We start from the raw sequence: 54891 nt of genomic DNA, 5'->3' as shown, positions 1-54891 counted from the left end.
TCTCGTCGAGATGCTTGGCGCCACGGGCCGTGATGCTGTCCGGAAACTCGGCCATGCCGGCTTCCCGGATGAAATGCACGTTCTTGACCTCGACATGCACGCTGCCCTGGAGTTCGTCCTCCAACAGGATGTCGATCCGCGAATTGCGCCCGTAGCGCTGCTCCCGTTTCAGCGTGCGGAAGCCCGCAAGGGGGGGAACCAGGCCAGCGACGATCGCCTCCTCGGCAAGGCGGTTGGGTAGCGCAGTGTTCACGCCAACAACGGTACCCCCTGCTTCGACCAGTTCCAGCGCATGGGCATATTTGCGCGTTGCCGCGTCATGGCGCGACAGCCAGATGCGCGAGCCGGGTTCGGTCAGGCCGCGCATGGAGCCGGTATTGGGACAAAACCCGGTGATTTCAGAGCCATCCTCCAGCAGCGCGTCGAAGAGGAAGCGCTTGTAGCGGCGCACGAGTCGCGCCGGGATGAGGGGCGGGGAAAAGAGCATGGCGGCCGGTCTCAGTCTGCTCAGACACGTGCCAGCACATACCGACCCGGCGCATCGCCAATCGCGTTGAGCGCATCGCCGCCGGGTTTGCGTGCCGGAACACGTTCGCCGGCGAGGTTTTCGATCCACATCTGCCAGTGCGGCCACCAGGAGCCGGGTGTCTCCTTGGCATTGGCCATCCAGTCCTCGTAAGTGCCGGCAACCTTGCCATTGGTCCAGAACTGGTACTTGTGCTTGTCTGGCGGATTGACCACGCCGGCGATATGGCCCGAGCCGGACACCACGAAGTCGACGGGCCCGCCGAACAGGTTGCTACCGACGAAGACCGATTTCGCCGGAGCGATGTGATCTTCCTTGGTCGCGAGATTATAGATCGGGATTTTCACGTCCTTCAGCGACAGCGTCTTGCCGGCGAGCTGCATCTTGCCCTGGCTCAGCGTGTTGTTGAGGTAGCAGTTGCGCAGGTAGAAGGAATGGTTCGCCGCCGCCATGCGGGTCGAATCGGAATTCCAGTAGAGCAGGTCGAAGGGCATGGGATCCTGGCCCTTCAGGTAGCTATTGACGAAATAGGGCCAGATCAGCTCCGAGGCGCGCAGCATGTTGAAAGCCGCCGCCATCTTCGAGCCGTCGAGATAACCGCTTTCCTGCATCCGCTCTTCAAGATTCGTCAACTGTGCCTCGTCGACGAAGACCTTGAGGTCGCCGGCATGGGTGAAATCCACCTGTGTGGTGAACAGCGTGGCGCTGGCGATCCGCTTGTTCTTCTCCTGCGCATGCAGGGCAAGTGCCGCCGCGAGCAGCGTTCCCCCGACACAGTAGCCGATCGCGTTCACCTCTTTTTCGCCGGTCGCCTTTTCCACTGTGTCGAGCGCGAAATCGACACCCTCGCGGATATAGGCCTCCCACCCTTTGTCCGCATGGCGCTCATCGGGGTTGACCCAGGAGATGACGAAGACCGTGTGGCCCTGATCGACACACCATTTGATGAAGCTTTTCTGCGGGTTGAGATCGAGAATGTAGAACTTGTTGATCCAGGGCGGACATATGAGGAGAGGGCGCTTCAGCACCGTCTCGGTCGTAGCCTCATACTGGATCACTTCGCAGACATCGCTCTGGGCGATGACCTTGCCCGGCGTCACCGCCATGTTTTCCCCGACGGCAAACTTGCTGGTATCGGTCTGGCGGATGCGCAGATCCCCGCCGCCGGCGGCGATGTCTTCGGCCAGCATCTGCATGCCCTTGACGAGATTGGCCCCGCTGCTCTGCACGGTCTCACGATAGAGTTGCGGATTGGTCGCGACGAAGTTGGCGGGCGAAAGTGCCGCCGTGAGCTGCCGCATGTAGAAGTTCGCCTTGTGACGCGTGTGTTCATCGAGACCGCCGGCGTCGTTGACCATCTTCTCGGCCCATTGGGACAGCACGAGATAGGTCTGGCGGAGGAAGTCGAAGAAGGGATTGCGCTCCCAGTCCTCGTCGGAGAAGCGCTTGTCCTTGGGTAAGGGATCGGCAAACGGTTGTTCTGGGGTGGCGAATCGCGCCAGCGACCGGCTCCAGACTCCGAAGACCGAGTTGAGCAGATGGGTCTGCGCTTCGAGCGTGCGTTTGGGATCGGACATCCAGTATTCCGCGACCTTGCCCAAGATCTTCACGAGTTCGGCGACAGGCTCGGGGACAGGATCGACGACTTCCCCTGTCTCCCGTGGCTTCAGCCAGACGGAAGCGGCCTTGCCAAGGTTTTCCAGCGCCTTGGCGGCGTTGACAGCAAGCGCCTGCGGATCCTTGATGATATAGGGCTCGATCAGTTTCGGATCGAACGCAGCACCCGCTTCGGCTTCTTCCCGCGTTCTGTCCATGCCGTCCTCCCCAGGATTGTTCTGGCGTCTTTTGTGTTTGCCTATCCTGCATGAAAACGACTACAAGTTCCAGCGATTGGCGCATAGTCTTTCGATGAGGATCGACGGCTGCGCCCTTGAGGAATGTCAGTTTTCCGCGTCAGCGCGGGCGGTCGGGGCCATGGTGCACAGCAAGTTCAGTTTCTCGGGTCTTTCGGGCCAGGCGGTCATCGCAGCATTTCTCGCGCTGATGGCAGGCACAGGCTGCCAGTCGACGCAGGCGACGACACCGGCGCCTGCCACGGTGCCGGCCGCGCTCGAGGTCAATGTCGAGGATCCCGACAATCCGGAAGCCGCAGCGGCCCGTCCGACCTATCCTGACGGCTACCCGAACTTTGCCGGTTCGCTGAGTGCCGCGAGTGTCCAGATGAGCAACGAGGAGGCCTCGGCGCTCCAGGCTCAGCTGACATCACTCGGTGCAGCCCGCAAATCGGGAGCGATCACCGAAGCCGAATATCAGTCGCGGCTTGCCGAACTGCGCCGTCTCGCGGCCCGGCACGGGGCGGAAACGCAGGCGCTGATCGCCAATTAAGGCTTGCGCTTCCCGCGTTTTTTTCGCAAAGCAACCAGGGCGTTTTCGACATAAAATTTCGTCGGCGATTCAGGTTTCACGCCGGATTTGCGACAAAATTTCCTGCGAGCGCTCTGTTTGGGATATCATCACGCGCATTCGGTTCTGCGGTTCGTTGCGGAGCGTGTGGTCACTGGGAAAACGAGCGCGCCTGCCGCGGTTATGATCCGCGCGGTTTCAGGGGTTGAAGATGGAAGAGTTTCACAAAGTCCGGCGCTTGCCGCCTTACGTGTTCGAACAGGTCAACCGTCTGAAGGCGAGCGCGCGAGCCGGTGGGGCCGACATCATCGACCTTGGCATGGGCAATCCGGATCTTCCGACCCCGCAGGCGATCGTCGACAAGCTTTGCGAAGTGGTTCAGGACCCGCGCACCCATCGCTATTCCTCGTCCAAGGGCATTCCGGGCCTGCGTCGCGCGCAAGCTGCCTATTATGCCCGTCGCTTCAACGTGAAGCTCAATCCGGATACGCAGGTCGTCGCCACCCTGGGCTCCAAGGAAGGCTTCGCCAACATGGCCCAGGCGATCACGGCGCCCGGCGACGTCATCCTCTGCCCGAACCCGACCTATCCGATCCACGCCTTCGGCTTCCTGATGACCGGCGGTGTCATTCGCTCGATTACGGTCGAGCCGGATGAAACCTTCTTTCCGCCACTCGAGCGCGCCGTGCGCCACTCGATCCCGAAGCCGATTGCACTGATCCTCAACTATCCGTCCAACCCGACGGCCATGGTTGCGACGCTCGATTTCTACAAGGACGTGATTGCGTTTGCGAAGAAGCACGACATCATCGTCCTCTCAGACCTTGCCTATTCGGAGATATATTTCGACGGCAATCCGCCCCCGTCGGTGCTGGAAGTGCCAGGTGCCATGGACTGCACCGTCGAGTTCACCTCGATGTCGAAAACCTTCTCCATGCCAGGCTGGCGCATGGGCTTTGCTGTCGGCAACGAGCGTCTGATCTCGGCTCTGACACGCGTCAAATCCTACCTCGACTATGGCGCCTTTACGCCGATCCAGGTGGCGGCGACCCATGCGTTGAATGGCGACGGTACCGATATCGCGGAAGTCCGCAGCGTCTACCATCGCCGCCGCGACGTGATGGTCGAAAGCTTCGGCAAGGCCGGCTTTGAAGTGCCGCCGCCGGCCGCCACCATGTTCGCCTGGGCGAAAATCCCGGAAAAATTCCGCCATCTCGGCTCGCTGGAATTTTCCAAGCTGCTGGTTGAAAAGGCGGACGTCGCCGTGGCGCCGGGCATCGGCTTCGGCGAAATGGGCGACGAATATGTCCGTCTCGCCCTCGTGGAGAACGAACATCGCATCCGTCAGGCCGCTCGCAACATCAAGAAGTTCTTCTCGACGGCTGACGAGACCATGCACAACGTGATTTCGCTCAACGCCCACCGTTGAGCCCCAGGCGGTCCCGTCAGGACCGCCTCAATTCCCCTTTGATGACGTCAGGATTGCCTCATGGCGAATGCCCTTAAAATCGGCGTGGCGGGTCTTGGTACCGTCGGTGCCTCGCTCGTCCGTATCCTCCAGACCCGCGCCAATGCGCTGACCGTCGCTTGCGGTCGCCCGATTTCGGTTGCCGCTGTGTCGGCGCGTGATGCCTCAAAGGACCGCGGCATCCTGATGGATGATATCGCCTGGTATGCCGATCCGGTTGAGATGGCGAAACATGCCGACATCGATGTCTTCGTCGAGCTTGTCGGCGGCGCCGAAGGGGCAGCGGAACAGTCGGTCCGTGCGGCCCTGACGCGCGGCCTGCATGTCGTCACCGCCAACAAGGCGCTGCTGTCGCGCCACGGCGTGGAGTTCGCCAGGCTCGCCGAGGAAAAGGGCCGTCTCCTGAACTACGAAGCGGCGGTCGCTGGCGGTATTCCTGTCATCAAGACGTTGCGCGAATCCCTGACGGGCAACAACTTCTCCCGCATTTACGGGATCATGAACGGCACCTGCAATTACATCCTGACCCGCATGGAGCGGGAGGGTCTGTCCTTTGCCGATTGCCTGAAGGAAGCCCAGCGCCTCGGTTATGCCGAAGCTGATCCGAGCTTCGACATCGAAGGCAATGATACCGCCCACAAGCTGTCGATCCTGACGACGCTTGCCTTCGGCTGCGAGATTTCGGCCGACAAGATCTATCTCGAAGGCATCACCAATATCTCGATCGAGGACATCCATGCGGCGGCCGATCTCGGCTATCGCATCAAGTTGCTCGGCGTCGCCCAAAAGACCGAGAGCGGCATCGAGCAGCGCGTGCACCCGACCATGGTGCCGCTTGACAGCGTCATCGCGCAGGTGGATGGCGTGACAAATGCGGTCGCTCTCGAATCCGACATTCTCGGTGAACTGCTGATGGTCGGCCCGGGCGCCGGAGGCGATGCGACGGCTTCTGCCGTGCTCGGCGACATCACCGACATCGCCAAGAGCCGTCCCGGTGCACAGGAAGTGCCAGTCCTTGGTCGCCCGGCCCATCTTCTCGAGCCTTATCGCCAGGCTGAAATGCAGAGCCACGAAGGCGGCTACTTCATTCGCCTCACGGTGCAGGATCGCACCGGCGTCTTTGCCAGCATTGCGACCCGGATGGCCGAGAATGCGATATCGCTGGAATCCATCGTCCAGCATTCCAAGGAGACGGCCACGCCAGGCCGTCCGCAGACCATCATTCTCGTCACGCATGCCACCATGGAAAGCGCCGTTCGCACGGCAGTCGACGCGATCCAGCGCGAGGGATATCTGATTGGCGAGCCCCAGGTGATTCGCATCGAGCGTCCAAAGTCCTGATCGGGGGTATGCGCCTCGACGGCTGTTTCGGTGTCGGAGTGGCCGCGATCGGGGCAAAACGGTCACTTATATGACGATTTATCGTCTCCAGGTGGCTCTTCTCTCGCCAAATGGCGGCACCACGCGTAATCTGTTGCCTCTATCGGGTTCTTGGGGAGGAGCTCATCGATGGTGATCAAACGGAGCGAGCCGTGGCGGGAAGTTGGCACCGGGGCGCTGGACAATTGCGAACAATCGGGCTGTAGACCCAAAGCAGACGGCTCTTCGGCCCTCTCTTCGCACGCGCTTTCGGACTGGACGTTTCTCTTTGCCTTCACGGCAATCATGATCATTCCGTTCGTCCTGGTCGCCTGGCTGATGTCCTGACGCAGTCGAACAGGTTGTCGATGGCGCGCCGCCTCTGGTGATTTTCTCGGATCGGTATAGAACGGGGCTGGGGCACATGTGCTCCGCCTGAACCCTGTTTGCGCAGCTACATCCTCCTGCACAGCCGTAAAGAGCAGCAATGTCGACCGAACCGGTAGATCCCGTCATCCGCGCCTTCCTCGGTGTCGAGCATTCCGCCAGCGGCCAGCGCTGGATGTCACGCACGGATCAGGCAGGTCAGAACCGGGCGCTCGCCATCAGTCAGCTGCATGCCATTCCTGAACTCGTCGCCCGCGTTCTGGCCGGGCGCGGTGTGGGCGTGGACGAGGCGCCGGCCTTCCTGGACCCGACGATCCGCAACCTCATGCCCGACCCATCCAGGCTGACCGATTGCGATGCGGCCGCCAAGCGCATCCTTCAGGCGATTGACAGCAAGGAGCGCGTCGCGATCTTCGGCGACTACGATGTCGACGGTGCTGCGTCGTCGGCGCTGATGGCTCGTTTCCTTCACCATTTCGGTGTCGCGGCGGAGATCTACATTCCGGACCGTATTTTCGAGGGTTACGGTCCGAACGCGGCCGCCATCGATCAGTTGATCGAGCGTGGCGCCAATCTGCTGATCACCGTCGACTGTGGCTCGACCAGTATCGAGGCGCTGGGAGCAGCGGAGAGGCGTGGCGTCGACGTGGTCGTCATAGACCACCACCAGATGGGTCACGAGATGCCGGTCTGCCATGCCCTCGTCAATCCGAATCGTGAAGACGATCTGTCAGGGCAGGGGCATCTGTGCGCGGCAGGCGTCGTCTTCATGGTGCTGGTCGCCACGTTGCGATTGCTGCGCGAGGCTGGCCACCCGTTCGCACGCTCGCTCGATTTGCTTGCCTGGCTCGATCTGGTGGCACTTGCCACCGTTTGCGACGTCGTGCCGCTGAAGGGGCTTAACCGAGCCTATGTGACCAAGGGGCTGATCGCTGCCCGCCACCAGAACAATGCCGGTCTCGCAGCCCTCCTCAGGGTCGCGGGCATTGGCGGGCCGGTTACGCCATACCACTTCGGCTTTCTCGTCGGACCAAGAATCAACGCGGGTGGCCGTATTGGCGATGCAGCGCTGGGAAGCCGTCTTCTGACCCTTGATGATGCCTCTGAAGCCGATCAGATCGCCCAGAAGCTCGACGAACTCAATCGCGAACGACAGGCCATGGAAGCGGTCATGCTGGCCGAAGCGGAGGCCGAAGCCATGGCGGAATATGGGACCGGCGAAAAGGCAGCGGTGATCCTGACCGCGAAGGAAAACTGGCATCCCGGCATTGTCGGCCTGCTCGCTGCCCGGCTGAAGGAGAAGTTCAAGCGTCCCGCCTTCGCCATCGCCTTCGATCCCTTGGGCAAGGGCACCGGCTCCGGCCGTTCGATCCATGGCTTCGACCTGGGCCGCATGGTGCGTGCGGCCGTCGATGAGGGGCTTCTCGTCAAGGGAGGCGGCCATGCCATGGCGGCGGGCCTGACAGTGGAGCGGGCGAATCTCGGTCGTTTGCGTGGCTTCTTCGAGGAGCAGGCTGCAGCCCAGGTCTCTGCGCTCGCGGCGAACCAGACATTGAAGATCGACGGCGCAATCGGTGCCTCCGGGGCGACGCTCGCGCTCGTTGACCAGCTCGAGGCAGCCGGCCCTTATGGATCCGGGCATCCGCAACCGATCTTTGCCGTGCCGCTACACAGGTTGAAGGATGTGCGCCCGGTTGGCACCACGCATATCAAGATCACGCTGGAGGGCATGGACGGCAAGCGGCTGGAAGGCATTGCTTTCCGGGCCGCCGACACGGATCTTGGTCATTTCCTGATGAACAATCGCGGCAACCAGATCCATGTTGCAGGCACGCTCAGCGCCGACCACTGGCAGGGCAACAGGCGCGTGCAGTTCCGCATCCTCGACGCCGCGAAGGCGCCGTGAGCGGCATTCTGTTTAACTTGTTCCGGAAGATCGAAGTGGCACGCCCTAGGGGAGTCGAACCCCTCTTCCCAGAATGAAAATCTGGTGTCCTAACCGATAGACGAAGGGCGCGTGCGCTTCGGTGGCGCCCTTATGGCTGGAACTTTGGATGAGCGCAAGAGGCATGAGCGCCGCCGCGTCGATTTTTTCCACAGGCATTGGTGCTGCACTTATCGTCAGCGCAAACAAATACTTGGCGATCTGTGGAGAACAGGACTGCAATGTCGCGAGGGAAGTCGAAGTGGCACGCCCTAGGGGAGTCGAACCCCTCTTCCCAGAATGAAAATCTGGTGTCCTAACCGATAGACGAAGGGCGCGTGCGCTTCGGTGGCGCCCTTATAGGCAGGCACCCGGAGGACCGCAAGCGGAAACTTGCTGATCCTCAACAGAAAAACTCCGGGGAATTGCAGGGGACGAAATCATCCCGAAAACCGTCGTCAAACACGGTTCAGAGCGATTCTTGCAGCTGCGGGAGGGGTAAACGAAGTGGCACGCCCTAGGGGAGTCGAACCCCTCTTCCCAGAATGAAAATCTGGTGTCCTAACCGATAGACGAAGGGCGCGTCTGCTTCGTGGCGCCCTTATAGTCAGGCTGTTCCCCGACCGCAAGCGGCAATTTTGCGTTTTATGCAAAATTTGTGACAGATACGTCAAAGGCTGGGACAGGCAGCAAGAAAGCCAGTGATTGGAACGGCTTGCCTTACAACATCAGCATCAGCTCAGGGTGTGGAAATGTCCGGGCTCTTCTTCTTGCCGCCCTTGAGCATGTCCGAGAGGGAGGGCAGCCAGGCCTTCTTTTTCTTCACCGCCTCGGCATCCGCCATGAGCTCCTCGGCTGGCAGGGGCTCGGCCGGATCAACCTCTTCGACGGCGCCTAGCGCCTGCAACTGGTCCGGCGTGAGCTGGACGCGCTCAGGCATTTCAGTTGTCGTTTCACGAAGCGCGAGCATTTTTCGCTTCGGCCGGGGATCGGAGAGCTTCTTCAGCACCGGCGCCTCCGTGCTGGCCGACACAGGATCCGTTAGTGGCAGCGACTCGGTCGCCGCGGGCGCTTGATCCTGAAGTGCCTGCTGCTGCATCAGCATCGTCTGCTCTGGTGATGGGCTGAACAGGCTTTTGCGCACAGCATTGACGCCGAGCGTTGGCATCTCGCTCGGCACGAGGCTGCCGCGTGGCGACGCTTCGGTCGTTGCCATCTGGGTGGCCGTTGGATTGATGGTTGCGGCAGGCTGGGCCCTCTGGCTGGCGGAAAACAGGCTATTGCTTCCAGCTGCAACGGTCGTCGGCTGCATGGTGAGTTCACCGAGATTGGCCGGCGCTGGGGCCTGACCCGCCGGCTGAGCCTGTCCGGCTTGCTGCTGAAGGGCCAGCACTTCCGGCGGCGGTTCGGCAATGTCGCTATAGGCGGCAGCCAACGGCACGGGTTTGCGCTTCAGGCGCGCCGGATCTGTCTCGTTTTGGGGCGGTGAAGCATCCGACGTCCCCGCGGCCTGTCCCGACATGGCAACGACATAGGGATCCCGGAAGGCTTTCCCGCTGCTGGACGGCGCCGATACCTCTTCGGAAGGCGCCGTTTCCCCGAGCGACAGCACCTCGTCGGCGCTCGTCTGGCACGAGGCGAGCAGCACGCCGCTCAAAACGGCGAGCAGACCGAATGTCGGCCTGCGAGGATCGGAATTGCGGGTCATCTGGCGTCTCCGTCGGTCACCTTGCGGGCAAGGAAAAGGGTCGCCGGGGCGACCCTCGTCTGGTGCGGAGACTAGGCGCGCAAACTTGCGCGAGGCGGTGGTCCTTACCAGGCGCCGGTATTGGCCATCGAGGCCCAGGGCTCGGCCGGCGCGAGGTTCTCGCCCTTCTGCAGGATCTCGATCGATATACCGTCCGGCGAGCGGACAAAGGCCATGTGGCCGTCCCGCGGCGGACGGTTGATGGTGACGCCGTTGTCCATCAGTGTCTGGCAGATCGCATAGATATCGTCGACCTCGTAGGCGAGATGGCCGAAATTGCGGCCGCCCGCATAGTCTTCTGTATCCCAGTTGTAGGTGAGTTCCAGGCAGGGGGCCATCTCGACCTTTGCGCGATCGAGATCCTGGTCAGCAGTCAGGAAGACCAGAGTAAAGCGTCCCTTCTCGTTCTCATACCGGCGAATTTCCTGCAGGCCGAACAGGTTGCAGTAGAAGTGGAGCGAGGCCTCGAGGTCCTTCACGCGGACCATGGTGTGCAGATAGCGCATGGATGTTCTCCTTTGACCCTGACGATATGGAACAGTCGCCAGCTTCGAGCAAGGCTGCGGCTGCAAAAGCAATTGGTGAAATGTAAAACTAGGGCTTGCGCAGATCCGTTGACCAAATGTTAATCTGGATTTCAAGAATCAGTTGACTGAGCAATGTGACGCGTTTTCGAGGGGCTTGGGGAAATGACGGACAGGATGCCATCGAAAGGACTCGGCGAGTTCGAAGAACTGTCCGGCGAAGCCGTCGATCTCATCGAGATCACCGGTGTCGTGAAATGGTTCGACGTCGCCAAGGGGTTCGGTTTCATCGTTCCCGACAATGGCATGCAGGATGTCCTGCTGCACGTCACCTGCCTTCGACGCGACGGCTATCAGACCATTCTCGAAGGCACCCGCATCGTGGCTCTCATCCAGAAGCGCGACCGTGGTTACCAGGCCTTCCGCATTCTCTCCATGGATCAGTCGACCGCCGTGCATCCCTCGCAGATGCCGCCGGTACGCACGCATGTGCAGGTGACGCCGACCAGCGGACTGGAGCGCGCGCTCGTCAAGTGGTTCAACCGCACCAAGGGGTTCGGCTTCCTGACGCGCGGCGAGGGCACGGAAGACATCTTTGTCCATATGGAAACGCTGCGCCGATTCGGCTTGACGGAGCTGCGCCCGGGGCAGACGGTCATGGTCCGCTTCGGACCTGGCGACAAGGGCCTGATGGCGGCAGAGATCCATCCTGACAATCCCGGCCCTGCGGCCAGGGCGCATTGACCTGATGAACCGTGTCTCGATCATGTTGAAAAGCGCCGTGACGGCGCTTTTCGTGTTTCTATGGCTGTCGACGCCCGCGATGAGCGACGTTGTCTTCCCGCTCGGGCAACTCGCCTTCGAGACCACAGCAGGCGAGCGAATCACGATCGACGTGGAATGGGCGCTGACCGCCGAGCAGCGGGCGAGGGGGCTGATGGAGCGCCCGGAGCTTCCCGATCGGACAGGCATGCTCTTCGATTTCGGCGAAACCCGCATGGTCACGATGTGGATGGCCAACACGCCTGCTTCCCTCGACATGATCTTCATCGACGAAACCGGCAGGATCGTCCGCATCGCCGAACGCACGACACCGCTCTCCGAATCGATCGTCTCGTCGAGCGAGCCCATCCGCTACGCGCTGGAGATTCGGGGCGGTCATGCGAAGGAGCTGGGGCTCGACAGAACCGCGCGTCTCGTCTTGCCGCTCGGTCTGCCGCAATGATCTCGGCCGGGCAGAGTTTTGGTCTGAAAAAACAGTGCCTGTAAAACCGATTTTTTAGTGTTGCGGCTGCAGGGTGAACCGTGTATTCCGGCTTCATTGCTTGAACGGAGTGTAGCGCAGCCTGGTAGCGCATCTGGTTTGGGACCAGAGGGTCGGGAGTTCGAATCTCTCCACTCCGACCAAGCAATCGAAGGACGCCGGCAACGGCGGCCGGGAAGTATGCGGCAGGCTGCTGTGCCGTGAAGTCTTGGAGATGGATGGGACCATGTCTGCGAAGATCTACCGCCCCGCGAAAACCGCCATGCAGTCCGGTAAAGCAAAGACCCATCTCTGGGTTCTGGAATTCGACCAGTCGGCGCCGCGCAAGATCGACCCGATGATGGGCTACACCACCTCCGGCGATACGCGCCAGCAGATCAAGCTGACCTTCGAGAGCCTGGAACAGGCCGAAGCCTATGCACAGCGCGAAGGCATCGAATACCGCGTGATCCTGCCCAAGGAAGCCAAGCGCCAGGTCGTCTCCTACACCGACAATTTCCGCTATAATCGCCTGCAGCCCTGGACGCATTGATCCGGTTTCGGTCACGCCACGTGGCCTTGAGACGGTCCCTTAGCTCAGCTGGATAGAGCAAGTGCCTTCTAAGCACTAGGTCGTAGGTTCGAGCCCTACAGGGATCGCCATCCTTATGTCATTGCATTGATATCGCTGTCTTCTCTCTTGAAGGCGAGGCAGGGCAGCCATCTGCCGCGGCCATGGAATCGCTTTGAGGTCGCGTCGATAGAGCCCGTCCGGTGGCGGCACACGAATCGGCAGCGACCAGCCGATCGCCAGTCGCCGATCGAGGAGAAGAGGCGCCTGCGCGCGAAGGGCGGTGAGGGCGTGTTCACCGCCTCCATCGTGCTCCACTGCTCTGTGCAGAAATGGGATGCAGCGACCTATTTCTGCCGCCGCCAACCTTTCGGAAACCCTTGCGAGCGATGATGGCCCTCATGAGAGGTTAACCATGTCCAGTCGCACCACCAGTTCCCGCCGCGCCCCCGCAAAACGCCGCAAGCCGAGCCGTTCATCCGGCGGCCAGGGCATGACGACATGGCTGGTCGTGCTCGGCCTCGTCGCCGGCGGCATCGCACTCTACGAAAACCGCGCCACTGTGCTCAAGGACATGGCGCCGCTCCTGTCCCGGGATAAACCGGGGACCTCCCGAACGGAGGCGAAAGCGGAACCGCGCCGCGAGCGCGCTGAGAAGCCGGCACCGACCTCCGCGTCGAATAGCGCAAAGGCGCCCGTGCCACCCGCAGCTGTCGGCATGACCAAGGCCGTCGTCCCGGTATCGAGGCCGGCGGTGGCAGCCGCAGCCACCGGGCCGCTGACGGGCGAAAACTTCTTCGGCAAGTTCTATTTCTGCGGCACATCCGGCCTCGACAACTGCGTGATGAGCGGCGACACCTTTTGGTACCGGAAGACGAAGGTCGTGTTGGCCGATATTGCGGCGCCACGGACGGAGGGTGCGGCCTGCCAGCAGGAGCGGGATCGTGGTTTTGCAGCCAAGGTACGCCTGAAGGACCTGTTGAGTTCCGGTCGCTTCGATCTGGAGACCCTGAAGACGGCTGGACCCGGCATTGCACCAGCCGTGCTGCGCGTTGCGACGCGCAATGGCCGCTCGCTCGGCTCCATCCTCGTTTCCGAGGGGCTCGCCAAACCGCGCATGGCGCGCCAGCAAGCATGGTGCCCGTAACATACGGTCAGCGATCGCATGAAAATAAAGAGCCCGCCGCGATCGTCGCGGCGGGCTCTTTCATTGTGAACGGGTCGTGGGACCTCAGTGCAGGATCTGGCTGAGGAAGAGCTGGGTGCGCTCGTGTTGCGGATTGTCGAAGAACTCGGACGGCGAGTTCTGCTCTACGATCTGACCCTGGTCCATGAAGATCACGCGGTCGGCAACCTGACGGGCAAAGCCCATTTCATGCGTCACGCAAATCATGGTCATGCCTTCTTCGGCGAGACCTACCATGGTGTCGAGCACTTCCTTGACCATTTCCGGGTCGAGAGCCGAGGTCGGCTCGTCGAACAGCATGATCTTCGGCTTCATGCAGAGCGCCCGGGCGATCGCCACGCGTTGCTGCTGGCCGCCGGAGAGCTGGCCGGGATATTTGTTGGCCTGTTCGGGGATCTTGACGCGCTCCAGGAAGTGCATCGCCACTTCTTCCGCTTCCTTCTTCGGCATCTTGCGGACCCAGATCGGGGCAAGCGTGCAGTTTTCCAGGATGGTGAGGTGCGGGAAGAGGTTGAAGTGCTGGAACACCATGCCGACTTCACGCCGAACTTCGTCGATCTTCTTGAGGTCGCTCGTCAGTTCGATGTTGTCCACCAGGATCTTGCCCGTCTGGTGTTCTTCGAGGCGGTTGATGCAGCGGATCATGGTCGACTTGCCGGATCCCGAGGGTCCGGCAACGACGATGCGTTCACCCGTCATCACCTTGAGGTTGATGTCTCGCAGCACGTGGAAATCGCCGTACCACTTGTTCATGTTGGTCAGTTCGACCGCCACGTCGGTGCCCGACACGGTCTTCTGAGCGGAATTGGCTTCAGCCATGGTTGTTCCCCTTGTTCTTAGCGCTTGTGGCCGGTGTCGAGGTGCTGCTCCATGAAGGCGGAGTAGCGAGACATGCCGAAGCAGAAGATCCAGAATACGAAGCCGGCGAAGATCAGACCCGTGAGCGGTGTCACGGGTGTGGCCCAGGTGGCGTCGGTGAAGTTGAGACGGACGATGCCCAGGAGGTCGAACATGCCGATGATCGACACGAGCGATGTATCCTTGAACAGGCCGATGAAGGTGTTGACGATGCCCGGAATGACCAGCTTGATCGCCTGCGGCAGGACGATCAGGCGGACCTTCTGCCAATAGGAGAGGCCGAGCGAATCCGCGCCCTCATACTGGCCCTTCGGGATCGCCTGCAGGCCGCCGCGCACCACCTCCGCCATATAGGCCGAGGCGAAGAGCGATACGCCGACGAGCGCACGCAGGAAGTTGTCGATCGTCCAGCCGGTTGGCATGAAGAGCGGCAGCATCACGTTGGCCATGAAGAGCACGGTGATCAGCGGCACTCCGCGCACCACTTCGATGAAGACGACGCAGATCATCTTGATCACCGGCATGTCCGACCGGCGCCCAAGCGCGAGCAGGATGCCGAGCGGCAACGAGACCGCGATGCCGACGAAGGACAGGATCAATGTCACCATCAGGCCGCCCCAGAGTGGGGTTTCCACCTCCGAGAGACCGAACCCGCCATGCAGCAGGAAGAAGGCGACCACCGGGAAGATGACGAAAAGCAGAAGCGCGTTCAATCCCTTGCGCGGCGCCTTGGGGATGAGCATCGGCACCAGAAGTGCCACGAACATGGCCCCGACGAGCATGACGCGCCAGCGTTCGTCGAGCGGGTAGCGCCCGAAGATGAACTGCGAGAAGCGGCTTTCGACAAAAGCCCAGCAGGCGCCCGTCCAGCCGTCCGGCTGGATCCCGCCCTGTGCCAGTGTTGCACAGACCGCGCGATCTGCGCCGAACCAGGCGGCATCGAAGAACAGGAAGTTCAACGCACCCGGAAGGATGAGGGCGAGCACCGCGACCCCGATGAGCGTCAGGATGACGTCCTTGGGTGTCGCAAGCAGGTTCTTTCTGATCCAGCCTGCGATGCTGGCGTCGGAGGACGGAGCCGGCAGAGGAGCCAGCATCTCCTGGCGGATGTAAGTTAGGTCTTGTGCCATATCAACGCTCCACCAGGGCCATCTTGGCATTGAACCAGTTCATGAAGAGCGAGGTTACGATGCTGATGGAGAGATAGACGACCAGCCAGATGGAGACGATCTCGATCGCCTGACCTGTCTGGTTCATGGTGGTGCCACCGGTCGACACCAGTTCCGGAAAGCCGACCGCAACCCCGAGCGAGGAGTTCTTGGTCAGGTTCAGATACTGGCTGGTGAGCGGCGGAATGATGATGCGCATTGCCTGCGGCACGACGACGAGACGTGTCGTGGTCGAAGACTGCAGGCCAAGTGCCGATGCGGCCTCGGTCTGGCCCTTCGACACGCCCATGATGCCGGCGCGGATGATCTCCGCGATGAAGGCGGCCGTGTAGAAGGACAGCGCGAGATAGAGCGCGACAAATTCCGGGGCGATAACCGCGCCGCCGGACATGTTGAAGCGGCTGGCGACCGGATAGTCGAAGGTCAGCGGTGCGCCGACGGCGATAAAGGCAAGAATCGGCAGGCCGACGATCAGAGCGAAAGCGACCCGGCCGGTGGCGAAGATCTGGCCCGTCTTCATCTGGCGCGCCTTGGCCCAGCGGGCGACGCCGATTGCAGCGACGATCCCGATCAGCAAAGCGATCGGAATGATGCTCGAGCCTTCACCCCATAGCGGCTTCGGAAAAGTCAGGCCGCGATTGTTCAGGAAGGTCGAGAACGGCAGCTCGAGCGACTCGCGCGGCTGCGGCAAGGTCGCCAGGACACCGGAATACCAGAAGAATATGACGAGAAGCGGCGGGATGTTGCGGAAGGCTTCCACATAGACTGTGCAAAGCTTGGCGATCAGCCAGTTGTGCGACAGTCGACCGATCCCGATGATGAAGCCGATGATCGTCGCAGTGATGATGCCGGTCACGGCAACCAGAAGAGTATTCAGCAGGCCGACGAGAATGGCGCGGCCGTAGGTCGAATCCGACGAATAGGCGATGAGGGTCTGCCCGATGTCGAAGCCGGCGCGGCCGCCGAGGAAGTCATAGCCCGAGGCCGTGTTGCTTCGAGCGAGGTTTTCGATGGTGTTGTTCGCGATGGTCCAGACGATAAACGTCATGATGGCGATCGTAGCGATCTGAAAGAAGATGGATCTTGCTTTCGGATCGTAGATCAGCGAGCCAAAGCTCTGCCCACCGGCAGGCAAACTGGTGGCGTGATCTGTCATTCTGTGCCAAATCCCCGAGGCTTATGTTAGCCTTTGCTGTTATTGTTTTTTGCCAAGACAGCCGGCATTCTCTGATGTCGCTGCTGACCACAGCGCGCGTGCCGGTCTGAACACTTGGTCCTGATATGCGCGAGGCGGCTTTCGCCGCCTCGCAAGGTCAGCCGGATCTTAGCGGACCGGCGGTGCGTACTGCAGGCCACCCTTGGTCCACAGAGCGTTCACGCCGCGCTCGATCTTGAGCGGGGTGGTTTCGCCGATGTTGCGCTCGAACACTTCACCGTAGTTACCGACGCCCTTGATGATGTTGTAGGCCCAATCATTGGTCAGGCCGAGGTCGGTACCGATTTTGGTGTCGGCTTCAGAGCCGAGGAAGCGCATGATGTCGGGGTTGGTGGTGGTCGACTTGATTTCATCGACGTTGGCCTGGGTGATGCCGAATTCTTCGGCCTGCACCAGTGCGTAATGCGTCCAGGAAACGATGTCGAACCACTGGTCGTCACCCTGACGAACGGCCGGTCCGAGCGGCTCCTTGGAGATGATTTCCGGCAGGATGACGTGCTCGTCCGGGTTGGTGAGCGTCAGACGCAGCGAGTACAGGCCCGACTGGTCGGTCGTGTAGACGTCGCAACGGCCGGCCTGATAGGCGGCGTTCACTTCTTCCAGCTTTTCGAAAACGACCGGCTTGTATTCGAGGTTGTTGGCCTTGAAATAGTCAGCGAGGTTGAGTTCGGTCGTGGTGCCGGACTGGACGCAGACGGCGGCGCCCGACAGTTCGAGAGCCGACTTGACGTTCAGGCCCTTGGTGACCATGAAGCCCTGGCCGTCATAGTAGTTGACGGCGCGGAAATTGAAGCCGAGCGCGGTGTCGCGGCTGATGGTCCAGGTGGTGTTGCGGGCGAGCATGTCGACTTCGCCGGACTGCAGGGCAGTAAAGCGGCTCTGGGCTGTGGTCGGCGTGTACTTGACCTTCGTGGCATCGCCGAAGACGGCGGCAGCAACGGCCTTGCAGTAGTCGACGTCGAAGCCGGTCCAGTTGCCGGCTGCGTCCGGCGAAGCGAATCCGGCGAGACCCGTGTTCACGCCGCACTGGACGAAACCCTTGGCCTTCACGTCATCGAGCACGGCAGCGGAAGCTGCGGACGCGCCAAAACCCAGGACTGCAGCGCCAATGGCGGCTGACAGGAACTTGTTGTTCATTTTTCCCAACCTTTTTTCTCTTGTTGTATTCCAGCGACGGCCTTCTGCCCAAAAGCAGCGCACGTCGGCTCACGGCCTCCCGGTGCGAGCCTTTATATCTCAGTCGCAAAATCTTGCAGGGTCAAGTCTTTATGCCGCAGATTGGCCACAAAAGCGCATTTTTGCCAAAATCGCCCTCCGATTAGGCAAAAATGTGTGGTTTTTAGCCTAAGGTGATGAAAATGACGCCTTTTTGTCTGTGCTGATATACGTGAACTGCAAGACTTGCGCTTTGGATCGTTGGTTCGTGCAACTTGACCGGATCCGCCTGAGGCGCGAGAACCACGGCATCCCACCGTGAGGAATCTTGATACCATGAGCAAACCGAAAGACTGGCTGGCCACCGCCGGCACCGACACGAAACTGTGCCATATCGGCTATGATCCGGCCGACTACCACGGCTTTGTCAATCCGCCTGTCGTTCATGCTTCAACGGTGCTTTTTCCCAATGCACGGGCCATGGAAACGCGCTCTCAGACCTACACCTACGGGACGCGCGGTACGCCGACCACGGATGCTCTTTGCCATGCGATCGACGAGCTTGAGGGCTCGGCCGGCACGATCCTCGTCCCATCCGGGCTCGCCGCCATCACCGTACCCTTCCTCGCCTTCCTGTCGGCGGGGGATCATGCGCTCATCGTCGATTCCGTCTACTCGCCCTGCCGCCACTTCTGCGACACGATGCTGACGCGGCTCGGCATCGAGGTGGAATATTACGATCCGGAGATCGGCGCCGACATCGAACGTCTGATCCGGCCGAACACGAAGCTCGTGCATACCGAAGCGCCTGGTTCCAACACGATGGAGATGCAGGACATTCGCGCCATCTCGGATGCGGCTCACAAGCATGATTGTGTGGTGACGATCGACAACACCTGGGCGACGCCGCTCTATTTCAAGGCATTGGATTTCGGTGCCGATATCTCGATCCATGCTGCAACCAAGTATCCCTCTGGTCATTCGGACATCCTGATGGGCACGGTCTCGGCCAATGCCAAGCACTGGCCGGTGCTCAAGGAAGCCAACATTACGCTCGGTATCTGCGGCGCCCCCGATGACAGCTACCAGATCCTGCGCGGCCTGCGGACGATGGGTCTCCGGCTAGAGCATCACTACAAGAGCGCGCTCTCGATCGCCCGCTGGCTCGAGGCACGCGATGATGTGGCGCGTGTCCTGCATCCGGCTCTCGAATCTTTCCCTGGTCACGCCCTATGGAAACGCGACTTCAAGGGCGCGAGCGGCGTCTTTTCCTTTGTGCTGCCGGCGCCTTCGCCGGAGAAGATCAAGCCAAAGACCCATGCCTTTCTCGATGCGCTGCAGATCTTCGGCCTCGGCTGGTCCTGGGGCGGTTATGAGAGCCTGGCAGTGCACGTCAACCTGGATGATCGCAGGATCCGCAAGGGCCCGACCGATGGGGCCGTGATCCGTCTGCAGATCGGGCTGGAAAATGTTGAGGATATCCAGGCCGATCTTGAACGCGGCTTTGCTGCAGCCGCAGCCGCCGTCTGACGGGCAGGCCCGTTGTCAGTCGCCGATCTGGTGGCCGTAGAGCCAGTCAAGATCGGCGGCGAGCTTTTCCGCAGGCCGGAGAGAGAGCACGAGATCCCGCCCGATTCTGATTGGCCCTCGGGCGTGATAGGCAAAGCGGTTGAAGTCGCCGCGGGATTTGACCCGGGCAGTGCGCGCCTTGCGCTCGATCGAGAAAGCCGCAAGCGCGGAGGGCAGGGGTGCGCGAGTGACATGCGAGGCGAGCGAGAACGCGTCCTCGATCGCCATTGCAGCCCCCTGGGCGGAGAAAGGCATCATGGCATGCGCCGCATCACCGATCAGGACCGTATCGCGCCCATTGTGCCAATTGCCGTCAGATGCCTGGTAGAGCGGCCAGAAGGTGGGCCTCTCCGCGCCGGCGAGAATTGTTCTGATGTCGCGATGCCAGCCTGAAAACTGTTCAAGCAGCATGGCGCGCCGCGCCGCATCCGCATCGATGGCCCAGCTTTCGTCGCTTCTCGTGCCGGCAGCGATGGCCACGAGATTGAAGCCGTCGATCTCCTTCAGCGGATAGCTGACGAGATGTGCCTTGGCGCCGAGATAGGCCGTTACACCGTCTGGCGACAGGAATGCGGGCGCCGCATCCCGGCTGAGGGTGAAGCGCCAGGCGATATTGCCGGAGAAGCTGACGGTGGGGCTGCTGGGGACTGCATCGCGGGCGACGGACCAGGCGCCGTCAGCGCCGATCACCAGATCCGGCTTTCGACCGGTGATCGAGGTCAGTGCATCCGCCCCGATCCCCTGGACCCGGTGACCGAGATGCAACTGGCAGAGCGGTTGATTGAGAGCAGCGCGCATCAGCCCCTGCTGCAGCGTCGAGCGATGCAATACACCATAAGGATGCCCCCAGCGCTTCCGGGCGAAATCTCCGGCCGGCACTTCGGCGAGATGTCTGAGGTCCCTGCCGGAAACAAGGCTGATGGCACGGGGTTCGTACCAGTGGCGTTCGAGTTCGCTCAGAACGCCAAGGGAATCGAGAACCCGCGTGGCATTCGGCGAAAGCTGCAAACCCGCGCCGACCTCCCCCAGTTGGGGCGCCTGCTCGATGACGTCGGATGAAATGCCCTTTCGTGCAAGGGACAGGGCAGCGGTCAGGCCCGCCACCCCAGCTCCAACGATGGCGGCGTGCTTGATGGACATGGGGATGGTGCCGATCGTGACCCCTGCGGTCACGCAGCCTTGACGTGAAAGACGCAGCCGGGCGGGTTGGTCTGTTCAGCTTTGAGGCTGGGATTGTAGCGATAGAGTGTCGAGCAGTAGGAACAGACCTTTTCATTGTCATGCCCCATATCGATGAAGATGTGCGGATGGTCGTAGGGCACGGATGCGCCGGTGCACATGAATTCCTTCACGCCGACTTCGATCACGCGATGACCGCCGTCGTTCTGGAAATGGGGAATGGTGTGGCCGGCCATGTCTTGCTCCGAAAATGCTTTGCGAATTGGCGCGGACATTAGCGCCCTCCTTCGCAAATGTGTAGAGCCAGCACCTGGCAAAAATCACAGAAAATCCGCATGCGGCAATTGATGTCAGGAAGGTCTTGGCTATGGTTGCCCGCCCAGGCTTACCCCGGTTCACAAGGACTGATCGATGAATCTCGACGCGCCATCGTTTTCCAGCTTTCGCAACGAAGGCCTCGAACTCGCCTATTTCGACGACGGCGATCCCGCAGGCGACCCGGTTTTGCTCATTCACGGTTTTGCCTCGACAGCCAGCGTCAACTGGGTTTTTCCCGGCTGGCTGAGGACGCTGGGAGATGCAGGCTATCGGGTCATCGCCATTGACAATCGCGGCCATGGCGCCAGCGCCAAGCCGCATGATCCTGAAGCCTATCACCCGACGTCCATGGCCGGGGACGCAGCCGCCCTGCTGACCCATCTCGGCATCGCCGACGCCCATGTCATGGGCTATTCGATGGGCGCCCGCATCTCTGCCTTCCTTGCCATCGAGCATCCCGACCGCGTACGCTCGCTCGTTTTCGGTGGGCTCGGCATCGGCATGTGCGACGGTGTGGGGGATTGGGATCCGATCGCCGACGCGCTGCTTGCTTCGTCGATTTCCGACGTGGTCCACGAACGTGGCCGCATGTTCCGCGCCTTCGCGGACCAGACGAAGTCGGACCGGCTGGCGCTTGCGGCCTGCATCCGAACCTCTCGGGACCTGGTGCGCCGCGAGGACATTGCCAAGGTCGATCTGCCTTGTCTGATCGGTGTCGGGACGAGGGACGATATCGCCGGCTCGCCGCATGAGCTGGCCGCGCTGATGCCGCGTGCCATAGCGCTCGACATTCCCAACCGTGACCACATGCTGGCCGTTGGCGATAGGGTCTTCAAGAAGGCGGTGCTGGATTTCCATTCCGAACTTGAGCGCCGCTGACCCTCAGCGCCCCGTGAAAATCGGCCGGCGGCGTTCGGCGAAAGCTGCGCGGCCTTCACGATAGTCGTCACTCTCGAAGGTCGATGCACCGATGATTTCGGCCTCGCGCAGGAGGTCGTCATCGCCTTGTTCGACGGCGCGCAAGGCGAGCTTGGAGGCTCGCAGGGACAGGGGGGCATTGGCTGCGATCGTATCGCCGAGGATCTGCGCCCGTTGATCCAGATCGTCGGGGCCTGTCAGTTCGGACAGAAAACCGCTGGCCAGGAGTTCCTGAGCCTTGAGGGCTCCACCGGTGAAGAGCGAGCGCCGTGCCAGCTGACTGCCTAGGCTCCGGACGAAATCCTGAACGGCATCGGCCGGATAGGCGAGGCCGAGCCGGGCGGCGGGCACCGCAAAGACGGCATCGGAGGAGGCGAGCCGCAGGTCGGCGGCTGCGGCCAGACCGAAGCCGCCGCCATAGCAGACGCCTCGGATCGCCGCGATGACGGGGACAGGTGCTTCGCGGATGGCTGCGAAGGCGCGGCTGTTCGATGCTTCGTAGATCCGGGCGGTCGCCGCATCTTTCCTTAATTCGCTAAATTCCGAAATGTCTGCTCCGGCACAGAAGTCTGCATGACCGCCGCCGGCCAGCACGATGACCCGGGCGCCGGCGTCGACATGCAGCCAATGTATGGCGTCCGGAATTGCGCGCCACATGGCTGCCGTTACCGCATTTTTCCGTTGCGGATTGTCGAGCACCAGAAGCCCCGTTCCAGCTTCACAGAAAGCCTTGATAAAGCCAGTGGCAAAGCTGTGCGATTGTTTCATGCGTGCCCCATTTGAGTTCGACAGGTGTTCGACTATATAATGCCATTCCAAGACGAACGAGGAGACCTGCAATGGTCGCACACAACGACGTCCTCAAGACAGAAACCGTCAAGTCCATGGATCCGATCTGGGACAGCCTGCGGCACGAAGCCCGCGTGGCGGCTGATCGCGATCCGATGCTGGCGGCCTTCTTCCATTCGACGGTGCTGAGCCACCGCTCGCTGGAGGATTGTGTAATCTACAGGATCTGCGAGCGCCTCGACCACTCGGACGTGCCGGCGATTGTCCTGCGTCAGGCCTTCGAAGCCATGATGAGAGATTGGCCGGAATGGGGCGCGATCCTGAGGGTCGACATACAGGCCGTCTACGATCGCGATCCGGCCTGCACGCGGTTCATGGAGCCGGTCCTCTATTTCAAGGGCTTCCATGCCATCCAGACGCATCGTCTGGCGCATTGGCTGTGGAAGAACGGACGCCGGGACTTCGCGCTTTATCTGCAGAGCCGATCGTCGAACATGTTCCAGACGGACATCAATCCGGCCGCACGCATCGGCAAGGGTATCTTCCTCGATCATGCCACGGGGCTGGTCGTCGGTGAAACGGCCCGCATCGGTGACAATGTGTCGATCCTGCATGGCGTGACGCTCGGCGGCACCGGGAAGGAAGGCGCCGACCGCCATCCGAAGATCGGTGACGGCGTTTTGATCGGGGCAGGGGCCAAGGTGCTCGGCAATATCGAAGTCGGCAGTTGCTCGCGCATTGCCGCCGGTTCCGTGGTTCTCAAGCCCGTGCCGAAATGCACCACGGTCGCCGGCGTTCCGGCGCGGGTGGTCGGTGAGGCGGGATGTGCCGAGCCGAGCCGCTCGATGGATCAGATGATCGCCTCGGAGATCTGAGGCGTCCGCGATGCGCCGGGCCGAGGGCGATCCGGCTTGCCGGGGCAAACTTTTCTTTGCGGCTTTACATCGGCGGAAAGGCCGTGCGACAAGCGCGCAATTCGACCACTCCCCGAAAACAGTCCATGGAGAGACAGTGTGAAGCCGGAAGAACTGAAGAAGCTCGACGCCTATTTCAAGCGCACCTTCAACCCGACGATGAGCGTGAAGGCTCGTCCCCGCAAGGACGATTCTGCTGAAGTCTATGTCGGTGACGAGTTTCTCGGCGTGGTCTTCAAGGATGATGAAGACGGCGATCTCTCCTACAATTTCTCGATGGCGATCCTCGACGTCGATCTCTGATTGTCGGGCCATTGGCGGCCACGTCTGGCGGCGAGAAGCCTTCGATACGCGTTGCAAAGGGGGCTGTGCCGATGGGTACGGCCCCTTATATGTTGTCCGGCTTACAATTGACGATTGTTGTGCAATGCACAAAATTGCTTGACCGATTTTCTGCGACTGCTATCTTTGGGCTATCTGATATGCCTGACAAGGGAGGAGTGTTCGCATGTTCAACATCGATGACGCCAGCAAGAAGAGCAAAGAAGCCATGGACACCATGATGAAGAACTATTCGGAGGTGACCAAGGGTTTCCAGGCGATTGCCACGGAAGCAACGGACTACTCCAAGAAGTCATTCCAGGACATGGCTTCCTACATGGAAGCCCTGACCTCGGTGAAGAGCGTCGAGGCGGCATTCGAGCTGCAGACCTCCTTCATGAAGTCTTCCTATGAGAGCTTTGTCGCAGAAGCGACCAAGATGGGCGAGATGTATGCCGATCTCGCCAAGGTCGCTTACAAGCCCTATGAGGGCGTTGTGGGCAAGGCCATGGCGCCGATGTCTGCTGCCGCCTGATCGAAGCTTGCGCGTAACATGCGAGACCGGCCGTGCCCTGCACGGCCGGTCTTGTCATTTGTACCCGCTGCTATAACCTGATTGTTCAATCTTCTCGCCATTGCGGTCTTCGTGACAAATTGTCGTCACTGATGTCCAGGGGGCTTAAAATCACCGCATAATGAACTACCTTACTGTGCTGAGTGTTCGTCCGCACCGATGTGTAACGGCAAACCGGCCGGACAACGGAGAATGAACTGAAATGACTGCAAAGCCGGTCTTCATGCAAAGCCAGGGTGACGGGGAAAACGCCAATCGCGGCACCTCGGTGATCACCCGCACCAAGCCGAAGACGAAGAAGCCCGATCTGTATCGCGTCCTGCTTCTGAACGACGACTACACGCCGATGGAATTCGTGATCCATATCCTGGAGCGCTTCTTCCAGAAGGACAGGGAAGCTGCCACCCGCATCATGCTGCATGTTCACAATCATGGAGTGGGCGAATGTGGTGTCTTCACCTACGAAGTCGCCGAAACCAAAGTCTCACAGGTGATGGATTTCGCCAGGCAACATGAACATCCGCTTCAATGCGTCATGGAAAAGAAGTGAGGATCAGACGTGCCAACATTTTCGCCCAGCCTCGAAAAAGCGCTGCATCAGGCACTGACCTACGCCAATGAGCGTCACCACGAATACGCGACGCTTGAGCACCTGCTGCTCGCGCTGATCGATGACGCCGACGCCGCCGCCGTGATGGGGGCCTGCAACGTCAACCTTGATTCCCTTCGCAAGACCGTGTCCGACTTCGTTGACAACGATCTCGCCAATCTGATCACGGGTTACGACGAGGACTCGAAGCCCACGTCGAGCTTCCAGCGTGTCATCCAGCGGGCCGTCATCCATGTCCAGTCCTCCGGTCGCGAGGAAGTGACCGGCGCCAACGTCCTCGTTGCGATCTTCGCCGAACGCGAGAGCAATGCCGCCTATTTCCTGCAGGAGCAGGAGATGACCCGCTATGACGCGGTCAATTATATCTCGCATGGCATTGGCAAGCGGCCTGGCGCCTCGCAGGTTCGGAGCCCCCGTGGTTCCGACGAGGGAGAACCCGAAGCCAAGCAGGGACGCGAGCCCGAGGAAGGTGCTGCCAAGGGCAAGCAGGAAGCCTTGAAGGCTTACTGCGTCAACCTGAACGAAAAGGCCAAGACCGGCCGCATCGATCCCTTGATCGGTCGCCACAGCGAAGTGAACCGGACGATCCAGGTTCTGTGCCGTCGTTCCAAGAACAATCCGCTTTATGTCGGTGATCCCGGCGTCGGCAAGACGGCAATCGCCGAAGGGCTTGCCAAGCGCATTGTCGAGGGCAAGGTTCCCGAAGCCCTCGCGGACGCGACGATCTTTTCGCTCGACATGGGCACGCTGCTCGCCGGCACGCGCTATCGCGGTGACTTCGAGGAGCGGCTGAAGCAGGTTGTCAAGGAACTCGAGGAGTATCCGGGCGCTGTGCTGTTCATCGACGAGATCCACACGGTGATCGGGGCAGGTGCCACCTCCGGCGGCGCCATGGACGCGTCGAACCTCTTGAAGCCGGCGCTCTCTTCTGGGGCGATCCGCTGCATCGGTTCGACCACCTACAAGGAATACCGGCAGTTCTTTGAAAAAGACCGCGCACTTGTCCGCCGGTTCCAGAAGATCGACGTCAATGAGCCGTCGATCGATGATGCCATCGAGATCATGAAGGGCTTGAAGCCCTATTTCGAGGATTATCACAAGCTGCGTTACACCAACGAGGCGATCAAGTCGGCCGTCGAGCTTTCGGCCCGCTACATCTCCGACCGCAAGCTGCCGGACAAGGCGATCGACGTGATCGACGAAACCGGTGCAGCCCAGATGCTGCTGCCGGCGTCCAAGCGCCGCAAGCTGATCACCGAAAAGGAGATCGAGGTCACCATCGCGACGATGGCCCGGATCCCGCCCAAAACCGTATCCAAGGACGACGAGATGGTTCTCGCCAATCTGGAAAAGGAATTGCGCTCGGTCGTCTACGGCCAGGACAAGGCGATCGAAGCCCTGTCGACGGCGATCAAGCTCGCCCGTGCGGGTCTTCGCGAACCGAACAAGCCGATCGGCTCCTACGTCTTCTCCGGCCCGACAGGCGTCGGCAAGACGGAAGTCGCCAAGCAACTGGCCTCGTCGCTTGGCGTGGAACTCCTGCGCTTCGACATGTCGGAGTATATGGAAAGGCACACCGTCTCGCGGCTTCTCGGGGCGCCTCCCGGCTATGTCGGCTTCGACCAGGGCGGTCTCTTGACCGATGGCGTCGATCAGCACCCGCACTCGGTCGTGCTGCTCGATGAGATCGAGAAGGCGCATCCGGATATCTACAACATCCTGCTGCAGGTCATGGACCATGGCCAGCTGACGGACCACAACGGCAAGAAGATAGACTTCCGCAACGTGATCCTGATCATGACGACGAATGCGGGCGCATCGGAGATGGCGAAGTCGGCAATCGGCTTCGGTTCGTCGAAGCGCTCGGGTGAGGATGAGGAAGCGTTGAACCGCCTCTTCACTCCGGAATTCCGCAACCGCCTCGACGCGACGATCCCGTTCGCGCCGTTGCCGACGGAAGTCATCCACCAGGTGGTGCAGAAGTTCGTCATGCAGCTGGAGGCCCAGCTGTCCGAACGCAACGTCACCTTCGACCTGTCGGAGCCTGCAATCGCCTGGTTGGCGAAGAATGGCTACGACGAGAAGATGGGCGCCCGTCCGTTGGGCCGTGTCATTCAGGAGCATATCAAGAAGCCGCTGGCCAACGAGATCCTGTTCGGCAAGCTGAAAAAGGGTGGTGTCGTGAAGGTCGGCACCAAGACCGACGAGGCGGGCGACGAGGTCCTCGATCTGGAAGCGATCTCAGAAGTGGCACCGGTCAAGCCGAAGCCATCAGCCGAGGTGGCCCAGGCCAAGCCGGCCAAGGCCAAGCGCAAGCCGGTCTCGAAGGCTTCCGTCGTTGAAGATGACGGCGACGTTGCCGTGATCGACGAGGCGCCCAAGCAGCCCAAACGGTCGGCCGTGCCGAAGGTACCGAAGAAGAAGTAAGCGCCGACGTCCATGAAAAAACCGTGCCGGGCGCAAAGCCCGGCACTTTCTTTTTGCCGATCCGGAATTTCAGATGTCTTCGGCTCCCTCCGATATTTCACAAATTCGGTGGTTTTTCACCGGCATGCGCGGACTCTTCAGTCTGCCCGCGATCATCCTGATGATCTCCTTCGTGGGTTTTTCGGCTTTTGCCCTGCAATCTGGCATCACGCGCGCCGAGGCCATGTTCATGACGGCGACCGTCTGGGCATTGCCGGCCAAGATGATCCTGATCGGCACGATGACAAGTGGCGCAAACCTGCTCGCGATCTTTCTCGCGGTCTCGCTGTCATCGATCCGCATGATGCCGATGGTGGCCTCGCTGGTGCCGGAAATGCGGACCGAGCGCACGCCGACATGGCTCCTGCTCCTCTTGTCCCATTTCATCGCGATCACGGCCTGGGTCTTCGCCATGGGGAGTTTCAAGACCGTGCCGCGGGAGGCGCGAGTCTCCTATTTCGCCGGGTTCGGGATTACGCTGGTAACGGTCAACACCATCCTCGTCGGCGTATGCTACGGGCTGGTGGCGAGCTTCCCCCCAGTCGTGGCGGGTCTCCTCTTCTTCCTCACGCCGGTCTATTTCATCGCTTCGATATGGGCGACCGGACGTCAGTCCGTCGTCAAGGTCGCCTTCGTCGTCGGCATCGTCTCAGGGCCGCTTCTGGCAGCCGTTGTGCCAGGCTTTGACATCCTGATCGCCGGTCTCGGCGGCGGGACTTTGGCTTATCTCTTCGATCGCTACGCGATCCGGGGCGGCAAGGCCTCGGCGATCGCAGAGCCGATAAAGGACGAGCCGGTGGAGGAGCTGGTCTGATGGTGGATTACTGGCCCTATGTCGTCATCATCGTCGCCGGCTGGCTCGCGACCGATATGTGGCGCTGGCTGGGCGTCATTGCCGGAAATCGTCTGCGGGAGGGCTCCGAGGTGCTGAACTGGGTGAGGGCGGTTGCGACCGCACTCGTCATGGCAGTGACCGCGAAACTGGTCGTCTTTCCCTCAGGCATGTTGGAAAACTCGCCACTCTGGCTCAGGCTGGCGGCCGCAGGTCTCGGCTTCGCAGCCTTCCTGCTCTCGGGCCAACGCGTCGTCGTTGGGGTCGTCGTCCCCCTGGCAATCCTGGGGGCTGGCCTGCTCTGGCTCTGAGGTCGCATGCGATCACAGAGGCGTGTGATCGCTGGATTTGCCACATTTCGCCTCCCAGATCGTGAATATCGGTCAAGAAAGGAAAGCGAAATGTCCAAGGTAGTACGCTTCCGAACACTGAAGCACGGCGATCCGCCCCGGTTCAAGGTTCTCCCGGAGGATCTGCGCAAACGGTCTCCCCGGATCCGCTCAACACATTCGCCCCGTGCGTTCCCGATCATGCTTCTCGCGCTCGTCGGGGCTGCGGCCGCACTGGTGTTTGGTGGGATTGTCGGCTGACCTCGGACGTTCGGCCCTCATTGACGGCACCTGTTCAGAGCGCAGCCTTGATCTTCTCTGCCTGCGCTTTCAGTACCTCGACATCGGCCATGCCACCGGCATGCGGTTTGAGCGGCAAGCCGTCATGCCTTGGGATCACGTGGAAATGCAGGTGGAAAACGGTCTGCCCGGCAGCGGGCTCGTTGAACTGCGCGACAAAGATGCCGTCGGCCTCGAAGGCCTCTTTCGCCGCATTGGCGAGCTTCTGTACGACCGGCATGAGCTTCGACAGCACGGCCGGATCGGCATCGAGCAGGTTGCGCGATCCAGCCTTCGGGATCACGAGAAGATGACCGGGCGCCTGCGGCATGACGTCCATGAAGGCGAGCGCGTCTTCGTCTTCATAGAGTTTGACCGACGGAATGTCGCCGGCAAGGATCTTGGCGAAGATGTTGTTCGGATCATAGGCGGTCATGGTCGTCTCCTCGATTGTCCGGGCCACTTAACGGCAAGGCACGCTCCGCTTCAAGGGAGGGACTGTGCCTCTCAACCATCGAATTCCTCGCCTTCGCGCAGTTGGCGCTCACCTTTTCGGAAGGGGGTGTGTTCACCGAGAAATTCGCCGATCTGCGCGACCTCGCGACGTTCCTGTTCGAGATAGTCCGCCACGGCACGACGCAATCCCGGATGCGTGATGAAATGGGCGGAATGGGTGATGACAGGCTCGTAGCCGCGCGCCAGCTTGTGCTCGCCTTGAGCGCCGGCTTCGACGCGGGCAAGGCCCTTCTCCAGCGCAAAGTCGATAGCCTGATGATAACAGACTTCGAAATGCAGGAAGGGGTGGTCCTCGATGCAGCCCCAGTGGCGACCGTAGAGGGCATCTGCGCCGATGAAATTGATCGCGCCGGCCACATAGCGCCCGTTGCGCTTCGCCATCACCAGCAGGATGTCGTCGGCCATGCGCTCGCCGACCAGTGAATAGAACATGCGGGTGAGATAGGGGCGACCCCACTTGCGGCTGCCGGTATCGATATAGAAGTGGAAGAACTGGTCCCAGATCTCTTCCGTCAGATCACGGCCTGTCAGCCAGTCGATGCTCAATCCGTTTTCGAGTGCTGACCGGCGTTCCTTGCGCAGAGTCTTGCGCTTGGACGAAGACAGCTCCGCGAGAAAAGCCTCGTGGTTCGTATAGCCCCGATTGATGAAGTGGAACTGTTGGTCAGTCCGGTGCAGGAAGTTGGCTTCCGTAACGGAGGTCAGCTCCCCTTGCGTAAGGAAGGTAATATGCGCCGAGGAGAATTCGAGTTCTTGCGCAATCTGCCGGAGCCCCTGGGCAAGGAGAGACTGGACCCGCATCACATCCTCGCCCTGGCGCACCAGGAGCCGCGGCCCGGTCGCAGGTGTAAAGGGGATGGAGGCTTGCAGTTTCGGATAGTAGCGTCCGCCGGCACGCTGAAAGGCGTCTGCCCAACCGTGGTCGAAGACATATTCGCCCTGGCTGTGGCTCTTGAGGTAACAGGGGATTGCACCGATCAGGCGCCCCTGTTCCTCCAGCAGAAGGTGATGGCCCATCCAGCCGGTCTCGGCCGTGGCCGAGCCCGAGTCTTCGATGGCCGAGAGGAAGGCATGCGAGGTGAAGGGATTGTAGCTGGCCCCGGAACGGCACGCTCCGGAGAGCTGGCCCCATTCGCTGGATGAAATCTCCTGAAAGGAGCCGACTACGCGGATCGTCACCTCGTCTGCCATGGATCTCCCGTCAGGCGATCGCCGGCGACTGGCGCGGGTCGAAGCCTTCGAATGTCATCTGATCAGCATATTTATAGGTCTGCGCCCGCATGATTTCATCCCTGACGGTCCAGGTAATCACAGGTGTGCCCTTTTCACGCAGGCCCGTGACGAACTCATTGGGCAGATGCGCGACGCAATAGGAGGTGAAATCGAGGCCGAGTTCCATGGCCTCCGCATGCGCGGCAAAGTTCTCCGGCTTCATGCCTTCCGCCGTCAGGCCGACCGGCCAGGGGCACTCTGCGAGTTTGAGGGCGCGCAGCAGGTGATAGTCGAAGCTCATCAATGCGACCTTGCCCTCATAGCCTTCGAGCACCTCAAGCACGTCCTCGATAAAGCCGTCATCATGCTCGGCATCGATCCCCTTGAGTTCGATCACCAGCGGAACCTGACCCTTCACCAGGTCGAGCATCTGGCGAAGGGTCGGGATCTTGTCCTTCGTCCCGCCAATGGACAGCATGCGCAATTCGCCGGCGGTGCGCTCACGCACTTCACCGGTCATGTTGCAGAGACGTTGCAGATCATGATCGTGGAAAACCATCGGCACGCTGTCGGAGGAAAGCTGGATGTCACATTCGATGGCAAAGCCGGCCTCGATCGCCCGGCTGAAAGCCGAAAGCGTGTTTTCCCAGATGGTCTTGTTCATGTCGTGGTAGCCGCGATGGGCAACCGGCAGATCCTTGATCCAGTCGGCGCGGCTCACTGGGCAATCTCCAGGATGGCATCGATCTCGACGGCCGCATTCAGCGGCAGCTGCGCCACGCCGACGGCAGCGCGGGCATGTTTGCCGGCGTCGCCGAGCACATTGGCAATCAGATTCGAGGCGCCGTTGATGACGAGGTGCTGCTCGACGAAACCGGGCGCGGAGGCGACGAAGCCGTTGAGCTTGACGACCCGGGTGATACGCGACAGGTCGCCGGAAAGGGCCGCCTTGGCCTGAGCCAGGATGTTGATTGCGCAGAGCTCGGCCGCTCTCTGGGCATCTGCGAGAGCGACATCGCCGCCGACCAGACCGATCACGGCCATTTTTCCGCCTTCAATTGGAAGTTGGCCGGAGAGAAACAGCAGGTTTCCGCTGATCACATAGGGCACGTAATTGGCGGCGGGGGCAGCCGCTTCCGGCAGGCTGATGCCCAGTGCTGCAAGGCGGCCGTCGATTGTGTCGGACATGGTCGATTCCCGGTCTGTTGATAAAAGGTGAGAAACTCGTGGCGACGAAAAGCATGTCTCGCTTTTGCCGGATGTGTTCTTATAACATCGAGGACGAGTCCAACAGGAGGGTGTCGATGTTTCCTTTGCGAATGGCGGTCCGTGCGTCGATGGCGCTTGCTGCCGTGGGCGCCACGGGGGCGGCGGCATCTGCGGCGACTGTCGGCCTCGTGCCGCACCGCGCCGTCTACGAAATTGTGCTGAAAGAGGCATCCGACCGCTCGGGCATCGAGTCCGTGCGCGGGCGCATGGTCTATGAATTCAGCGGCTCGGCCTGCAAGGGATTCAACACCCAGTTTCGCTTTGTCACGCGCATCGACGTCGGCGACGGCGTGCGCGTCACCGATCAGCGCTCGACCACCTTCGAAGACGTGTCGGCTGGCAAGTTCCGATTCGAGAACAAGTCCTTCACCGACGACCAGTTGGACAAGGACGTGAGCGGCGCTGCCGCCGAAGCCGATGGCAAGGTCAGGATCGAACTCACCGGACCCGACAAGCGTGATATCGAGCTTGCTGACAGCCGTTTCCCCGCCGAGCACATGCTCGAAGTGATCTCCCGCGCCCGCAAGGGCGAGCAGGTCTTCGAATCACGGATCTTCGATGGCTCCGAAGATGGTGACCAGACCTTCCTGACCACCACGATCGTTGGTGGACCGAAGAAGTCGAGTGCTGCGGATCCGGAAGCCAAGGCCCTGGCGTCCCTTGGAACGCAGCAGTACTGGCCTGTCTCGATCGCCTATTTCGACGAGAAGACCAGAGGCGACCAGGTGCCGATCTACAGTCAGTCCTTCAAGCTTTACGAGAATGGCGTGACACGTGATCTCACGCTCGACTACGGTGATTTTGTCCTGGCCGGCAAGCTGACCAAGCTTGAAGTCCTTGGCAAGCCGAACGGCGATTGCCAGTAATCGGCCGAGGCCGCGGTATATTCGCCGCTTCCACACTTGATTTTTGGCCGTCGCACCTGTATGGCCCGCATCATTCCACACGCGAGGCTTGGGATCGACAGGGAGAAATCCTGCCGCTTCCGCCCGGTGGCAAGCCGAAAGGTCTGCTGTTTGCCTCGCGGGGGTTCAACCGGAAAAAGGAGAAAAAGGCATGGCATTGCCTGATTTTAGCATGCGTCAGCTTCTGGAAGCTGGCGTTCACTTCGGTCACCAGACGCACCGCTGGAACCCGAAGATGAAGCCGTACATCTTCGGCGATCGTAGCAACATCCACATCATCGACCTGGCTCAGACCGTTCCGATGCTGTCGCGCGCCCTGCAGGTCGTGTCCGACACCGTCGCTCGTGGCGGCCGCGTTCTCTTCGTCGGCACCAAGCGTCAGGCTTCGGAAATCATCGCTGACAGCGCCAAGCGTTCGGCCCAGTACTATGTCAACTCCCGCTGGCTCGGCGGCATGATGACCAACTGGAAGACCATTTCGAACTCGATCGCCCGTCTGCGCAAGCTCGACGAAATCCTGTCTTCGGAAGCATCTGGTTACTCCAAGAAGGAGCGCCTGAACCTTGAGCGCGAACGCGAGAAGCTTGAAAAGGCTCTTGGCGGTATCCGCGACATGGGCGGCACCCCCGACCTGATGTTCATCATCGACACCAACAAGGAAAAGATCGCGATCGACGAAGCCAAGCGCCTCGGCATCCCGGTTGTTGCTGTCATCGACTCGAACTGCGATCCGGACCTCATCGACTACCCGATCCCGGGCAACGACGACGCTTCGCGCGCCATCGCTCTCTACTGCGACCTGATCTCGCGCGCTGCCATCGACGGTATCGCTCGCCAGCAGGGTTCGTCTGGTCGTGACATCGGCGCCTCTGCCGAAGCTCCGATCGAGCCGGCTCTCGAGACCGAAGCAGAAGCTTGATGCTTCGAACGCGGCGGAGTTGATCCGCCGCGCCCCGTCAAGGGATACGGCCGCCCGAAAGCTCGTCTGAGCCTCGGGCGGCCTCGCAATTCCGGCGACCTGTCACCGATACGGTCCTGAATGCGTTCAAGGTTTTCGTGGTGACCTGCTTCATCACGTTGTCACACTTCCGGGTACATTTCGTCCCCCAAACAGCATGCTCCGGGATCACGATCGGCTGGCGCATCGCTTGAACAGACAAGAGGCACACAATGGCTGAAATCACTGCAGCACTGGTTAAGGAACTGCGCGAAAAGTCCGGCGCAGGCATGATGGATTGCAAGAAGGCTCTCATCGAGAACGACGGTGACGTCGAAGCCGCCATCGACTGGCTGCGCGCCAAGGGTATCGCCAAGGCCGACAAGAAGTCGGGCCGCACGGCCGCCGAAGGCCTGGTCGGCATCAATGGCGCCGGCACCTCGGCCGTTGTCGTCGAAGTCAACTCCGAAACCGACTTCGTTGCCCGTAACGACGCCTTCCAGGACCTCGTCCGCGGCGTGGCTTCCGTTGCCATCGGCACCGACGGTACCGTCGATGCGATCAGCGCTGCCACCTATCCGGCCAGCGGCAAGTCGGTCGCCGACACCATCAAGGACGCAATCGCCCATATCGGCGAGAACATGACGCTGCGCCGCGCCGTCAAGCTCTCGGTCGAGGATGGTGTCGTCGCGACCTACGTCCACAATGCCGCCTCCGAAGGCCTCGGCAAGCTCGGCGTGCTCGTTGCGCTGAAGTCGACCGGCAACAAGGACGTTCTGGCTGCCATCGGCCGTCAGGTCGCCATGCACATCGCTGCGACCAACCCGCTTGCCATCCGTTCGGAAGAAGTCGATGCCGCCGTCGCCGAGCGCGAGCGCAATGTCTTCATCGAACAGTCGCGCGCCTCGGGCAAGCCGGACGCGATCATCGAGAAGATGGTCGAAGGCCGCATGCGCAAGTTCTTCGAGGAAGTCGCGCTTCTGTCGCAGGCTTTCGTCATCAACCCGGATCTGACGGTTGGCGACGCCATCAAGGCTGCCGAGAAGGATGCCGGCGCTCCGATCGAAGTCACCGGCATGGCTCGTCTGCTGCTCGGCGAAGGCATCGAGAAGGAAGAGAGCGACTTCGCCGCCGAAGTGGCTGCTGTCGCCAAGGGCTGATCGCCCTATCCTTTCAAGGGAAAACATCGGGCATCGCGTGACAACGCGGTGCCCTTCGTGTATCCGGCACTGAATTGAATTCGGGAGCACTCATGTCCGTCAAGCCATTGTTCAAACGCGTCCTCCTCAAGGCTTCCGGCGAGGCCCTCATGGGAAGCCAGGGCTTCGGGATTGATGTCGCGGTGGCAGATCGGATTGCCGGCGACATCGCAGAAGCCCGGCGCATGGGCGTGGAAGTCGGCGTCGTCGTCGGCGGGGGCAACATTTTCCGCGGTGTGGCTGTCGCCTCCAAGGGCGGCGATCGGGTGACCGGCGACCATATGGGCATGCTGGCAACCGTCATCAACGCGCTGGCGCTTGCCACTTCGCTGCGCAAACGCGATATCGATACGGTCGTTCTTTCGGCGATCGCCATGCCGGAGATTTGCGAGAGCTTCTCGCAGCGCGCCGCCTTGCACCATCTGGCGCAGGGCAGGGTGGTAATTTTTGCAGGCGGTACGGGCAATCCATTCTTCACCACCGATTCCGCTGCGGCATTGCGCGCAGCCGAGATCGGTGCCGAGGCGATCTTCAAGGGAACGCAGGTGGACGGGATCTATTCCGCCGACCCGAAGAAGGAACCAGACGCCACCCGCTTCGACCGGCTCACGCATGATGAAGTCCTGCAGAAGGGGCTCGCCGTCATGGATGTTGCAGCTGTCGCCCTGGCGCGCGAAAACCACATACCGATCATCGTCTTCTCGATCCATGAGAAGGGTGGCTTCGGCGAAATCCTGTCCGGCGCCGGTCTCATGACCATCGTCACCGACAACTGATCAAAATGAATGGCGGACATCCAGTGATGCCGCCGGCTGAAAGAGCAATGGGAGAACCATGATGACCGCAGGGGTTGATCTCAACGACATCAAGCGCCGCATGGACGGTGCCATCAACGCATTCAAGAACGATATCGCGTCGCTGCGCACGGGCCGCGCCTCGGCCAATATCCTCGATCCGGTTATGGTCGAAGCCTATGGTTCGCGCGTGCCGCTGAATCAGGTGGCCAACGTGACCGTGCCCGAGCCCCGCATGCTGGGTGTCTCGATCTGGGACAAGTCCATGGTCAACGCTGTCGACCGTGCGATCCGCGAAGCCAATCTCGGCCTCAACCCGATCATGGATGGGCAGAACCTGCGCATTCCTCTGCCGGAATTGAACGAAGAGCGCCGCAAGTCGCTCGTCAAGGTCGCGCATGATTACGCCGAGAAAGCCAAGGTTGCCATCCGCCACGTCCGCCGCGACGGCATGGACGGCCTGAAGAAGGCCGAGAAGGATGGCGCGATCAGCCAGGACGACAGCCGTTCCCTGTCCGAGAAGGTGCAGAAGATGACCGACGAGACGATTGTCGACGTCGACCGCTTGCTCGCGGACAAGGAAAAGGAAATCATGCAGGTTTAAGGCAGAGTCGTCTTTCGCCGTACTCTCCGAGCCGCCTGGATCCTCGCCAATGTCGACAATTCATCATCGCATCGTTCCGCAGCATGTTGCGATCATCATGGATGGCAACGGACGCTGGGCGAACGCGCGCGGCTTGCCGCGAACCCTTGGCCACCGCAAGGGGGTCGAGGCGGTCCGTGAGACGGTTAAGGCTGCCGGCGAGGCCGGGATCTCGTTTCTGACCCTGTTTGCCTTCTCGTCCGAAAACTGGCGGCGACCGGAAGCCGAGGTCAACGAACTCTTTGGTCTCCTGAAAGCCTTCATCCGCCGTGATCTGGCCGAACTGCATCGGTCGGGCGTCCGTGTGCGCGTCATCGGAGACCGGCTGAACCTCCGCGACGACATTCTGTCGCTCCTCCTCGAAGCGGAAGAGACGACGGCCGACAATACGGCCATGACCCTCGTGATTGCCTTCAACTACGGATCGCGTGACGAGATCGCACGGGCTGCGGCACGTCTGGCGGTCGAAGTGCGGGCCGGCAGGCTCGATCCGTCCCAGATCGATGCACAAAAGCTCAACGACTTTCTCGATACAGCCGGCATTCCGGATCCGGATCTGGTGATCCGCACGAGCGGCGAGGAGCGTCTGTCGAACTTCCTGCTCTGGCAGGCGGCCTATGCCGAGCTGATGTTCGTGCCCGACTTCTGGCCGGATTTCACGCCGGCGCTGTTCGACAGTGTTCTGGAACGATACGCGGCGCGCGACCGTCGCTTCGGTGGTCTGTCGGACAAAGCCGTGGCGGTTGGCTCATGACCTTGACCATGTCGCGCGAGCTCCAGCTCAGGATCGTCTCAGCCATCGTCTTGGTCGTGGTGGTTCTCGCCGCGACCTGGTTTGGCGGCCTTGCCTTCAAGGCTCTGGCTGCGGCAATCGGTCTGCTGATCTATTACGAGTGGTCCACCATCACACGTCTTGCAGAGGGCAGCCTCAGGTCGAACGCTTTCGGCTGGTTGTCGATGGCGTTGATCAGCCTGAACATGCTCTTCGGAGAGGCCGATATGACAGTGCCGCTCTTTGCCGGTCTTGTTGTAACCATGGCCATTCCGTCCTTTCTCGGCCGCGTGAGCTGGTGGCAGTCTGGCGGTCTGTTCTATGCCGGCCTGAGCGCCATTTCGCTTTCCGCGATCCGGGGTGAGGATTCTCTCGGCTTCATCGCGATGCTTTTTGTCTTCGTCGTTGTCTGGGCGACAGACATTCTGGCTTACTTCGTCGGTCGGGCCGTCGGCGGTCCCAAACTTGCCCCGCGCATATCACCCGGCAAAACCTGGTCAGGCGCCGTTGGTGGCACCGTGGCCGGTGTCGCGGGTGGAATTCTGGTCGCTATGGCCCATTTTCAGGATGTCGGGCTGTGGGTCGGGCTGGTGGCACTGGCGCTGTCGGTTGCAAGCCAGATCGGCGACCTCTTCGAGTCTTTTATCAAGCGGCGATTTGGGGTGAAGGATTCGAGCAAGCTGATTCCTGGCCATGGTGGCGTGATGGACCGCGTCGACGGCCTTGTATTTGCCTGTTTTGCCGCGTTTTTCTTGGCCATCGGCAGTTCTGCCGGAAGTGCCAATGCTGTCGTGTCCATGGGAGCCTTCCTCTTCGGTCTTTGAGGATCGATTCAATCCGGCAACCGACGGCGCCAACCTTCGCCATGAGCGAGATCAGGATACGGATAGATGGATCACATCAGCACAATCTTCAGTTTCCTCGGCGGATATATCCTGCCTTACATCCTGATCCTGTCTGCGCTCGTTTTCATTCATGAATTGGGTCACTACCTTGCAGGGCGCTGGTCGGGCATCCGGATTCTCGCCTTCTCGGTCGGCTTCGGCCCTGAGCTGGTCGGCTTCACTGACAGTCACGGAACCCGCTGGAAGATATCGGCAATCCCGCTTGGCGGCTATGTGCGCTTCTTTGGTGACGCAGATGCTGCCAGCCGTCCCGATGGTTCGATGGTCGAAGAACTGACGGAGCAGGAACGCGCCCAGACACTGAACGGTGCCAAGCTGTGGAAACGCGCCGTGACGGTTGCCGCAGGCCCGATTGCCAACTTCCTGCTCGCCATCGTCATCTTTGCCGGCATGTTCGCGACGATGGGCAAACCCGTGTCGGATCCGGTCGTCGCCGACATCAAGCCTGGCAGCGCAGCTGAGGCTGCCGGAATTGCGCGCGGCGACGTTCTGGTGGCTCTCGATGGTCGCATCATCGAAACCTTCGACGATGTTGTGCGCTACATCACAATGCGGCCGGAAATTCCGGTCGAGGTCACGGTCCGCCGCGATGGTCAGGAGGTCGATTTCGATCTGGTTCCGCATCGGGCCGTAACGACCGATCGCTTCGGCAACGAGATGGAAGTCGGGCAGATTGGCATCATCACCGACCAGCAGGCCGGCAACTTCCGGATCGTGCAGCTATCGCCGGTGGAAGCCGTCTGGGAGGGCGTGCGTCAGACTGGCCACATCATTACCGGTACATTCGATTATATCGGCAACATGATCGCCGGCCGCATGAATGCCGACCAGCTGGGGGGGCCGGTCCGAGTCGTGCAGGCCTCTGGCCAGATGGCGACGCTCGGCGTTATCGCTCTGTTAAATCTGGCGGCGGTTCTTTCCGTTTCGCTGGGGCTTTTGAATTTGTTCCCAGTTCCGGTCCTTGACGGGGGCCATCTGGTTCTCTACGCGATTGAAGCAGTACGGGGGAGACCGATGGGGCAGGGCGCACAGGAAATCGCATTCCGGATTGGTATGGCGATGATCCTGTCTCTGATGGTCTTCGCCACCTGGAACGATATCAGCCGTTTGATTGGCTAGACGGGGGAGCTTGCAGGCCGGGAAAGGATTTGTTTACGATGTTTCAAATCGATAGTGGCGATTGGGCCACGTGTTGAAATGAAGTAAACAGAAATTAACTCGCGCACTTGCTTGTAGGGTAAAACCCGTTAAAACCACACACGGGCCGGAGTCGGGTGCCGACTGCGGGGCAATTGAAGAAGGTATAGTATACACATGAAGGCTGGTTCAAAGTTTTTGAACGCAGTATCGGCGGTCGCGCTGTCTGCTGGTGTCGTGTCTTCGGGCGCAGGTATTGCCGTTCTTGCATCGGTGGTTGCTGCCGAAGCTGCAGTTGTTCAGCGTATTGATGTGCGCGGTGCTCAGCGTGTGGGTGCGGAGGCTGTACGCTCCAATATTTCGATCCAGCCGGGTCGGACCTTCTCCAACTCCGACATCGATGAATCGGTCAAGCGTCTCTACGCGACCGGCTTCTTCTCCGATGTGCAGATCTCTGTATCCGGCGGCACGCTCGTCGTGACCGTTGCTGAAAACCAGCTGATCAACCAGGTCGTCTTCAACGGCAACCGCAAGATCAAGGACGACAAGCTTCAGGCCATCGTCCAGACCCAGGCGCAGGGTCCATATAGCGACAGCCTCATCAGCGCGGACATCGAGCGCATCCGTGAAGCCTATGCCGCGATTGGCCGCAGCGACGTTGAAGTGACGACGCAGGTCGTGACCGTGGCCGAGGGCCGCGTGAACCTCGCTTTCGTCGTCAATGAGGGCGAGCGCACGAAGATCAGCACGATCAATTTCGTTGGCAACAGCGCCTATTCCGACGGTCGCCTTGCCGCCGTCCTGCAGACGAAGGAATCGGGTGTCCTGTCCTTCCTGACTCGCAAGGATGTCTACAATGAGGACAAGTTGCGCGCCGATGAAGAATTGCTGCGCCAGTTCTACTACAACCATGGCTATGCCGACTTCCGCGTGATCTCCTCCGAGGCCGTGTTGAGCGAGACCGGCAACGAATACACGATCAATATCACAGTCGACGAAGGTCAGCGTTACCGCTTTGGTGCCGTTTCGGTCGAGTCGACCGTCGACGGTATCGACGGTTCCGAGCTGCAGGGCCTTCTGGAAACCCGCGAAGGCAATACCTACAGTGCCCGCGATGTTCAGAAGTCGATGGAAGCCATTTCGCGCCGCGTCTCGTCGGCTGGTTATCCTTTCGCTCGCGTCGTTCCGCGCGGTGACCGCAATTTCGAGACCAACACCATCGGCGTGACCTATCTCGTCGACCAGGGTGAGCGCGCTTATGTCGAGCGCATCGAGGTTCGTGGCAATACCCGTACCCGCGACTATGTTATTCGCCGCGAGTTCGATATTTCCGAAGGCGACGCCTTCAACCAGGAAACCATCTCCCGTGCCAAGCGCCGCCTGGAGGCCCTCGGCTTCTTCGCGTCCGTCAACATTTCGACCCAGACCGGCAGCTCGCCGGACCGCGTCGTGGTCATCGTGGATGTACAGGATCAGCCGACCGGCTCGTTCGGCATCGGTGCCGGTTATTCCGTCGGTGACGGTGGCCTGGTTCTCGAAGCTTCTGTCGAAGAAAAGAACTTCCTCGGTCGCGGCCAGTTCATCCGCCTCGCGGCCGGTGGTGGTTTCGACGACACGCAGACCTACAACTTCTCTTTCACCGAGCCCTATTTCCTCGGTTACCGTCTGGCCGCCGGCTTCGACCTCTTCAAGAGCTCGACCAGCAGCAACTCGGAATACGATTACGAAGAGCAGGGCGGCACGATCCGCGTGACCGCGCCGATCACCGAAGATCTGGCAACGACTCTGCGTTACACCTACAAGACCATCGATTACATCAATGATGGCGCGTTCGGGACCGACGGTGTTGCCGGCGGTGGTGATGACACGATCGCAGATCCCTATATTGACGCGATCAGCGGCAGCACCTGGAAGCAGTCGATCCTCGGTCATTCGATCGTCTACAACACGGTCGACGATCGGCAGAACCCGCATGAGGGCATTTATGCGAGCTTTACGCATGAATATGCCGGCCTCGGTGGCGATTCCGAATACTACAAGGCTTACATCCGCGCCCGCATGTTCTACACGCTGTCGGACGAGTTCGACATCGTCGGTTCGTTGGCCGGTTCGGCTGGTCACGTCGTCGCTCTCGGCGACAACCTGAACGTCTTCGAGCAGTTCAAGATTGGCGGCAAGGAAGTTCGCGGCTTCGACAACAGCGGTATCGGCCCGCGTATGGGTGACGACTCGATCGGCGGCACGACCTACTTCGCAGCCTCCGCCGAAGCCACTTTCCCGCTTCCGATGGTCCCGCAGGATCTGGGCTTCCGCGGTGCAGTCTTTGCCGACGCCGGAACACTGTTCGGCAGCGACCTGGCGAGCGATGGCGGTGCCCAGGGGACGAGCATGTCGCTCCGTGCTTCGGTTGGCGCAGGTGTGATCTGGAATTCGCCCTTCGGCGCTCTTCGTGTCGACTACGCGGTTCCGGTCGCCAAGGAAGACTTCGACGAGACCCAGGAATTCCGCTTCAGCATGGCGAACCAGTTCTAATACTGGTGGTCCAGAACTGCTGACAGTTTGACGTTCTGGAGCGTTTGCTGATGGAGCATAATCATTTCTTTCCGCCCCATTCAGGGGTGACCTTGGCTGCGCTTGCGCAGCAGACGGGGGCGGAATTGCAGGACGAGAGCCATGGTGAGCGGATCGTTCGATCCGTGTCGCCGGTGGCGCGCGCAAAGGACGGGGATGTGTGCTACATCCTCTCCCGCCGCAACCGTGATGAGCTGGCGACATGCCAGGCGACGGCGATTTTCTGCGAAAAGCCGCTTCTGTCCCTCATCCCCGCACATATTCCCGTTCTGGTCGCCAAAAGTGCCCATACCGCATTTGCGCTTGCAGGTGCTCTTCTGCATCCTCAGGGGCTGAAGCCGGCGCTTACGACATCGGAGCCGGCGAAGATTTCGCCAGCGGCCTATGTCGATCCCTCCGCAAGTCTGGAGCCCGGCGTCGAGATCGAGCCGATGGCTGTCATCGGTGCCGATGTCGAAATCGGCAGCGGGACCCGTATCGGGCCTGGCGCCGTTATCGGGCCGGGCGTCCGCATTGGCCGCGACTGCGTGATTGCCGGTGGCGCGACAGTCCAGGTGGCCCTTATCGGTAACAATGTCATCATCCACAACGGTGCCCGCATCGGCCAGGACGGCTTCGGCTATGCGCCGGGTCCCCGTGGCATGCTCAAGATCGTTCAGGTTGGCCGCGTCATCATCCAGGATCACGTCGAGATTGGTGCCAACACCACGATCGATCGTGGCACCATGGACGATACGGTAATCGGCGAGGGCACCAAGATCGACAATCTGGTCCAGGTTGGTCACAACGTTCGCATCGGGCGTCATTGTGGCATTGTGAGCCAGGTTGGCATTGCCGGCAGCACGGTCATCGGGGATGGGGTCATGATTGGCGGCGCCGCCGGCGTGAATGGTCATATCAAGATTGGCGACGGCGCACAGATTGCCGCCATGAGCGGCGTTCTTGCAGACGTGCCCCCGGGCGAGAGATACGGCGGTGTTCCGGCCCGCCCGTTGAAGGATTATCTGCGCGAGGTAGCGGACACATTGAGCCGCTACGACGGCCGCGCCAAGGACAAGGGAGCCAGCAATGACTGAACTCGCGAAGAGCGAATTGGGATCGGCTGATATCCTCGAGATCATGAAGCTTCTGCCCCACCGCTACCCCTTCCTGCTGGTGGACAAGATCATTGAGATCGACGGTGACAATTCTGCCATCGGCATCAAGAACGTCACGGCCAACGAGCCGCATTTCACCGGCCATTTTCCGGAAAGCCCGATCATGCCCGGCGTGCTTCTGATCGAAGGCATGGCGCAGACTGCCGGTGCGATCTGTGCCCGGTTGCAGGGCGAGGGTGGAAATCTCGTCTACTTCATGACGATCGACAATGCCCGCTTCCGCAAGCCGGTTGTGCCGGGTGATCGAGTCGAATTCCACGTCGTGAAGCAGAAGCAGCGCGGCAATATCTGGAAATTCCATTGCGACGCCAAGGTCGACGGCGCACTGGTCGCCGAGGCCGACATCGGTGCCATGATCATGCGCAAGGATCAGAAATGAGCCAGATCGCCGCAAGCGCCGTCATCCATCCGATGGCCGTGGTCGAAGACGGCGCGGTGATCGGTGAGAATGTCCGGATTGGACCCTTCTGCCGCGTCGGTCCGCGTGTCACGCTGAAGGACGGTGTCGAGCTCCTGTCGAACGCTGTTGTGACCGGATTGACCGAAATCGGCGCCGGCACGCAGATCCACCCGATGGCCGTGATCGGCGGTGTATCGCAGAGCCTCCACGAGGCGGGCGTAGATTCCAGACTGGTCGTCGGCGCGAACTGCACAATGCGCGAAGGCGTGACGATGAACTGCGGCACGGTCGGCGGCGGCGGTATTACGCAGGTCGGCGACAACTGCCTGTTCCTTGCGAATTCGCATGTCGCGCATGACTGCATTCTCGGCAGCGGGATTATTCTCTCCAACAATGTCATGCTCGCCGGGCATGTCCGCGTCGAGGACAAGGCCATCCTCAGTGGCGGCTGCGCCGTGCATCAGTTCGTCCGTATCGGTCGTCAGGCGTTCATCGGCGGACTGTCCGCCGTCGCCTATGATGTCATTCCCTATGGCATGCTGAATGGGAACCCGGGCATCCTGGGCGGCCTCAATGTGGTCGGCATGAGCCGGTCCGGCATCGAGCGTTCGGTCATCCATCAGGTCCGTCGCGCCTTCAAGCAGATCTTCGAGAGCGAAGGCTCGGCCCGTGCCAATGCAGCCGAGATCCGCGACGAATATCTCGACTGCCCGCCGGCGATCGAAATCCTCGACTTCATCGCGGCTGAAAGCGACCGGGCTCTGTCTTCGCCCCATCGCGGCAAGACCTGATCCATGACGGCGGCCGCGCACCGTGACGGCCTGCCGCGGACCGGTCGCCTCGCGATCATCGCTGGCAGCGGAAAACTGCCGCTCTTCCTGGCCGAGGCTGCACGCGAGGCAGGCGAAGATCCATTTGTTCTCAGACTGAAAAATGAGGCTGACGACATCTGGCAAGGGTTCGACACTGCGGTGATCGGTATCGGCGACATGGCAGGCCTTTCCGCCCTGTTCCGTCAGCATGATATCCGTCGGGTGGTGATGTCGGGTGCCGTCAAGCGACGCCCGGCCTTTGGCGATATCCGGGTCAACTGGAAATCCCTCCTGAAACTTCCCAGTGCGCTGAAGACCCTGCTGGCCGGCGGTGACGATGCCGTGTTGCGCATGGTGATCTCGCTGATCGAAGCGCAGGGCTGCGAAGTGCTCGGTGCACACGAGATCCTTCCAGGTCTGCTGGCAACGGTTGGACCGCTCGGGGCGGTTTCCCCGGACGCCGATGCGTTGAAGGATATCGGCAGGGCCGCGGATGCCGCCGAAACGCTTGGCAGGCTCGATGTGGGGCAGGGGGCGGTTGCAGTCGGCGGCCGTATCGTAGCCCTGGAAGGCGTCGAAGGTACCGACGCCATGCTGGCCCGGGTGCAGGGATTGCGCGCAGAGGGCAGGATCTCGCAACGCCGCAAGGGCGTTCTGGTCAAACTCTGCAAGCCGCAGCAGGATCTGCGGGCAGATCTGCCGACCATAGGGGTCTCGACTGTTGCGAACGCCAAGGCCGCAGGGCTCGCTGGCATTGCCGTCGAAGCCGGGCGGGCGCTCGTGGTCGAGCGCGACGCGATGATCGTGGCTGCGGATGCTGCCGGCATTTTCGTCGTCGGCATAGACCGGTCAAACAAGGAGCTTGGATCGTGAGCGATAAACCGCTGAAGATCGCCGTGATTGCCGGCGAAGTCTCCGGTGACTTGCTCGGCGCGGATCTCATCGCGCAAGTCAAAGCCATGCATCAGGGACCCGTCGAACTCGTCGGCGTCGGCGGTGACGCGCTCGAGGTGCAAGGCTTGAAATCGCTCTTCGATTTTTCCGAGCTCTCGATCATGGGCATTACCCAGGTCCTGTCGAAACTGCCGCGCCTCATCAAGCTGATCTCGCTGACGGCGGATGCGATCATCAAGGCAGAGCCTGATCTGCTGTTGATCGTCGACAGCCCGGATTTCACCCATCGTGTGGCCAGAAAGGTGCGGCAAAAGCTTCCCGACCTGACCGTGGTCAATTATGTCTGCCCGAGCGTTTGGGCCTGGAAGGAATACCGCGCCAAGGCCATGCTCGACTATGTCGATGCGGTGCTGGCGGTCCTGCCCTTCGAGCCTGCCGTCATGCAGCAGCTCGGCGGTCCGGAAACCTATTTTGTTGGCCATCGTCTATCGAGCCACCCCGATATCCGGCGCGTTCGCGAATCCCGCAAGGCGAGAGGCGCAAGAGCGGAGGGCGAGGGCCGCACCATTCTCCTGTTGCCAGGGTCACGTGGCAGCGAGATCACGCAGCTTTTGCCGGTCTTTGGCGAGGCCATGCAGGAGTTCGTCGCCCGCAATGGCGAGACGCGTTTCGTCCTGCCGACCGTCGCGCGACAGGAGGCGCGAGTGCGCGAGATCACGCGGGACTGGGCGCTCAGGCCGGAGATTGTCCTTGGCGACGATGCAAAGTGGCGCGCCTTCGAGCAGGCGGACGCTGCGATCGCCGCCTCCGGCACTGTGATCCTGGAACTCGCACTTGCGCATGTGCCCGTCGTCTCCACCTACAGGGGCGACTGGATCATCCGCCTCCTCGCCAACCGTATCAAGATCTGGACCGGCGCTCTGCCGAACCTGATTGCGGACTATGCCGTGGTCCCGGAATATTTCAACGACGTGCTTCGGCCGGCAAGCCTTGTGCGTTGGTCGGAGCGACTGTCGCTCGACACGCCGCAGCGCGCAGCGATGCTGAGCGGATATGACGACGTCTGGCGCAAGCTGCAAACAGAACGGCCCGCCGGTGAAACCGGCGCAGCGGTTGTTCTGTCCGTCCTGCAAAAGCGCGGAAAGATCTGATCCTCAGGCCCAACGGGCGAAGGGGTCGGCAAGTCCTTCCCAGGCTGTCGGCTTAAAGGCGCTCGCGGATACGAGACAATCGTCCAGTTCGGCGGTGATCCGGTGCTGATCCATCGGATCAGCACCGATGAAGACAATCTCCTGCCGCCGGTCCCCCCATTCCTTGTCGAGATAGGGCGTCATCGCGTTGAGGAAGGCCGGGTCGTCGGGCCAGCGAGATTTCGGCACAGACGCCCACCACAATCCCATCTTGGTCGTCCGGACGAGCGGGCCGGCCTGGCTCAATTCCCCGACATGATGCGGGCGTGTGGCGAGCCAGAAGAAACCTTTCGCACGGATGACGCCCGGCCAGGAGCGATCGAGAAAGGCCCGGAAGCGGGTTGGGTCGAACGGTGCGCGGGCGCGGTAGACGAAGGAGCGGATCCCATATTCCTCCGTTTCTGGAAGATGATCGCGGAAGCCGTGCAGTTCCTGGAACCACAATGGATGCGTCTCGGCTTTGGCAAAATCGAAGAGCCCGGTCCCGAGGATGTCCTTTGCCGCCACATGGGCAAAGTCGGTCTCGATGACGCGGGCATCGGCATTCAGACCCGCAATGATCTTGCGCGCCGCATCGAGCTGCTCGGAGGTCGCCGTGCTGACCTTGTTGAGAATGATCACATCGGCGAATTCGATTTGTTCGACGAGCAGATCGACCAGTGTTCGGTTGTCGTTTTCGCCAGCAGTCTCGCCGCGATCGGCAAGAAAATCGCTCGAGGAATAGTCGCCGATGAGATTGGCGGCATCGACGACCGTCACCATCGTGTCCAATCGGGCAATGTCGGAGAGGCTACGGCCCTCGTCGTCGCGAAAGTCGAAGGTGGTGGCAATCGGCAGGGGTTCGGCTATGCCGGTCGCCTCGATCAGCAGATAATCAAAGCGTCCCTGTTCGGCGAGTCCGCGCACCTCGTTCAAGAGGTCGTCCCGCAATGTGCAACAGATGCAGCCATTGCTCATTTCCACCAGTTGTTCCTGCGTGCGGGAAAGCGCAGCGTCCCCGCCACGCACAAGCGCCGCATCGATATTCACCTCACTCATGTCGTTGACGATCACGGCGACCCGCAAACCGTCTCGATTGGCGAGGACATGGTTGAGCAGGGTCGTCTTGCCGGCCCCCAGAAATCCGGAGAGGACGGTTACGGGAAGCTTTTTCATGGAATGACTCAAATTAATGTAATAACATAACATCATCGGGCCGGAAAAAGGCGGAGCCGAGGTTCCGCCTTTCGCGCCCGGGGAGGGACCAGATTATTGTGAGAGGCAGTCGCTCATGGAGGTGGCAAGATTGCGCATCAACTGGCCATAGAGGGCTGGTCCAGCCTCGAGCGCACCGCCCTCGGGATCAAGAACACCAGACTTGGCCTGCGTGCCCTCGGTCACAACGCCGATCAGCTTTGGTTCGAACTGCGGTTCGGCAAACACGCAGGCCGCTCCGAGCTCCTCGATCTTGGCATGGATGGTCGACAGCCGCTCGGCACCCGGCATGGATTCAGGGCTGACGGTGACCGATCCTGCCACTCGCACGCCATAGCGATTCTCGAAATACTGATAGGCATCGTGAAAGACGATGAAGGGCTTCTCGAGCACTGGCTTCAGCTGCGTGGCAATCTCCGTGTCGAGCGCCTGGATTTCGATGTCGAGAGCAGCGAGATTGGCCTCATAGGCAGTCTTGTTCACGGGATCGGCTTCGCTCAGGCTCTTGGCGATTGCGGCTGCCATGGCCTTGGCATTGGTCGGGTCGAGCCACAGATGCATGTCGGTTCCGCCATGCCCTTCTTCGGCGTGATCGTGCGCCTCCGGAGCATGGCTCTCGTGTGCGTGGTTATCGCCGGCCTCTGCGGCGTCTTCCGCCGCATGGTCGTGTCCGCCTTCATGGGCGTGTACGGCTTCGGTGTGATCTGACTGGCCGGCTTCTTCAGCGCCGTGATCATGAGCATGGTCCTCGCTGCCTTCATGGGCGTGACCCTCGTCATTCTCGCCATCTTCAGCTTGCTCGCCGTGGTCGTGCCCCTCAAAGGCGCCGCCCTCGCGAAACGACAGCGTGGTCAGTCCTGGCGCGTCTTCGAGCTCGACCACCTTGGCCTTCTTCGGCAAAGCCTCCAGTGGCTTGTCCAGGAAGGCTTCGAGGCCCGGGCCAATCCAAAACACGAGATCTGCATTCTCCAGCGCGCGGGCATTCGATGGCTTCAGTGTGTAGGTGTGCGGGGAGGCCGCACCCTCGACGATCAATGAGGGTTCGCCGATGCCCTTCATGATCGAGGCGACGAGCGAGTGCACGGGTTTGATTGAAACCACGACGTCAGGAGCCGCCGAGGCGAGGGTGGGGGACAGGAAAAGAAGCGTTGTCGAGGCAGCCAGTCCAAGGCGATTGCAGGTCATGCAGAGCTCCCAATGTCGTTATGTAATACAATTACGTCCGTTGCGTAATGCTATAACGTGTGGCATAGGAGGTGGCAATATGAAAATCTCGAGAAACCCATGAATGCCATGAAATCACGGGAGGCCGCACCGCTGGTGTCACTCGCCGGCGCTGGTGTCTACCGCAACGGGCGTTGGCTCGTACGCGGGGTGGACTTCTCCGTTCGCCCGGGCGAAATCGTCACGCTGATCGGCCCGAACGGCTCTGGCAAGTCGACAAGCGCCAAGATGGCCATTGGTGTCATGAAGGCCGACGAGGGGAGGGTCGAGCGCAAGGCCGGCCTACGGGTCGGATACGTGCCGCAACGTCTGGCGGTCGACTGGACGATGCCGCTCACCGTGCGGCGCCTGATGACCCTGACGGCGCCTCTGCCGGCGGAAGAGGTTGACGCAGCACTCCAGGCTGTCGGCATTGCCCATCTCGCCGGGGCCGAGGTTCAGCATCTCTCCGGCGGGGAATTTCAGCGGGCCCTGCTTGCCCGCGCCATGGCGCGAAAGCCGGATATCTTGGTCCTCGACGAACCGGTCCAGGGCGTCGATTTCTCAGGCGAGATTGCGCTGTATGCCCTCATCACATCCATTCGCAATGCGACCGGATGTGGCATCTTGCTGATTTCACACGACCTTCACGTGGTCATGGCGGAGACCGACACGGTGATCTGCCTCAACGGTCACGTCTGTTGCCGGGGAACACCGGCTGCCGTCAGCCAGAGCCCGGAATACATGCGGCTCTTCGGCGCCAAGGCAGCGCAAACGCTCGCCGTCTACAGCCATGAACATGACCACACGCACCTGCCCGATGGCCGCGTGCAGCATGCTGACGGAAGCGTGACCGATCACTGCCATCCGGAAGATGGCCACCACCATGGCGATGATCACCACGAAGACCATGACCATGGCCATGGCCACCATAAGAACCGGGAGCACGACCATGCTGGATGACTTTTTCGTCCGCGCCATGCTCGCCGGCATCGGCCTTGCGCTCACGACCGGGCCGCTCGGCTGTTTCGTGATCTGGCGGCGGATGGCCTATTTCGGCGACACCATGGCCCATTCGGCCCTGCTTGGCGTGGCGCTCTCGCTCTTCTTTTCACTCAACCTCATGGTCAGCGTCTTCGTGGTCGCTGCGCTCGTCTCGCTGATCCTCATCGTCCTGCAGAAGCGACAGGGGCTTTCGGCGGATGCGCTGCTCGGCATCCTCAGCCACGCGACCCTGGCAATCGGCCTTGTCATGGTCGCCTTCATGACCTGGGTCCGGTTCGACCTCATCGCCTTCCTCTTCGGCGACATCCTGGCCGTGACGCCGACGGATGTCGCCATCGTCTGGATCGGTGGCCTCTTCGTGGTAGCCATCATTGCCTGGCTCTGGCGGCCGCTGCTCGCCGGCACGGTCAATGTCGAACTCGCCGAAGCCGAGGGCATGCAGCCTGAACGGGCGCGGATCATCTTCATGCTGCTGATGGCACTCGTGATTGCCATCGCAATGAAGATCGTCGGCATCATGCTGATCACCTCGCTGCTGATCATTCCGGCCGCCGCTGCCCGACGGTTTGCCACGACGCCGGAAGTCATGGCGGTGCTCGCTTCGGTGATCGGGGCCGTTTCTGTCGTCATGGGTCTCTTCGGCTCGCTGACCTATGATACGCCGTCCGGACCGTCGATCGTGGTCGCCGCGCTCCTGCTCTTCATCATCAGCCTGTTGCCCCGACCGGGCGGCCGGACAACCGACCTTCGACCGAGGGCCTGACCCCATGACCAAGACCGATCTCACGCGCAATCAGTCACTCGTCTTCGACGCGCTCGTGGACAGCGACGGGCCGCTCTCGGCCTATACGCTGCTTGATCGGCTGAGGGAGCATGGTTTTCGCGCGCCGCTGCAGGTCTACCGTGCGCTCGACAAGCTCGTCGAGTTCGGCATGGTCCATCGGCTTGAAAGCCTGAATGCTTTTGTCGCATGCGCGCATCCGCATGACGGCTGCTCGGGGCACGGCACCGTGGCCTTCATGATCTGCAACAAGTGCGGTCATGTGACGGAGTTTCACGACCATGACGTCGATCATCGGCTGGAAACCATTACCCGAAGCCGCAGCTTCAAGCCGGAAAAGACAACGATCGAGATCAGGGGATTGTGCGCGACCTGCACCGAGATCGCGGCCTGACGGCGGCAGCGCCTAGAGGGGCTGCAGCTCCGAGGCAAAACTGCGCCAGTTGCGCACGTAATTCTGGGCAGAAAGCCTCAGTCCCGCAATCGCCGCGTCGTCGAGCGTCCGCACGACCCGTGCCGGTGAACCGACGATGAGGGAATTGTCCGGGAAGCTCTTGCCCTCGGTGATCAGCGCATTGGCGCCGACGAGGCAGTTGTCGCCGATCCGGGCACCGTTCAGCACCGTTGCGCCCATGCCGATCAGTGAGTTGTTTCCGATTGTGCAGCCATGAATGATGGCATGATGGCCGATGGTGCAGCCCTCGCCGATCTTCACCCCCTTGCCGGGATCGGTATGCACCATCACGCCATCCTGGATGTTCGAACCCTCGCCGATCACGATTGGATCGTTGTCGCCACGCAGAACCGCCCCGAACCAAATGCCGACATCATCGCCGATCTGCACATCGCCGATGACCTGCGCATTCGGTGCGATCCAGTACGCGCCTGTGGGCGGCAGTTTCGGAACCCTGTCTCCCAGACGGTAGATCGGCATCGTCGGATCCGTGTCCTCAGCGCAGGCGCAGGATGACCGGGAAGCGCCCGGCCTGGGACGAAATGTGGAGATGGATGCTGGCTTCCGGTTGCGAATACCGCCAGGCGCGGGCCCCGTGCGAAAGCAGAAGTCCGATCAGATCCTTGGTCTTGGAGCGCTTCTCCCGAAAGCCGATCTCGGTGAGACGGTAGGCTGCTTCATGGAGCGGGTGCAGCATGTTGTTGGCCGACGTCAGGCCGCTATTGTCCTGATCATCGACGGGTTGATATCTGAAGTCTTTCGTTGCCATTCCGTATTCCTCGTAAACAGTACAAGTCGAGGTGCGGGGTGACCGTGTTACTGGGCGGCGGCCCAGCAACCGATACCCTTCTTCTTCAAGGCATTGCAGGCGTGGACTGCGTCCTTCTGGTCGTCAAATCCACCGAACCGGGCGCGGTAGATCTGCTTGGCGCCGTCGCCATAGGCAACGGTGAAGGGGGTGGCGGAACGCAATACCTTGCCGCCTTTATCCTGCGCTGTGCGCAGAAGATCCATGGCCAGATCCTTGTCCGGCGACGTGCCGATCTGGACCACCCAGCCGGAACGCGGCGCGGTGGATGCTGTGGTGACGCTGTCGATTTCTGTCGGTGTCGCGGAAGCGGCAGCGACGGACTGGGTGACATCTGCCGGCTCCACCGCTGCTCCAGAATTCGGCATATAGGCGGGGGCGGGCTGAGGCACTGGAACAGCGTCGCGGGAACTTGCTGCAGGCGCGGTCGGCCGCATGGTTTCCAGAGCCGCACTGGCGGCATTGACTGCCGGCGAAGCGGCATAGGCCTGCGCCACGCCGTTATAACGGACACTCGGCAGAGGGCCGGTCTGCGGCAGGTTCGGCACGCCAGCGTCGCCGATGGAGGCCGTCGCCTGAGCGGGAGCCATGGACGTGTCGTTTTTCGCAATGAGCTTGCCACCGCCACGCGAACTCGAGGCTTCGGGGAAGTAGCGATTGACGAGACTGGTCATCTGCGCGTTTCGGCGAGCTCCGGACGTTGCACCGAGCACGACTGCCACGATCGATCGGCCATCAGCCTCTGCGGAGGTCGCGAGATTGTAGCCGGCAGCGCGAGTGTAACCCGTCTTGATGCCGTCTACGCCGCGCACCTGGCCAAGCAGACGGTTGTGGTTTCCAATCGTCTGCTTGCCGAACCGGAAGCTGCGGGTGGAGAAATAACCGTAATACTGCGGGAAGTGCTGGCGAAGTGCGATGCTGAGCCGAGCCTGATCACGCGCAGTCGTCATTTGCGCCGTGTTCGGCAGACCATGGGCATTGCGATAGGTGGTCTTCGTCATGCCGAGACTGCGCGCCTTGGCGGTCATCATCTGAGCAAAGCGCTGCTCGGACCCGCCGACATATTCGGCAAGTGCCGTCGCAACGTCATTGGCGGAACGCGTTACGAGCGACAGGATCGCCTGCTCGACGGTGATGCTGCGCCCCGTGCCGACACCGAGTTTCGATGGCGGCTCCTTGGCAGCATTTGCCGAGAACGGCACCTTGCTGTTGAGGGTGATGCGGCCGGCCTCCAGCGCCTCGAAGACCATATAGAGCGTCATCATCTTGGTCAGCGACGCGGGATAGCGCAGGCTGTCGGCATTTTCGCTGTAGAGAACCTTGCCCGTTTTGACGTCGATGACGATCCCGGCATATTTGGGATTGGCTTGGGCCACGCTGGAGGCGGCGACCGTTGTTACGATAACCGCAACTGCTGCGACGACGAACCGACGAAGGGCGGCGGCGAAGTTGTAGCTTCCCAGAACTTTGTGCACCACGATACTCTTTAATTGCGTAATTGACGACCGGACGCTTTCCCCCAATCGCGACCATCTCTATCGACCCTACGGAATGAGCCTTACCAAGAAGTTTATGATGAACGGTCGGTTGACGCTTTGAGTGGATTTTTAGACGTCCCGCTGGAAGAGACCGCTCTGCTATGGCTCTTCACATAGGTGCGCACGGCGTCATCAATGGCCTGCCAGTCTGGGAGCAGGCGGCTCGAAAAGCGGTAGAGAACGCTCAGGTCCTCGCCGACATGAATGTCGCGCTGGCAGTCGCTGCTACCGCCATTCTCGGGCAATTCGGGCAGCGTGCAGCGAATTGCGTATTGTTGCCCATCGGGCAGTGTCCCCGTGAGAAGGCTCTCACCTTCATAGCCGGTCGCGCTCCGGAACCTGTGTATTTCAAGGCCACCCGGCCCCGGATCAGATCCTGGGTTGATCAAGTGTCTGTAGATGGGGTCCACCCGACCGGACATGTCCCGTGACATTGTGCTCTGGGACATCTGCAGGAAGATCAGGCTGTGTGCGAGGCTGAGATCGTCGAACCGTCTCCGCTCTGCGCTGGAATAGCCGGTGAGTTCCGGCCATAGCAGGTAGAGATCAACACGTTCGGCGTTCCCGCCCAGGCGCTGCTGTTCGAATCGGATCGTGTTGGCCGGGAGCGAGAGCTGGTCTCTCCCAATGGTGATCTCGACGATCTCGGTGCTTTCTGTATGTCCCGCAAGAGAGAGGCGCTCTCCATAGGCGCGTCCGAACCAGCTGATGGCGACCGAGGCTGCGGAGAGAAGAAGAACGGCAAGCGTCACGAGCACCAGGAAGCGCGTTGAGATCAGTGGCGCCTGTTCGTCCTCTGGTTCCAATTCGCCTGCCCCAGCCCGCATGTCGGCTCCATCCTCTGGGCGGAACGTCGTCGACGCGTTCTCGCCTAAGAGCAGATTTCGGCTGGCATGGTTAATTTGCGGTTAAGGGCAGGCGCAAAGGCGTGCGGCGGACAAAAGGAGAGCCGGTCCCGGTTGGACGGGACCGGCTCATTGGCTCCGGTCGGGGGACGGGTAGGCGGGGACAGACCGGGCCAGAAGAAGGCGGCGGCGTGGCTTATTGGGATACGCTGCCAACGGCGCCGGCGCGTCCGTCCTGGAGTTTCACCCAGCGGCTGGGTTGGCTGGACGACTGACGCTTCAGATAGGTGTATTCGGTCTCGGACCACAGCAGCACCTTGTTGCGCATGTTGTCGAGAATGAAGTCGCCGTGGTCCGTGCGGATGGTCAGAACGGCATGCCCCTCTCCATTCGGCTGCAAGACGACGGTCATCAGGAGGTCGGCTGGGTCGACACCGCGATCGATCAGCATCTTGCGCTTGAGCAGGGCAAAATCTTCGCAGTCTCCGACGCTCCTGGGATAGGCCCACCGCTCCTCGACGCCGTAGATCTCAAGGTCGGTGAGGGGGGTGATCGAGCTGTTGACGGTGTAGTTCACCTCAAGAATGCTCTTCCAGAGTGCTTCGGTCAGCTGCATCGGGCCGCTGTCGACCTGGCTTCCTGCGCATTCGCCGGCATAGGTCCGGCAGAATTCGTAGTGACCGATGGGCGGATTTGCCTTGCCTACGATCTGCATGTTGGCCGGCATGGCCGAAACCTGGAAGGCCAGTGCGCCGAGGATGGCGGCGGCCAGAGTTCCAATACCCAGAGTTTTCTTTGTTGTCATTGGTTGTCTCCTGGTGATGGAGATAGCAATGACAGGGAAAATTTGATGCGCCGCGAAGAATAGCGCTAAGATAAAAGGCGAAATAGATGAAAAGCAAAATCTATATTTAGA

The 54891-nt window shown here is 61.0% G+C and carries 58 protein-coding genes and 5 tRNA genes (1 of these 63 only partly in view); 38 read left to right on the top strand and 25 right to left on the bottom strand.

Annotated elements, in window-relative coordinates; translation table 11 throughout:
* Together sfsA and LJE98_RS16480 are read right to left on the bottom strand one after the other, a co-directional pair.
* On the bottom strand, positions 1–487 hold the 5' portion of the coding sequence (gene sfsA, locus LJE98_RS16485) for a DNA/RNA nuclease SfsA (RefSeq protein WP_229576307.1). Its footprint begins 233 nt before the window's first position; 487 of the gene's 720 nt are visible here — the first part of the coding sequence; it begins with the start codon at positions 485–487; the stop codon falls past the left edge of the window.
* A 20-nt stretch (positions 488–507) separates the two neighbouring features.
* Entirely contained in the window at positions 508–2340 is a 1833-nt protein-coding gene (locus tag LJE98_RS16480) for a PHA/PHB synthase family protein (protein ID WP_229576306.1), read from the bottom strand.
* Between the two features lie 160 nt (positions 2341–2500).
* Here LJE98_RS16480 and LJE98_RS16475 point away from each other — a divergent pair, with 160 nt between their 5' ends.
* The 5 genes from LJE98_RS16475 (at position 2501) to recJ (ending at position 8049) form a co-directional block, all read left to right on the top strand.
* Positions 2501–2911 (top strand): SHOCT domain-containing protein, encoded by a 411-nt coding sequence (locus tag LJE98_RS16475; RefSeq protein ID WP_229576305.1) that lies wholly within the window; start codon positions 2501–2503, stop codon positions 2909–2911.
* A 229-nt stretch (positions 2912–3140) separates the two neighbouring features.
* A complete protein-coding gene (locus LJE98_RS16470; RefSeq protein ID WP_229576304.1) occupies positions 3141–4358 on the top strand; it encodes an LL-diaminopimelate aminotransferase in 1218 nt (405 codons plus the stop codon).
* 60 nt (positions 4359–4418) lie between these two features.
* Entirely contained in the window at positions 4419–5738 is a 1320-nt protein-coding gene (locus tag LJE98_RS16465) for a homoserine dehydrogenase (RefSeq protein ID WP_229576303.1), read from the top strand.
* Positions 5739–5906: 168 nt separating this feature from the next.
* A complete protein-coding gene (locus LJE98_RS16460) occupies positions 5907–6104 on the top strand; it encodes a hypothetical protein (RefSeq protein ID WP_229576302.1) in 198 nt (65 codons plus the stop codon).
* A 139-nt stretch (positions 6105–6243) separates the two neighbouring features.
* Entirely contained in the window at positions 6244–8049 is a 1806-nt protein-coding gene (recJ, locus tag LJE98_RS16455) for a single-stranded-DNA-specific exonuclease RecJ (RefSeq protein ID WP_229576301.1), read from the top strand.
* Positions 8050–8085: 36 nt separating this feature from the next.
* On the opposite strand, the gene LJE98_RS16450 is transcribed toward recJ, so the two are convergent.
* From LJE98_RS16450 to gloA, 5 genes are all read right to left on the bottom strand, one after another.
* Positions 8086–8160 (bottom strand) — tRNA-Glu (locus LJE98_RS16450).
* A 170-nt stretch (positions 8161–8330) separates the two neighbouring features.
* Positions 8331–8405, bottom strand: a tRNA-Glu gene (locus tag LJE98_RS16445).
* A gap of 170 nt (positions 8406–8575) precedes the next feature.
* Positions 8576–8650, bottom strand: a tRNA-Glu gene (locus LJE98_RS16440).
* Positions 8651–8806: 156 nt separating this feature from the next.
* Positions 8807–9775, bottom strand: a complete 969-nt coding sequence (locus LJE98_RS16435; RefSeq protein ID WP_229576300.1) for a hypothetical protein — start codon at positions 9773–9775, stop codon at positions 8807–8809.
* 104 nt (positions 9776–9879) lie between these two features.
* Positions 9880–10320 carry a lactoylglutathione lyase gene (gloA, locus tag LJE98_RS16430; protein ID WP_229576299.1) on the bottom strand — a complete coding sequence of 147 codons (441 nt, stop codon included), beginning with the start codon at positions 10318–10320 and terminating at the stop codon, positions 9880–9882.
* 183 nt (positions 10321–10503) lie between these two features.
* Here gloA and LJE98_RS16425 point away from each other — a divergent pair, with 183 nt between their 5' ends.
* From LJE98_RS16425 to LJE98_RS16400, 6 genes are all read left to right on the top strand, one after another.
* Complete coding sequence (locus LJE98_RS16425; RefSeq protein ID WP_229576298.1) at positions 10504–11082, top strand: cold-shock protein; 579 nt, start codon at positions 10504–10506, stop codon at positions 11080–11082.
* A gap of 4 nt (positions 11083–11086) precedes the next feature.
* Positions 11087–11563: a DUF192 domain-containing protein gene (locus tag LJE98_RS16420; RefSeq protein ID WP_229576297.1), complete on the top strand. Its 477-nt coding sequence runs from the start codon at positions 11087–11089 to the stop codon at positions 11561–11563.
* A gap of 105 nt (positions 11564–11668) precedes the next feature.
* Positions 11669–11745 (top strand) — tRNA-Pro (locus tag LJE98_RS16415).
* Between the two features lie 83 nt (positions 11746–11828).
* Complete coding sequence (locus tag LJE98_RS16410) at positions 11829–12134, top strand: ETC complex I subunit (RefSeq protein ID WP_229576296.1); 306 nt, start codon at positions 11829–11831, stop codon at positions 12132–12134.
* A gap of 33 nt (positions 12135–12167) precedes the next feature.
* Positions 12168–12244 (top strand) — tRNA-Arg (locus LJE98_RS16405).
* A 323-nt stretch (positions 12245–12567) separates the two neighbouring features.
* Positions 12568–13299 (top strand): nuclease, encoded by a 732-nt coding sequence (locus LJE98_RS16400; RefSeq protein WP_229576295.1) that lies wholly within the window; start codon positions 12568–12570, stop codon positions 13297–13299.
* An 84-nt stretch (positions 13300–13383) separates the two neighbouring features.
* On the opposite strand, the gene LJE98_RS16395 is transcribed toward LJE98_RS16400, so the two are convergent.
* The 4 genes from LJE98_RS16395 to LJE98_RS16380 form a co-directional block, all read right to left on the bottom strand.
* Positions 13384–14157, bottom strand: a complete 774-nt coding sequence (locus LJE98_RS16395) for an amino acid ABC transporter ATP-binding protein (RefSeq protein WP_229576294.1) — start codon at positions 14155–14157, stop codon at positions 13384–13386.
* A 17-nt stretch (positions 14158–14174) separates the two neighbouring features.
* On the bottom strand, positions 14175–15293 hold the full coding sequence (locus LJE98_RS16390) for an amino acid ABC transporter permease (RefSeq protein WP_229576473.1): 1119 nt from the start codon (positions 15291–15293) through the stop codon (positions 14175–14177).
* Positions 15294–15327: 34 nt separating this feature from the next.
* On the bottom strand, positions 15328–16521 hold the full coding sequence (locus LJE98_RS16385; protein WP_229576293.1) for an amino acid ABC transporter permease: 1194 nt from the start codon (positions 16519–16521) through the stop codon (positions 15328–15330).
* Positions 16522–16689: 168 nt separating this feature from the next.
* On the bottom strand, positions 16690–17718 hold the full coding sequence (locus tag LJE98_RS16380; RefSeq protein WP_229576292.1) for an amino acid ABC transporter substrate-binding protein: 1029 nt from the start codon (positions 17716–17718) through the stop codon (positions 16690–16692).
* A gap of 354 nt (positions 17719–18072) precedes the next feature.
* Here LJE98_RS16380 and LJE98_RS16375 point away from each other — a divergent pair, with 354 nt between their 5' ends.
* The gene (locus LJE98_RS16375) at positions 18073–19266 is read left to right on the top strand and encodes a cystathionine beta-lyase (protein ID WP_229576291.1); all 1194 of its coding nucleotides are present in this window, start codon (positions 18073–18075) and stop codon (positions 19264–19266) included.
* Positions 19267–19281: 15 nt separating this feature from the next.
* On the opposite strand, the gene LJE98_RS16370 is transcribed toward LJE98_RS16375, so the two are convergent.
* Positions 19282–20445, bottom strand: a complete 1164-nt coding sequence (locus LJE98_RS16370; protein ID WP_229576290.1) for an FAD-dependent monooxygenase — start codon at positions 20443–20445, stop codon at positions 19282–19284.
* Positions 20446–20474: 29 nt separating this feature from the next.
* Positions 20475–20720: a zinc-finger domain-containing protein gene (locus LJE98_RS16365; RefSeq protein WP_136540631.1), complete on the bottom strand. Its 246-nt coding sequence runs from the start codon at positions 20718–20720 to the stop codon at positions 20475–20477.
* A gap of 175 nt (positions 20721–20895) precedes the next feature.
* On the opposite strand from LJE98_RS16365, the gene LJE98_RS16360 reads away from it, so the two are divergent.
* Positions 20896–21681, top strand: a complete 786-nt coding sequence (locus LJE98_RS16360; RefSeq protein ID WP_229576289.1) for an alpha/beta fold hydrolase — start codon at positions 20896–20898, stop codon at positions 21679–21681.
* 3 nt (positions 21682–21684) lie between these two features.
* Here the strand turns inward: LJE98_RS16360 and LJE98_RS16355 are convergent, their stop codons facing one another.
* Entirely contained in the window at positions 21685–22488 is an 804-nt protein-coding gene (locus LJE98_RS16355; RefSeq protein WP_229576288.1) for an enoyl-CoA hydratase-related protein, read from the bottom strand.
* Positions 22489–22559: 71 nt separating this feature from the next.
* Between LJE98_RS16355 and cysE the strand changes: the two genes are divergently transcribed.
* The 8 genes from cysE (at position 22560) to LJE98_RS16315 (ending at position 28816) form a co-directional block, all read left to right on the top strand.
* Complete coding sequence (gene cysE, locus LJE98_RS16350; RefSeq protein ID WP_229576287.1) at positions 22560–23384, top strand: serine O-acetyltransferase; 825 nt, start codon at positions 22560–22562, stop codon at positions 23382–23384.
* Positions 23385–23522: 138 nt separating this feature from the next.
* Positions 23523–23726 carry a DUF3126 family protein gene (locus LJE98_RS16345; RefSeq protein ID WP_006728476.1) on the top strand — a complete coding sequence of 68 codons (204 nt, stop codon included), beginning with the start codon at positions 23523–23525 and terminating at the stop codon, positions 23724–23726.
* A gap of 205 nt (positions 23727–23931) precedes the next feature.
* The gene (locus tag LJE98_RS16340; protein WP_229576286.1) at positions 23932–24279 is read left to right on the top strand and encodes a phasin family protein; all 348 of its coding nucleotides are present in this window, start codon (positions 23932–23934) and stop codon (positions 24277–24279) included.
* A 241-nt stretch (positions 24280–24520) separates the two neighbouring features.
* Positions 24521–24868, top strand: a complete 348-nt coding sequence (gene clpS / locus LJE98_RS16335; protein WP_102019968.1) for an ATP-dependent Clp protease adapter ClpS — start codon at positions 24521–24523, stop codon at positions 24866–24868.
* A 9-nt stretch (positions 24869–24877) separates the two neighbouring features.
* The gene (gene clpA, locus LJE98_RS16330) at positions 24878–27355 is read left to right on the top strand and encodes an ATP-dependent Clp protease ATP-binding subunit ClpA (RefSeq protein ID WP_229576285.1); all 2478 of its coding nucleotides are present in this window, start codon (positions 24878–24880) and stop codon (positions 27353–27355) included.
* Positions 27356–27428: 73 nt separating this feature from the next.
* Positions 27429–28208, top strand: a complete 780-nt coding sequence (locus tag LJE98_RS16325; RefSeq protein WP_229576284.1) for an AzlC family ABC transporter permease — start codon at positions 27429–27431, stop codon at positions 28206–28208.
* Complete coding sequence (locus tag LJE98_RS16320; protein WP_370660321.1) at positions 28208–28537, top strand: AzlD domain-containing protein; 330 nt, start codon at positions 28208–28210, stop codon at positions 28535–28537. Before LJE98_RS16325 ends, LJE98_RS16320 begins: the two co-directional genes overlap by 1 nt.
* A 90-nt stretch (positions 28538–28627) precedes the next feature.
* On the top strand, positions 28628–28816 hold the full coding sequence (locus LJE98_RS16315; RefSeq protein WP_229576283.1) for a hypothetical protein: 189 nt from the start codon (positions 28628–28630) through the stop codon (positions 28814–28816).
* A gap of 34 nt (positions 28817–28850) precedes the next feature.
* On the opposite strand, the gene LJE98_RS16310 is transcribed toward LJE98_RS16315, so the two are convergent.
* The 4 genes from LJE98_RS16310 to LJE98_RS16295 form a co-directional block, all read right to left on the bottom strand.
* On the bottom strand, positions 28851–29270 hold the full coding sequence (locus LJE98_RS16310; RefSeq protein ID WP_229576282.1) for an HIT family protein: 420 nt from the start codon (positions 29268–29270) through the stop codon (positions 28851–28853).
* A 71-nt stretch (positions 29271–29341) separates the two neighbouring features.
* Complete coding sequence (locus tag LJE98_RS16305) at positions 29342–30541, bottom strand: GNAT family N-acetyltransferase (RefSeq protein ID WP_229576281.1); 1200 nt, start codon at positions 30539–30541, stop codon at positions 29342–29344.
* A gap of 10 nt (positions 30542–30551) precedes the next feature.
* The gene (locus tag LJE98_RS16300) at positions 30552–31283 is read right to left on the bottom strand and encodes a glycerophosphodiester phosphodiesterase (RefSeq protein ID WP_229576280.1); all 732 of its coding nucleotides are present in this window, start codon (positions 31281–31283) and stop codon (positions 30552–30554) included.
* Complete coding sequence (locus LJE98_RS16295) at positions 31280–31750, bottom strand: RidA family protein (RefSeq protein ID WP_229576279.1); 471 nt, start codon at positions 31748–31750, stop codon at positions 31280–31282. Before LJE98_RS16295 ends, LJE98_RS16300 begins: the two co-directional genes overlap by 4 nt.
* Positions 31751–31881: 131 nt before the next feature.
* Here LJE98_RS16295 and LJE98_RS16290 point away from each other — a divergent pair, with 131 nt between their 5' ends.
* The 14 genes from LJE98_RS16290 to lpxB all read left to right on the top strand — a co-directional run bounded on the left by LJE98_RS16290 (position 31882) and on the right by lpxB (position 46108).
* Positions 31882–32697 carry a cell envelope integrity EipB family protein gene (locus tag LJE98_RS16290; RefSeq protein WP_370660342.1) on the top strand — a complete coding sequence of 272 codons (816 nt, stop codon included), beginning with the start codon at positions 31882–31884 and terminating at the stop codon, positions 32695–32697.
* Between the two features lie 190 nt (positions 32698–32887).
* Positions 32888–33655, top strand: a complete 768-nt coding sequence (rpsB, locus tag LJE98_RS16285) for a 30S ribosomal protein S2 (protein WP_112245465.1) — start codon at positions 32888–32890, stop codon at positions 33653–33655.
* Between the two features lie 251 nt (positions 33656–33906).
* Complete coding sequence (tsf, locus tag LJE98_RS16280) at positions 33907–34833, top strand: translation elongation factor Ts (RefSeq protein WP_229576277.1); 927 nt, start codon at positions 33907–33909, stop codon at positions 34831–34833.
* Between the two features lie 92 nt (positions 34834–34925).
* Entirely contained in the window at positions 34926–35648 is a 723-nt protein-coding gene (pyrH, locus tag LJE98_RS16275; protein WP_229576276.1) for a UMP kinase, read from the top strand.
* A gap of 61 nt (positions 35649–35709) precedes the next feature.
* A complete protein-coding gene (gene frr / locus LJE98_RS16270; RefSeq protein WP_229576275.1) occupies positions 35710–36270 on the top strand; it encodes a ribosome recycling factor in 561 nt (186 codons plus the stop codon).
* A 49-nt stretch (positions 36271–36319) separates the two neighbouring features.
* Complete coding sequence (locus tag LJE98_RS16265) at positions 36320–37063, top strand: isoprenyl transferase (RefSeq protein WP_229576274.1); 744 nt, start codon at positions 36320–36322, stop codon at positions 37061–37063.
* 8 nt (positions 37064–37071) lie between these two features.
* The gene (locus LJE98_RS16260) at positions 37072–37905 is read left to right on the top strand and encodes a phosphatidate cytidylyltransferase (protein ID WP_229576471.1); all 834 of its coding nucleotides are present in this window, start codon (positions 37072–37074) and stop codon (positions 37903–37905) included.
* A gap of 66 nt (positions 37906–37971) precedes the next feature.
* The gene (gene rseP / locus LJE98_RS16255; RefSeq protein ID WP_229576273.1) at positions 37972–39105 is read left to right on the top strand and encodes an RIP metalloprotease RseP; all 1134 of its coding nucleotides are present in this window, start codon (positions 37972–37974) and stop codon (positions 39103–39105) included.
* A 195-nt stretch (positions 39106–39300) separates the two neighbouring features.
* Positions 39301–41655 carry an outer membrane protein assembly factor BamA gene (gene bamA / locus LJE98_RS16250; RefSeq protein ID WP_229576272.1) on the top strand — a complete coding sequence of 785 codons (2355 nt, stop codon included), beginning with the start codon at positions 39301–39303 and terminating at the stop codon, positions 41653–41655.
* A gap of 50 nt (positions 41656–41705) precedes the next feature.
* Positions 41706–42770, top strand: a complete 1065-nt coding sequence (gene lpxD / locus LJE98_RS16245; RefSeq protein WP_229576271.1) for a UDP-3-O-(3-hydroxymyristoyl)glucosamine N-acyltransferase — start codon at positions 41706–41708, stop codon at positions 42768–42770.
* A complete protein-coding gene (fabZ, locus tag LJE98_RS16240; protein WP_006728455.1) occupies positions 42763–43230 on the top strand; it encodes a 3-hydroxyacyl-ACP dehydratase FabZ in 468 nt (155 codons plus the stop codon). The genes lpxD and fabZ overlap by 8 nt, the downstream gene beginning before the upstream one ends.
* Positions 43227–44042: an acyl-ACP--UDP-N-acetylglucosamine O-acyltransferase gene (gene lpxA, locus LJE98_RS16235; RefSeq protein ID WP_229576270.1), complete on the top strand. Its 816-nt coding sequence runs from the start codon at positions 43227–43229 to the stop codon at positions 44040–44042. The genes fabZ and lpxA overlap by 4 nt, the downstream gene beginning before the upstream one ends.
* A 3-nt stretch (positions 44043–44045) precedes the next feature.
* Positions 44046–44936: an LpxI family protein gene (locus LJE98_RS16230; protein ID WP_229576269.1), complete on the top strand. Its 891-nt coding sequence runs from the start codon at positions 44046–44048 to the stop codon at positions 44934–44936.
* Complete coding sequence (lpxB, locus tag LJE98_RS16225; protein ID WP_229576268.1) at positions 44933–46108, top strand: lipid-A-disaccharide synthase; 1176 nt, start codon at positions 44933–44935, stop codon at positions 46106–46108. Before LJE98_RS16230 ends, lpxB begins: the two co-directional genes overlap by 4 nt.
* A gap of 3 nt (positions 46109–46111) precedes the next feature.
* On the opposite strand, the gene LJE98_RS16220 is transcribed toward lpxB, so the two are convergent.
* Both LJE98_RS16220 and LJE98_RS16215 read right to left on the bottom strand, forming a co-directional pair.
* Positions 46112–47302 carry a GTP-binding protein gene (locus tag LJE98_RS16220; protein WP_229576267.1) on the bottom strand — a complete coding sequence of 397 codons (1191 nt, stop codon included), beginning with the start codon at positions 47300–47302 and terminating at the stop codon, positions 46112–46114.
* Positions 47303–47395: 93 nt separating this feature from the next.
* Entirely contained in the window at positions 47396–48526 is a 1131-nt protein-coding gene (locus LJE98_RS16215) for a zinc ABC transporter substrate-binding protein (RefSeq protein ID WP_229576266.1), read from the bottom strand.
* A gap of 99 nt (positions 48527–48625) precedes the next feature.
* Between LJE98_RS16215 and znuC the strand changes: the two genes are divergently transcribed.
* From znuC to LJE98_RS16200, 3 genes are read left to right on the top strand one after another with little or no spacing between them, the layout of a single operon-like run.
* The gene (gene znuC, locus LJE98_RS16210) at positions 48626–49507 is read left to right on the top strand and encodes a zinc ABC transporter ATP-binding protein ZnuC (RefSeq protein WP_229576265.1); all 882 of its coding nucleotides are present in this window, start codon (positions 48626–48628) and stop codon (positions 49505–49507) included.
* Positions 49497–50312 carry a metal ABC transporter permease gene (locus tag LJE98_RS16205; RefSeq protein WP_229576264.1) on the top strand — a complete coding sequence of 272 codons (816 nt, stop codon included), beginning with the start codon at positions 49497–49499 and terminating at the stop codon, positions 50310–50312. Before znuC ends, LJE98_RS16205 begins: the two co-directional genes overlap by 11 nt.
* Positions 50313–50316: 4 nt before the next feature.
* Positions 50317–50724: a Fur family transcriptional regulator gene (locus tag LJE98_RS16200; protein ID WP_229576263.1), complete on the top strand. Its 408-nt coding sequence runs from the start codon at positions 50317–50319 to the stop codon at positions 50722–50724.
* Between the two features lie 12 nt (positions 50725–50736).
* Here LJE98_RS16200 and LJE98_RS16195 read toward each other — a convergent pair whose 3' ends face one another.
* The 5 genes from LJE98_RS16195 to LJE98_RS16175 form a co-directional block, all read right to left on the bottom strand.
* Positions 50737–51264, bottom strand: a complete 528-nt coding sequence (locus LJE98_RS16195) for a gamma carbonic anhydrase family protein (protein ID WP_229576262.1) — start codon at positions 51262–51264, stop codon at positions 50737–50739.
* Positions 51265–51280: 16 nt separating this feature from the next.
* A complete protein-coding gene (locus tag LJE98_RS16190; RefSeq protein WP_370660322.1) occupies positions 51281–51553 on the bottom strand; it encodes a hypothetical protein in 273 nt (90 codons plus the stop codon).
* Positions 51554–51600: 47 nt separating this feature from the next.
* Complete coding sequence (locus tag LJE98_RS16185) at positions 51601–52995, bottom strand: serine hydrolase (RefSeq protein WP_420710167.1); 1395 nt, start codon at positions 52993–52995, stop codon at positions 51601–51603.
* Between the two features lie 167 nt (positions 52996–53162).
* The gene (locus LJE98_RS16180) at positions 53163–53957 is read right to left on the bottom strand and encodes a hypothetical protein (protein WP_229576261.1); all 795 of its coding nucleotides are present in this window, start codon (positions 53955–53957) and stop codon (positions 53163–53165) included.
* 214 nt (positions 53958–54171) lie between these two features.
* Positions 54172–54780 (bottom strand): transglutaminase-like cysteine peptidase, encoded by a 609-nt coding sequence (locus LJE98_RS16175; RefSeq protein WP_229576260.1) that lies wholly within the window; start codon positions 54778–54780, stop codon positions 54172–54174.
* Between the last annotated feature and the right edge of the window lie 111 nt (positions 54781–54891).

It is taken from the genome of Rhizobium sp. 'Codium 1' (assembly GCF_020889605.1).
Classification (GTDB): domain Bacteria; phylum Pseudomonadota; class Alphaproteobacteria; order Rhizobiales; family Rhizobiaceae; genus Allorhizobium; species Allorhizobium algae.
Note: the sequence above shows the minus strand (reverse complement) of the source record. Positions and strands in the feature narration are given on the sequence as shown.

Bases quoted from the DNA above. Each gene is read 5' to 3' on its own strand.
- LJE98_RS16230 (WP_229576269.1), top strand. From the start codon at position 44,046: ATGACGGCGGCCGCGCACCGTGACGGCCTGCCGCGGACCGGTCGCCTC.
- LJE98_RS16205 (WP_229576264.1), top strand. From the start codon at position 49,497: ATGCTGGATGACTTTTTCGTCCGCGCCATGCTCGCCGGCATCGGCCTT.
- LJE98_RS16435 (WP_229576300.1), bottom strand. From the start codon at position 9,775: ATGACCCGCAATTCCGATCCTCGCAGGCCGACATTCGGTCTGCTCGCC.
- recJ (WP_229576301.1), top strand. From the start codon at position 6,244: ATGTCGACCGAACCGGTAGATCCCGTCATCCGCGCCTTCCTCGGTGTC.
- LJE98_RS16360 (WP_229576289.1), top strand. From the start codon at position 20,896: ATGAATCTCGACGCGCCATCGTTTTCCAGCTTTCGCAACGAAGGCCTC.
- LJE98_RS16215 (WP_229576266.1), bottom strand. From the start codon at position 48,526: ATGACCTGCAATCGCCTTGGACTGGCTGCCTCGACAACGCTTCTTTTC.
- lpxD (WP_229576271.1), top strand. From the start codon at position 41,706: ATGGAGCATAATCATTTCTTTCCGCCCCATTCAGGGGTGACCTTGGCT.
- LJE98_RS16190 (WP_370660322.1), bottom strand. From the start codon at position 51,553: ATGGCAACGAAAGACTTCAGATATCAACCCGTCGATGATCAGGACAAT.
- LJE98_RS16410 (WP_229576296.1), top strand. From the start codon at position 11,829: ATGTCTGCGAAGATCTACCGCCCCGCGAAAACCGCCATGCAGTCCGGT.
- tsf (WP_229576277.1), top strand. From the start codon at position 33,907: ATGGCTGAAATCACTGCAGCACTGGTTAAGGAACTGCGCGAAAAGTCC.
- LJE98_RS16365 (WP_136540631.1), bottom strand. From the start codon at position 20,720: ATGGCCGGCCACACCATTCCCCATTTCCAGAACGACGGCGGTCATCGC.
- rseP (WP_229576273.1), top strand. From the start codon at position 37,972: ATGGATCACATCAGCACAATCTTCAGTTTCCTCGGCGGATATATCCTG.
- LJE98_RS16295 (WP_229576279.1), bottom strand. From the start codon at position 31,750: ATGTCCGACACAATCGACGGCCGCCTTGCAGCACTGGGCATCAGCCTG.
- LJE98_RS16310 (WP_229576282.1), bottom strand. From the start codon at position 29,270: ATGACCGCCTATGATCCGAACAACATCTTCGCCAAGATCCTTGCCGGC.
- LJE98_RS16420 (WP_229576297.1), top strand. From the start codon at position 11,087: ATGAACCGTGTCTCGATCATGTTGAAAAGCGCCGTGACGGCGCTTTTC.
- LJE98_RS16340 (WP_229576286.1), top strand. From the start codon at position 23,932: ATGTTCAACATCGATGACGCCAGCAAGAAGAGCAAAGAAGCCATGGAC.
- LJE98_RS16395 (WP_229576294.1), bottom strand. From the start codon at position 14,157: ATGGCTGAAGCCAATTCCGCTCAGAAGACCGTGTCGGGCACCGACGTG.
- rpsB (WP_112245465.1), top strand. From the start codon at position 32,888: ATGGCATTGCCTGATTTTAGCATGCGTCAGCTTCTGGAAGCTGGCGTT.
- LJE98_RS16305 (WP_229576281.1), bottom strand. From the start codon at position 30,541: ATGGCAGACGAGGTGACGATCCGCGTAGTCGGCTCCTTTCAGGAGATT.
- znuC (WP_229576265.1), top strand. From the start codon at position 48,626: ATGAATGCCATGAAATCACGGGAGGCCGCACCGCTGGTGTCACTCGCC.
- LJE98_RS16480 (WP_229576306.1), bottom strand. From the start codon at position 2,340: ATGGACAGAACGCGGGAAGAAGCCGAAGCGGGTGCTGCGTTCGATCCG.
- LJE98_RS16200 (WP_229576263.1), top strand. From the start codon at position 50,317: ATGACCAAGACCGATCTCACGCGCAATCAGTCACTCGTCTTCGACGCG.
- LJE98_RS16380 (WP_229576292.1), bottom strand. From the start codon at position 17,718: ATGAACAACAAGTTCCTGTCAGCCGCCATTGGCGCTGCAGTCCTGGGT.
- LJE98_RS16385 (WP_229576293.1), bottom strand. From the start codon at position 16,521: ATGACAGATCACGCCACCAGTTTGCCTGCCGGTGGGCAGAGCTTTGGC.
- LJE98_RS16400 (WP_229576295.1), top strand. From the start codon at position 12,568: ATGTCCAGTCGCACCACCAGTTCCCGCCGCGCCCCCGCAAAACGCCGC.
- bamA (WP_229576272.1), top strand. From the start codon at position 39,301: ATGAAGGCTGGTTCAAAGTTTTTGAACGCAGTATCGGCGGTCGCGCTG.
- cysE (WP_229576287.1), top strand. From the start codon at position 22,560: ATGGTCGCACACAACGACGTCCTCAAGACAGAAACCGTCAAGTCCATG.
- clpS (WP_102019968.1), top strand. From the start codon at position 24,521: ATGACTGCAAAGCCGGTCTTCATGCAAAGCCAGGGTGACGGGGAAAAC.
- LJE98_RS16475 (WP_229576305.1), top strand. From the start codon at position 2,501: ATGGTGCACAGCAAGTTCAGTTTCTCGGGTCTTTCGGGCCAGGCGGTC.
- LJE98_RS16290 (WP_370660342.1), top strand. From the start codon at position 31,882: ATGGCGGTCCGTGCGTCGATGGCGCTTGCTGCCGTGGGCGCCACGGGG.
- LJE98_RS16180 (WP_229576261.1), bottom strand. From the start codon at position 53,957: ATGCGGGCTGGGGCAGGCGAATTGGAACCAGAGGACGAACAGGCGCCA.
- LJE98_RS16320 (WP_370660321.1), top strand. From the start codon at position 28,208: ATGGTGGATTACTGGCCCTATGTCGTCATCATCGTCGCCGGCTGGCTC.
- lpxA (WP_229576270.1), top strand. From the start codon at position 43,227: ATGAGCCAGATCGCCGCAAGCGCCGTCATCCATCCGATGGCCGTGGTC.
- LJE98_RS16175 (WP_229576260.1), bottom strand. From the start codon at position 54,780: ATGACAACAAAGAAAACTCTGGGTATTGGAACTCTGGCCGCCGCCATC.
- LJE98_RS16265 (WP_229576274.1), top strand. From the start codon at position 36,320: ATGTCGACAATTCATCATCGCATCGTTCCGCAGCATGTTGCGATCATC.
- LJE98_RS16355 (WP_229576288.1), bottom strand. From the start codon at position 22,488: ATGAAACAATCGCACAGCTTTGCCACTGGCTTTATCAAGGCTTTCTGT.
- gloA (WP_229576299.1), bottom strand. From the start codon at position 10,320: ATGCGCTATCTGCACACCATGGTCCGCGTGAAGGACCTCGAGGCCTCG.
- LJE98_RS16470 (WP_229576304.1), top strand. From the start codon at position 3,141: ATGGAAGAGTTTCACAAAGTCCGGCGCTTGCCGCCTTACGTGTTCGAA.
- frr (WP_229576275.1), top strand. From the start codon at position 35,710: ATGACCGCAGGGGTTGATCTCAACGACATCAAGCGCCGCATGGACGGT.
- LJE98_RS16260 (WP_229576471.1), top strand. From the start codon at position 37,072: ATGTCGCGCGAGCTCCAGCTCAGGATCGTCTCAGCCATCGTCTTGGTC.
- LJE98_RS16315 (WP_229576283.1), top strand. From the start codon at position 28,628: ATGTCCAAGGTAGTACGCTTCCGAACACTGAAGCACGGCGATCCGCCC.
- LJE98_RS16370 (WP_229576290.1), bottom strand. From the start codon at position 20,445: ATGTCCATCAAGCACGCCGCCATCGTTGGAGCTGGGGTGGCGGGCCTG.
- LJE98_RS16465 (WP_229576303.1), top strand. From the start codon at position 4,419: ATGGCGAATGCCCTTAAAATCGGCGTGGCGGGTCTTGGTACCGTCGGT.
- LJE98_RS16460 (WP_229576302.1), top strand. From the start codon at position 5,907: ATGGTGATCAAACGGAGCGAGCCGTGGCGGGAAGTTGGCACCGGGGCG.
- pyrH (WP_229576276.1), top strand. From the start codon at position 34,926: ATGTCCGTCAAGCCATTGTTCAAACGCGTCCTCCTCAAGGCTTCCGGC.
- LJE98_RS16325 (WP_229576284.1), top strand. From the start codon at position 27,429: ATGTCTTCGGCTCCCTCCGATATTTCACAAATTCGGTGGTTTTTCACC.
- LJE98_RS16220 (WP_229576267.1), bottom strand. From the start codon at position 47,302: ATGAAAAAGCTTCCCGTAACCGTCCTCTCCGGATTTCTGGGGGCCGGC.
- LJE98_RS16425 (WP_229576298.1), top strand. From the start codon at position 10,504: ATGACGGACAGGATGCCATCGAAAGGACTCGGCGAGTTCGAAGAACTG.
- LJE98_RS16390 (WP_229576473.1), bottom strand. From the start codon at position 15,293: ATGCTGGCTCCTCTGCCGGCTCCGTCCTCCGACGCCAGCATCGCAGGC.
- LJE98_RS16375 (WP_229576291.1), top strand. From the start codon at position 18,073: ATGAGCAAACCGAAAGACTGGCTGGCCACCGCCGGCACCGACACGAAA.
- fabZ (WP_006728455.1), top strand. From the start codon at position 42,763: ATGACTGAACTCGCGAAGAGCGAATTGGGATCGGCTGATATCCTCGAG.
- LJE98_RS16195 (WP_229576262.1), bottom strand. From the start codon at position 51,264: ATGCCGATCTACCGTCTGGGAGACAGGGTTCCGAAACTGCCGCCCACA.